Genomic DNA, 56055 nt, shown 5'->3' with positions numbered 1-56055 from the left:
CTGCCGGTCCTCGCCGCGATCGCCAGGCCGACCATCGACCATCGCGGGCCGGACTTCGCCCGGCTCGGCCGCACGGTGCTGGCGGAGATCCGGCCGGTCTTCGGCACGACCAACCCGGTGGTGATCTACCCGGCCTCCGGCACCGGCGCCTGGGAGGCGGCGCTCGCCAACACGCTGTCGCCCGGGGACCGGGTGCTGATGTTCGAGACCGGCTGGTTCGCGACCCTCTGGAGCCGCCTCGCCAAGCGCCTCGGGATCGAGGCGGAATTCCTGAAGGGGGATTGGCGCTCGGGCGTCGACGCGGCCGCCATCGAGGCGCGCCTCGCCGAGGATGCGGGCCACGCCATCAAGGCGGTCTGCATCGTCCACAACGAGACCTCGACGGGGGTGACCTCGAACGTGGCGGCGGTGCGCCGGGCGCTCGACCAGGCGCGCCACCCGGCCCTGCTCCTCGTCGACGCGATCTCGTCGCTCGGCTCGATCGATTACCGGCACGACGCGTGGGGCGTCGACGTCACCATCGCGGGCTCGCAGAAGGGGCTGATGCTGCCGCCCGGCCTGTCCTTCAACGCGGTCTCGGACAAGGCGCTGGCCGCGTCGCGGTCGGCGCGGCTGCCGAAGTCCTACTGGAACTGGGAGGAGATGCTGGCCGCGAACGCCACCGGCACCTTCCCCTACACGCCTTCCACGAACCTGCTGCAGGGGCTGGCGGTGGCCCTGGAGATGCTGCGGGCCGAGGGCCTGCCGGCGGTCTTCGCCCGCCACGACCGCGCCGCGGCGGCGACCCGGGCCTGCGTGGCCCATTGGGGCTTCGAGATCCAGTGCCGCAATCCGGAGGACTATTCCTCGGCGCTGACCGCGGTGCGCCTGCCCGAGGGCCACTCGGCGGATGCGCTGCGGGCCGAGATCCTGGAGCGCTGCAACATGTCGCTCGGCAACGGCCTCGGGCCGCTGGCCGACCGGGTCTTCCGCATCGGCCACCTGGGCGATTTCCACGACCTGATGGTCACCGGGACGCTGGCCGGCGTCGAACTGGGCCTGCGGATCCGCGGCATCCCGCACCGCCCGGGCGGCGTCGAGGCCGCCCTGCAGGTGCTCGCCGGCAACGCCGGCCCGGCGGCGCTCGCGGCGGAGTGAGGGGGGCGAGGGCTCAGCCCTCGCCGGGACCTCACCCGGCCGGCCGCCGGCGCGGCGCGGCCTCGCCCTCCCGCGCCGCGGCCTCGGCTTGGGCTGCGGCCTCGGCTTGGGCCTCCGCCCGGGCCGCGATCTGCGCCCGCGCCGCCGCCAGCACCGGGCCGGCCACCGCCAGCGGCGCGCAGGCCGCCTCGTAGGTCAGCGGCAGGAAGACCGGGTGCAGGCGCGTCACCCCGCCCGCCTCCTCGAAATCCGCCCGCTGCCCGGCATCGAGGTAGCTCTCGCAGGGCACGCCCTCGGCCAGGACCACGTCGTGCAGGTCGAGTTCCACGTGCAGGTACTCCACCTCGGCCACGGCCTCCACCGCCACGCCGCGCCCGTCGACCAGCAGGCCGGCCGGGATCAGGTGGCCGGCGAACAGCACCCCGTGGCCGGGCGAGAGCAGGAGGTCGCGCTCCGGCAGGCCCGGCGCCAGGGCCCCGGCCCGGATCCGCACCGGGCGGACGCGGTCGGGGCGGGGATGGGCGTCGGGGCGCAGGCGGCGGCGCCCGATCCAGACCACCGGCCGGGCCTCGCCGGCGGCGGTGAGGAGGCGGTCGCCGACCGCGAGATCCTCGACGCGGCGCGCGCCCGTGGGCGTGAGCAGGCGGGTGCCGCGGGTGAAGCATTCGGGGCCGGTGGCGCCGGTGGCCCCGGCCGGTCCGGTGGCCCCTGTGGCGCCGGCCGGTCCGGTGCTCCCGGTCGCGCCGGTGGCTCCGGCGGTGCCCGTCGCCCCGGCCGCCCCCGTCGCGCCGGTCGTGCCGCCGGCGCCCGTGGCCCCAGCGGGATCGGTCGCGCCCGCGGCGCCCGTGCTGCCGGTCGCCCCGGCAGCGCCGTCCCTGCCCGTGGCACCCCTCGCGCCGTCCGCGCCGGTGGCACCCGTCGCGCCCGCGGCGCCGGTGCTGCCGGCCGACCCCGTCGCACCGATTCCGGTCGCGCCGGTCGCACCCGCAGCCCCGGTGCTGCCGGTCGCCCCGGTGGCGCCGTCCCTGCCCGTGGCACCCCTCGCGCCGTCCGCGCCCGTGGCGCCGGTTGCGCCTGCGGCCCCCGTGCTGCCGGTCGCCCCGGCAGCGCCGTCCCTGCCCGTGGCGCCCCTCGCGCCATCTGCGCCCGCGGCGCCGGTGCTGCCAGCCGACCCCGTCGCGCCGATTCCGGTCGCGCCGGTCGCACCCGCAGCCCCCATGCTGCGGGTCGCCCCGGTGGCGCCGTCCCTGCCCGTGGCACCCCTCGCGCCGTCCGCGCCCGTGGCGCCGGTCGCACCCGCAGCCCCCGTGCCGCCGGTCGCCCCGGCAGCGCCGTCCCTGCCCGTGGCGCCCCTCGCGCCATCTGCGCCGGTGGCACCCGTTGCGCCCGCGGCGCCGGTGCTGCCGGCCGCTCCCATGCCGCCGGTTGCGCCTGCGGCCCCTGTGCCGCCGGTCGCCCCCGCGGCGCCGTCCCTGCCCGTGGCGCCCCTCGCGCCGTCCGCGCCGGTGGCACCCGTCGCGCCCGCGGCGCCGGTGCTGCCGGTCGCGCCCCCGGCGCCATCCGCGCCCGCGGCGCCGGTCGCGCCCGTGGTCCCCGCCGTGCCCGTCGCCCCCGTCGCACCGGCGGATCCCGTCGCACCGGTCGCGCCCGCGGCGCCCGTCGCGCCATCCGATCCCGTGGCGCCGGTCGCCCCCGCGCCCGTCGCGCCTGTGGCTCCGGTCGCCCCCGCGCCCGTGGGGCCCGTGTCTCCCGTCGCACCGGTCGCGCCTGTGGCGCCCGCTCCCGTGGCGCCCGTCGCACCGGCCGTGCCCGTCGCGCCGGTGGAGCCCGCGGCCCCGGTCGGCCCGGTCGCGCCCGTGCCCGTGGCGCCGGTGGCCCCTGTCGCGCCTGTGGCTCCGCTCCCCGTTGCGCCAGTGGCGCCCGTTGCGCCCGTTGCGCCGCTGGCACCTGTCGGCCCGGGTGCGCCCCCTCCGGCCGTGACGGTGACATTCGAGAAGACGAGCTTCGCGTAATTCACGTCATAGTTCGCTCCACCCAAACCGTTTGCCTTGTCGACGCCGCCAGCACTAAGTGTTGCGGACGCGCCGGTATCCTGGCCATTCGAATTGTAGACTGCTGAACTGGTGAGGCTCGTCGGTGCTGGTGAATTAAAGTAGGTTGGATTTTCGATGATGGCGGTGAAGCTGCGGCCGCTTCCGACGGTCGCCGTGGTTGTCAGCGAGAAATATGCGGAAGTTCCTGTGGTGATGCCTGAGGGTGTAAAGTAATATCCTGAAGATCCAATAAAATTAGATGCAGACAGGGTCGATGTGCCGGTCGTGTCATAAAGAAGTACGATGCCTGAATTCGAAACTGCATTTGTTAGGGGCTGTACGAAATTTGCCGTTACCGTGATCGTTCCGTAGGCCATCGAACCCGATCCCCAAATGTTCCGCCGCCGCTTGTGCGGCGTTGCCGACAGCAAAGGTGGCGAAGGGGACCGTCACGCGGAGGACGCGATTTCGCCAGCCGGCCCCGCCGAATGACCTTGATCTCTTCCGTTCGGAGAGATTGGTGGTCAAGTCCTGTGAGCGGGATGGGAGCGGATGTTCGCCAGATCAGTGAGACGTGTTGCCGAAAAGGCATAATTCCTTTAATACGAATACATAGTGTGAGTTTATACATATGCTGGTATATAGTAACTTTGGCTTCGTCGGCTACCATGATGGCGATTTCAGCGCGATCATGAGAGAGGTGACAGTTTTATAAACTGCATGTGGACTTGAATGATATAATCAGCTAGGAGGACGCGGTGCACAGGAGCGGTCCTGTTGCTGTGCATGGTGTCCCGTGGTTTCTCTTAATTTCCGTGTATCTTTAAAAGGAGGTGGGTATGACGGCGCCATATGTTGGTCAAATCACGCTGTTTGCCGGGAATTTTGCTCCCAGAAATTGGGCGTTCTGCAATGGCCAGATCATGCAGATTGCGCAGCACCCAGCGCTGTTCGCGATTCTCGGCAACACCTACGGCGGCGATGGAAAGACGACCTTCGCCTTGCCTGATCTGCGCGGTCGCGTGCCGCTGCATCCCGGCCAAGGGGCCGGCCTGTCGAGTTACGTGCTCGGCCAGCATGCGGGGACCGAGACTGTGACGCTCGGCGTCCAGCAGATCCCCGCGCATTCGCACAAGATCACTGGGGACGCGACCGACGGCAACGTCAGCTCGCCCGACAAGGCTCACCTGGCACAGGCGACGGTGACGATCGGAGGAAGGCCCACGCCGGTTCTCAATCACACCTCCGGCACGGCGGCGAAACCGGTGTCCCTGGCGGACGACACGGTCCAGAATGCCGGCGGCTCGCAGGCCCATCCCAACATTCAGCCCTACCTCGCGCTCAACTTCATCATCGCTGTCGAAGGCATCTACCCGGCCCGGAATTGACGGGGCCCGGCGGAGGGCCGTGGCCGCCGGGCCCGGGAAGCACGCGCCGTTCCCGCTGGGGTGGCGCGCCTTGGCGCGGCCCCGACCCCCGCGCCCGGCGGCTTTCGGCAGGACCGACGTCGGGTTCGAGGCGCGTCCGGTCGACGCGCCCGGCGCCGCGCAGGCGGCGGTCACGTGGCCGAGGGCGAACCCGACCGCGGAACGAGGCCCGCTGGCCGCAGCGGCGTGCAACCTGCAGCGACATGTCGCCGAGATCACAGATTCCCGCCGGCCCGACGACATCTCGTGAATATCTGAACATGCTCGGCAAGAGTATCTCGCGCGCCCGAGAATGGACGAGCCGCAATCGATTCTCGTGAGATTTTTTCACTGCGTCGCGCCCTCGCAAAATCCATGGACTCGTCTCCGGTGACCGGATACGAGCACGCGGTGCGCCGAAACCGATTCTGCTGCGGCGCACGATCTTCGGTCTCATCTCCGAATTCGCCGTCGATCTTCAGGAATTTTCAGTCATGACCGAGCCTTTCGTTGGTCAGATCATGCTCTTCGCAGGGAATTATGCGGCCCGGGGGTGGGCGTTCTGCCATGGTCAGCTCCTGCCGATCGCGCAATATCAGGCGCTGTTCGCGATTATCGGCACCACCTACGGCGGCGACGGCAGGGTGACCTTCGCGCTGCCCGATCTGCGCGGGCGCGTCCCGGTCAGCGCCGGCCAAGCGCCCGGCCTCTCGAATTACGTGCTCGGCGACAAACTCGGCGACGAGGCCGTGACCCTGACGCAGGCACAGATCCCGGCGCACAGCCACCTGGTGACCGTCAGCGACGCCCAGGGGACGCAGGTCGCCGCGGCCGGGGCCTTCCTGGCGAACACGAGCGATGCCAACAACAGGCCCCTGAAGACCCACAACCCGGCGCCGGCCCAGTCGGTGGTGCTGAACCCCGGGACGATCCAGAGCACCGGCGGCTCTCAGCCCCACGAGAACCGGCAGCCGACGCTGGTCCTGAACTATCTCATCGCCCTCCAGGGCCTCTTCCCGGCCCGGAACTGACGGCGTGGCGGCGGCGCACGAGGCGGGCCCGGCGGACGTCCCCGTCCGCCGTCCCGAGCGGCCCGAGGACGCGCCCTTCCTGCGGGCGCTGTTCGCGGCGGCGCAGGGCACGCCCCTGGAAGGGCTGCCCGCGCCCCTGCGCGCCCTGCTGCTCGACCAGGGCTTCGCCGGGCAGGCGGCGACCTACCGGGCGCTCTACCCGCAGGCGTGCCACGAGATCGTCGAGGCGGGCGGCGTCCCGGTCGGGCGGCTCGTCACCGCCCGCGGGGCGGCGCTGACCGTCGTGGACGTGGCGCTGCTGCCCCCCTGGCAGGGGCGCGGCCTCGGCACCCGCCTCCTCGGCGAGGTGATGGCCGAGGCGGCCCGGCTCGGCCTGCCGGTCCACCTCACGGTGGCGCAGGGCAATGCGGGCGCGCGCCGCCTCTACGCGCGCCTCGGCTTCCGGCCCGTCGCGCAGACCGACCTCACCCTCGACCTCGCCTGGAGCCCCGCCCCGTGACCCCCGTCCCCGACCGGCTGCGCCTGCCCCTGCGCTTCGACGCCGCCGCCATGGCGGCCGAGTGCGCGGCGCTCGGCGGCACGCCGTGGCTGCGCCACTTCATCACCCGCAACTACGCGGGCGAGTGGGACGTGATCCCGCTGCGCGCCCCGGCCGGCGCGACCCATCCGGTGATGATGATCGCGGCCGACCCGCCGGCGGGCGACTTCGCCGACGCGCCCGCCCTCGCCGCCTGCCCGGCGATCCGGGCGGCGCTGGCCGCCCTGCCCTGCCCGCTCGCCAGCGTCCGGCTGATGCGGCTCGGGCCCGGCTCGGTGATCCGCGAGCACCGCGACCGCGACCTCGCCTTCGAGGACGGGGCGGTGCGGCTGCACGTGCCCCTCGTCACCAATCCGGGCGTGGACTTTCGGCTCAACGGCGCGCGGGTGGTGATGGAGCCGGGCTCCTGCTGGTACCTGCGCCTGTCGGACCCGCACAGCGTGCGCAACGACGGCGCCGCGGCGCGGATCCACCTCGTCATCGACGCGCAGGTGGACGCGTGGGTCGCGGCGCTGTTCCGCGCCGCGCGGGAGGCGGGCGGATGAGCCGGGACGGATTCGCGGCCCTCGCGCGCCGCGTCGCCGCGGATGCGGCGCTGGCGGCCTCCCTGCGGCCGATCCTCGACCGCGACGCCTTCGTGGCGGCCGCCTGCGCGGCCGCGGCGCCGGCCGCCGAGGCGGTGACGCCCGCCGACGTGGAGGCGGCGATGCGGGCCAATCGCCACGGCTGGCTGATGCAATCGGCGCCCCTCGCCCTGCCGGGCGAGGTCGGGCCGATCGAGAACGACGACCCGGACGCCTTCGCGGGCTGGACGCCCTTCCGCACCGGCTGGGCGGACGGGACCCTGACCGTCGATTGGTGCCATCTCGGGGCGCGCCGCCCGACCGAGCCGTTCTTCTTCGAGACGATCTCGCGCGAGATCGGGGCGCCCTTCAACGCGGCCTTCCAGCAGCGCAGCCGCGCCGACGCCCTGGCGGCCCGCCCGCCCGGCCTGCCGCCCGCGGGCTTCATCTTCCACATGGCCCGCTGCGGCTCGACCCTGTGCGCCCAGGTGCTCGCGGCGGACCCGTCCACCCTGGTGCTGTCGGAGCCGGGGCCGCTGCGGGGCGTGCTGGAGGCCGGGCATGGCGGGGGCCTCGCCCCGGCCCGCGTCGATGCATGGCTCGGCGGCCTGGTCGGCGCCCTCGCGGCGCGGCGCTTCCCCGACGAGGCGCGGGCCGTGGTGAAGTTCATGGCCGCGGACGTGCTCGACCTGGCGCGGATCCAGCGCGTCTTCCCGGACGTGCCCTGGCTCTTCCTCTACCGCGAGCCGCTGGAGATCCTGGCCTCGCAGCGGCGGCAGGCCGGGGCCGACACGATGCCGGGCCGGATCCCGGCCTCCCTGCTGGGGCTCGCCGAGGCCGACCTGTTCGCGCTGGCGCCGGACCTCTACCAGCTGCGGGTGATGGCGGCGCTCGGGCGCGCGGCGCTCGACGGCCTCGCCCGGGCGCCCGGGCGCGGGCTGATCCTGCGCTACGACGACCTGCCGGAGGCGATCCTCGGCCGGGTCGCGCCGCATTTCGGGCTGTGGCCGGACGCCGCCGTCCTGGCGGCGATGCGGGCGGCGGCGGCGCGGGACGCGAAGGCGCCGGGCCGCGCCTTCCGGCCCGACGCCGAGGCCAAGCGGCGCGAGGCGGCGCCCTGGCGGGAGGCCGCGGCGGCGATCACCGGCGAGGTCGTCGCGGCGCTCGACGCGGCCCGCGGCGCCGGCCCGTGAGAGGGCCTCCGGCGATGGGAGAGTCTCCGGCGATCGGTTCGGCACGGCCGTCGGGCGCGGCCGCCGCGCGGGATCGGCGATCGAGAACCGGTATGACATGACCCGGCGGCAGGACCGGCCCGCGCAACGGCGGCCCGGTCCTGCGGCCCACTCCGAGGAGGCCATGACCGACACCGCCGCGATCGCCCGCGCCTTCGAGACCATCTACCGGGCCGACAGCTGGTCGCACGGCTCGGGGCCCGGGTCCCGTCCGGTCAACACGATCGCGTACCGCGCCTTCCTGGAGCGCTTCATCGCGGAGAACCGCGTCGCCACCGTGACCGAACTCGGCTGCGGGGACTGGCAGTTCTCCCGCCTGATCGACTGGAGCGGCGTCACCTACACGGGGTTCGACGTCGTCGAGAGCGTGATCACCCGGAACCTCGCCCGCTACTGGCGGGACACGGTCGATTTCCGGCTGCTGACGCGCATCGAGGACCTGCCGGGAGGCGACCTCCTCCTGGCCAAGGAGGTGCTCCAGCACCTGCCGCTCGGGGTGATCCGGGCGTACCTGCCCGTGATCCGGTCGCGCTATCGCTTCGCCCTCATCACCAACACCGACAAGCCCGAGGACGGCCTCAACGGCGAGATCGAGCCGGGCGGCTACCGGCCCCTGCGGCTCGACCGACCGCCCTTCGACCTGCCGGGCGCAGTCGTCCTCACCTATTGTCCGCAGACGGAGACCGGCATGTGGCGCAATTCCGTGTTCCTGACCTTCGGGACCGGAGGAGGGAACCCCGCATGACCGCCGACCGGGGCATCTGCCTCTGCATGATCGTGAAGGACGAGGCGCCCGTGATCCGGCGCTGCCTCGACTCCGTGCGGCCCCTGATCGACCACTGGGTGGTCGTCGATACGGGCTCGACCGACGGGACGCAGGAGATCGTGCGCGACGCCCTCGCCGGGCTGCCCGGCGCGCTGGTGGAGCGGCCCTGGCGCGACTTCGCCCACAACCGCAGCGAGGCGCTGGACCTCGCCCGGCCGCGCGGCGCCTATTCGCTGATCATCGACGCCGACGACACGCTGGAGATCCCGGACGGCTTCGTCCTGCCGCCCCTCGACGCGGATTCCTACACGCTCGACATCCGGTTCGGGGCGATCGCCTACCGGCGCCCGCAGCTCGTGCGCAACGCCCTCCCGTGGCGCTACCGGGGCGTGCTGCACGAGTTCCTGGCCTGCGAGGAGGCGCGCAGTTCCGGGCACCTGCCCCTGACGATCCGCGTGAGCGAGGACGGGCGGCGGCGGCGCGATCCGGCGACCTATCGGCGCGACGCGGCGGTGCTGGAGCAGGCGCTCGCCGCCGAGACCGACCCCTTCCTGGTCGCGCGCTACACCTTCTACCTCGCGCAGACCTACCGCGATTGCGGCGCCGTCCAGCAGGCGGTCGAGGCCTATCTCCGGCGGGCGACCCTGGGCTTCTGGGAGGAGGAGGTCTTCGTCAGCCTCTACCAGGCCGGCCGCCTGATGGAGGCCCTGCGGGCGGATCCGGACGAGATCCTGGCGGTCTACCGCCGGGCCGGCGAGGTCCGGCCGGGCCGCGTCGAGGCGGCCCACGCGGCGAGCCGCTTCTGCCGCGGCATCGGGCGCAACCGCCAGGGCCACGCCATCGCCAAGGAGGCCCTGGGCCGGCCCGCCCCGGCCGACGGGCTCTTCGTCGAGCGCTGGATCTACGCCTACGGCCTCGCCGACGAGTACGCGATCAACGCCTACTGGGCGGGCGCGATGCACGATTGCATCGACGGCTGCCTGCGCGCCCTGCACAGCGAGATGCTGCCCGCCGCCGACCGCGAGCGGATCCTGCGCAACCTGCGCTTCGCCGCCTCGGCCCTGGAGCAGGCCCCGCCGCGGCAGCCCTCCCCGCCCCTCGATCCGCCGGCGGCGCTGCGGCCGCTGCGAAGCCGCCTGCCCGAGCCGGCCCCGCGCGTGCTCCTCGCCGTCCTGGCCAAGCAGAAGGAGCCCGTGCTCGACCTCTACCTCGACTGCATCGAGGCTCTCGACTACCCGAAATCATCGATCGTCCTGTGCGTGCGCACCAACAACAACACGGACCGGACGGGCGGGATGCTGCGCGCCTGGCTCGACCGGGTCGGGGGGCTCTACGCCGGGATCGTCTTCGACGACGCGGACGTGCCCGAGCCGGTGCAGGACCTCGCGGTGCACGAGTGGACGCCCCAGCGCTTCGCGGTCTTGGGCGCGATCCGCCAGCGCAGCCTCGCCCTCACCCTGGCGCGGGACTGCGCCTTCTACTTCGTGGCGGATGCCGACAACTTCCTGATCCCGTCGACCCTGCGCGATCTCGTGAGCCTGAACCTGCCGATCGTGGCGCCGATGCTGCGGGAGGTGAAGCCCGGCTCGCGCTACGCGAATTTCCACGCGGCGGTGGATGCGCAGGGCTACTTCGCGGAATCGCGGGACTACGACGCGCTGCTCGAGCGGCGGATCCTCGGCGTGGTCGAGGTGCCGGTGGTCCACTGCACCTACCTCGTGCGGGCGGACGCGATCCCGCTCCTGCGCTACGAGGACGGCAGCGGGCGGCACGAATACGTGGTGTTCTCCGACCATGCGCGGCGCCGGGGCATCCCGCAATACCTGGACAATCGGCGCTGCTACGGCTGCCTGACCCTGGAGGACGACGACCCGGAGGCGCTCGCCGCGCGGCTCCCGGCGATCCTGGCCTTCCTGCGCGAGGTGCGGGCGGGTGATCGGCCGGAGCCCGCGCGGGCCTGAGCCGGCCCCGGCCGGGCCGCCGCGGGCGCCGCCCGCTCACCCGCCGTCCGGACGGGTCAGAAAGGCGGCGAGCGCCGCGTTCACCGCCTCCGGCTCCTCGTGCTGCAGCCAGTGGGTCGCCTCGGGGAACCACGCGACCTCGCCCTCGTCGCAGGCGGCGAGGCAGGTCTCGGCGAGGTCCGGGCTGAGGGCGATGTCCTTGCGGCCCCACAGGATCAGGGTCGGCACGCGGATCCGGCCCGGCGCGGGCGCGCGCTTGGGGAAGGCGCGGTACCAGTTCAGCATGCCGGTGAGCGCGCCCGGCTCGGCCCAGGCCGTCTCGTAGCGGGCGAGGTCCTCCGGCGTGAAGGCGCCCGGCCGGCTGGTGAGGCGCAGCGCCTCGCGCAGGGCCAGGAAGCGCCCGGCCCGCAGGGCCGCCTCCGGCAGCCGGGGCGGCTGGAACCCCGCGAAGTAGCCGAGCCGCAGGGCCTGCAGCGGGTGCCGGCGCAGGAAGGCGGTGAGCAGGTCGGGATGCGGCGCGTTGAGGACGGCGAGCCGGGCGATCCGCTCGGGCCTGCGCGCGGCGAGCCACCAGCCGAGGATGCCGCCCCAATCGTGGCCGACGAGGCGGATCCGCGCGGCGCCGTGGGCGTCCGCGACGGCCAGCACGTCCCCGGCGAGGCGCTCCAGCCGGTAGGCCGCCACCGCGGCGGGCTTGCTGGAGCGGCCGTAGCCGCGCTGGTCGAGGGCGACGACGCGCAGGCCCGCGGCCGCGAGCGGTCCGATCTGGTGGCGCCAGCCGTACCAGAATTCCGGGAACCCGTGCAGCAGGATGGTCAGGGGCCCGTCCGGCGGGCCGGCCGAGGCGAGACCGAGCGTCGCCTCGGGCAGGCGCAGGAGGGTGAGGTCGGGGTCGGACGGCGGCATGGCGGCTCCCGGGCGGGCCTCGCGGGCAACGCCGCCGCCCGATCCCGGATCCCGTCATACCCAATCCGCTTGATCCCTTCGGGATGGCGGATTGGGGCTTCGCTCAGGCGCCGCGCGGGCTGGTGATCCGCTTGATCCCTTCGGGATGGCGGATGTGGGCTTCGCTCAGGCGCCGCGCGGGCTCGCGATCCGGGATCCGCTTCGATCAAGCGGATCCCGGATCAGACGGCCGACGAGGCGGCGTAGAAGGGGCTTCGCGGCGTCTCCGGCAGGTAGCCGTCGTAGAAGGCCTTCACGTGCGGGAAGACCGCCCGGCCGAGGCGGCGGCGGGCCTCCTCCTCGGGCGTGCGCGGGCGGGCCAGGATCGCGGCGATCTCGGCCAGCACCGCGTCCCGGTCGATTCGCGTGAAGCGGCCCTCCGCGTAGACGAGGTCGCCGTCGATGTAGACCGCGTCCACGCTGTCGGTCTTGGCCCGCTGCACCAGCGCGTCGAGCATCGGGATGTCCGGGTCCTGGAACGGGTAGGTGGCCCGGCGCCAGTTGATCAGCGAGGCGTCGAAGAAGCGCCCCGGCTCCAGCCGCCCGATCGTGGCGCCGAAGGCCGTGGTCATCGCCCCCGATTCGGTCGCCATCCGGACGATCTGCGCGGGCGTCGGCACGTCGTCGTCCATGCCCGGCACCCGGTGGACCCGCAGCGCCAGGCGCAGCTCCTGGAGCATGTCGCGGTCGTCGTTGAGACCGGCCTCGTCGAGCCCCATCCCGACCGTGATGCCCTTGCGCTCCCAGGTGTTGAGCGGGGCGAGGCCCGAGCGCAGGCGGAAATTCGACGAGCAATTGTGGCAGAGGCAGGTGCCGGTCTGCGCGACGATGTCGATGTCCTCGGCGGTGAGCCAGACCCCGTGGCCGAGGGTCATGTGCGGCCCGAGCACGCCGAGATCGTGCAGGTGGCGCAGGGCCGTCTTGCCGGTGCGGCGGCGGGCATATTCCTTCTGGTAGGCGGTCTCCAGCAGGTGCATGTGCATCGGCGCGCCGGCGGCGCGGGCGCGCGCGTCCAGGGCCACCAGCCCCTCGTCGGTGCACCAGTGCAGGTTGGCCGGGGCGAGCTGGATGCGGGTGAGGCGCTGGCCCTCGTTCTCCTCCCGCAGCGCGTCGAACAGGCGCAGGAAGTCGTCGAAGGGCATCGCCTGCGCCCTCAGGTGGGCCGCCAGTTCGGCGCCGAGATCGGCGGGCAGCCGGGCGCAGAACGCCTCGTCCGCCTCGTAGACGAGGCGGTTCTGCTCGCGCACCGCGTAGCAGTAGGAGGCGCGCATGCCGAGGCTGCGGTAGCTGTTCAGCGTCTGCGTCGCGGCCGCGTGGATCGCCTCGTAGCCGCCGGCCATCCAGCCCTGGATGTGCTGCACCGTGGTGACGCCGGAGGCCACCATCTCGAAGGCCGAGTAGAGCGTGTCGAGGGTGAGGTCGATGCGCCGGGCGGGCAGCCGGCTCGCGAACCACAATTCCAGCGCGTAGTCGGGCGAGCCCAGCTGCAGCGGGGTGAGCCCGACATGGTGGTGGCTGTTGACGAAGCCCGGCAGCATGACGTGGCCGGGATAGCGGCGCAGCTCCGCCCGCGGCGCCTGCCGCTGCAGCGCCTCCGCGGGGCCGACCGCCGCGATGATCCCGTCGCGGGAGAGGACGGCGCCGTCCTCGACGATGATCGGGGTGTGGCGGTCCCGGATCCCGGTGACGACCCAGCCGGCCTGGACGATGAGTTCTGCCATTGGCGCGTTCCGTTACGCTGTGGGGAGGGAGGGCCGGAGCGGGGCCGGCGGGAGGGTGGCGAGGGCCGGCGCCGCCGCGCCCGGCGGGCTCGCCGCCAGCACGGTGCCGTCCGGGCCGAGGACGAGGCTCTCGCCGTCGTGCCGCACGGGACGGCCGAGCCCGTGCTCGACCCCGTACCGGGCGGCGGCCACGGCCGGGAGGCCGCAGCGCCGGACATGGCCGGCGAGTTCGCGGCGGAAGAAGCCCGGCGGATCCTGCGGCGCCGGGCCGGCGACCAGCACGGCGACGAGGTCGGCCGCCCCGGCGAGGCGGTCCCAGCTCTCGGCGAAGCGGCGGTCGTAGCAGACGAGGGCGGCGAGGCGCCGCCCCGCGACCGGGACGACGCGGGTCTCCGCCGGGCCGGGGCGGAAATGGTCCGCCTCCCCGACGCTGTCGCCCGGGCCGGGCGGCGGCAGGCGCCGCTTGGCCGCGAGCCGCACCACGCCGCCGTCCGGCGCGGCGAGCAGCGCGGCGTTGAGCGGCCGCTCCGCCCCGTCCTCGGCGAGCGCCATCCCGAAGACCAGGGCGAGGCTGTGGCGGCGGGCCAGCGCGCGCATCCGCGCGACCGTCGGACCCGCGGCCGGCTCGGCGAGGTGGCGCCAGCGCGCCGGGTCGTCCCCCGCCACGCAGGGCAGGACGGTGAGTTCCGGCAGGACCGCGAGGGCGGCGCCGGCCCGCGCGGCCGCCGCGGCGCCCGCCTCGACCTCCCGCCAGGGAGCGTCCGGGTCGGCCCCGGCCGGGCCGACCGGCAGGGCCGCGACGCGAAGCGCGGCGGTCATCGCGCCGCCAGCGCTTCCTGCTCGGCGAAGGCGCGGTCGACCTCGGCGCCGAGCAGGTCGGTGAACAGGTCGCGATAGGCGTGATAGCGCGCGTCCCGCGACGGCCGCGGGCGCGGCAGGTCGATCGGCACGATCGTCTTCACCCGGCCCGGCCGCGCCGTGAACACCACGACCCGGTCGGCGAGCGCGATCGCCTCGTCGATCGAGTGGGTGACGAGGATCACCGAGGCGCCGCTGTCGCGCCAGATCTGCAGCAGGAAGTCCTGCATGCGCGAGCGGGTCTGGACGTCGAGGGCCGCGAAGGGCTCGTCCATCATCAGCACCTTCGGGCGCATGGCGAGCGCCCGGGCGCAGGCGGCGCGCTGGCGCATGCCGCCGGAGAGCTCGTCCGGCTTCTTGTCGAGCATGTCGCCGAGCCCGACCCGGCGCAGCATCTCGGCCGCCCGCTCGCGGCGCTTGGCCGGCGGCACGTGCTGGATGGCCAAGCCGAAGGCGACGTTGTCCGCGAGGCTGAGCCAGGGGAAGAGGGACGCCTCCTGGAAGATCATGCCGCGCTCGGCCGAGGGACCGGTGACCGGCAGCCCGTCCGACAGGATCTCGCCGCCGGACACCTCCTCGAGCCCGGCGATCATGGAGAGGAGCGTGGACTTGCCGCAGCCCGAAGGGCCGAGGAGCACCACGAACTCGCCCGGCGCCACGTCGAGATCGAGCTCGGCCAGCGCCTGGACCGGGGCGCGGCCCTCCGGCATCCAGCGCTTCGAGACGCCGCGGATCGAGATGGCGGGCCGGGTCATCGCACGCCTCCCGGGCCGATCCACCACAGCATCCGGCGCTGCACCTGCCGCAGGCCGAGATCGGACAGGAAGCCGAGCAGCCCGATCACCGCCATGGTGAAGAAGACCAGCTTGGCGTTGAAGGTCGAGCGCGCCATCGCGGTGATCTGCCCGAGCCCGGTGCCGACCCCGACCGTCTCGGCGATCAGCACCACCATCCAGGCCCCGAACAGGTTGAGGCGCAGGGTCACGAACAGGCTCGGCAGGATCGCGGGCAGGATCACCCGCCAGAAGGTCTGCCGGTGCGTCGCCCCCATGATCCGCGCCACGTGGATGTAGGTCTTCGGCACGCTCTCGATCTGCGCCCCGGTCGAGAGCACGATGGCGAAGAACAGCGTGATGAAGACGAGGAAGATCGCCGGCTTGTCGCCGATGCCGAAGACGAAGATCGCGACCGGCAGCCAGGCTACCGGCGAGATCGGGGCGAGCATCAGCACGATCGGCATCAGCAGGTTGCGCAGGAGGCGGACGGAGTGGAGCAGCGCCCCGACGAGGACGCCGCCCACGAAGCCGAGCGCCAGCCCGACCAAGACCCGCATCGTGGTCCAGGCCATGGTGACGAGGAGCGCCGCGACGCCGCCCCCGCTCGCCACGCTGCCGACGCGGTTCGAGCGGTCGAAGTAGCGCAGCGTCCCGGGGATGTCCGCCAGGAACAGGTGCGGCGGCGGCAGGAGCAGCGGGTTGAGGAGGTCGAGCGCCCAGAGCGCTTCCCACAGGCCCGCGAACAGGCCGATGGAGAGGGCGGCCCAGCCGAGGCCCGCGAGGCGCCGCCGCTAGGCGGGGCCGAGGCGGGGCAGGCCGGCGCGCGCCGCCGGGGCCGCGAGCGGGCCGATCCGTGCGTGCGTGGTCACGAGATGATCCCTGTCGGAGCCGCTTTCGCCGAACGGGACGGCGGCTCGGCGGACGAGGCGGAAATCGGGACCCCGGCGGAACGGCCTCGCGCGCTTCTGCCGAGGAGGGGCGGCGCGATCAGGCCGATTTCAGCTTGAGCCCGTCGTACAGGGGCTTGTTCTCGGCGATCACCGCCTCCAGCAGGCTCCAGTCGAAGGCGCCCTCGTCCGGGGCCTTCCTGACGTAGCCGAGTTCCTGCATCGAGGTGCCGCGCGCCAGGATGAACCGGGTCTGGTTGCGCTGATCCACCACGATCGGCTGCTTGGAGGAGGCGTCGACCGCCGCCTCCATGCTGGTCTTGTAGTACTTGCCGACCGTGTCCTTGAGGGCGGCGCCCTTGTCCGCCTCGGCCTGGGCCTGGGCCACGAACAGGGCCTTGATGACGGCCTTCACGGCGGCGGGGTTGCTCTTGAGGAGCGGCGTGCGCACGGCGAGCACGCAGTCGGAATAGCCCTTGCCGTAGACGTCGGTCCCGTCCGAGAGCACGTGCGCGCCCTTGCGGCCGCGCACGCATTGCGAGGCGTAGGGCTCGATGTGGCAGATCGCATCGAGGGCGCCGGCCAGGAAGGCCTGGGCCAGTTCGGGCGAGGTGTCGAGGTACTTGATCTCGACGTCCCGGAAGCCGAGGCCCGCCTTCTTGAGGTAGTCGTAGGGCAGGACCTCGAGCGTGTCGGCCTGGAAGGTGCCGAAGGTCTTGCCCTTGAGGTCGGCCGCGGAGGCGATGCCGTCGCGCGCCACGATGATGCAGCCCTCGACGCCGCCGCCCGCGACGATCCTCACCGGCGCGCCCGCGTCGTAGAGGGTCATGAAATTCGAGTAGGGGATCATCGACATGTCGACGAGGCCCGCCCCGAACATCGTGGTGATCTCGGTGTTGGAGGGCGTCACCACGAAGTCGAGTTCGACGCCGTCCGCCTTGGTCACCTCGCGCTCCTTGGCGAGGAAGATGCCCATGTTGCAGAAGCCGGAGCCGTGGGTGGCCTTGATCACCGTCCCGGCGGCGGCGGGCGCGAGCAGGCCCGCCAGATGGGCCGGCAGGGCGAGCGCCGCCGCGGCGGCGCTTCGGGCGAGGAAGCCCCGCCGGGAGAAGTTTCGGTAGAACAGCCCGTCACGACCGCACATGCTCGAACCCCGTCTCGAAGGGCGTCGCGGTGGTCCGGTGAACGGGGCTTCGCCGCAAGCGGGCGGGGCCGCTCGGCCATGGGCGCAAGGCCGGGCGCAGGCTCAACGGATACCCGACGATGGGCACGCCAACCCGACAAGAGCCGACCCGGCTCTGCGCTGCGCCGGTTACCAAGCAAGCGGCGTGCCAAGTCTTGCGCCACATCCGCCGGCGGGGTCCGGGCGCGGCGGGCCGGACGCGCAAGCGAGAATCGGCTTCTCCCAGCGGTCGTGTGCCATGACCGCCGGGATCAGAGCATGGCGAGCGGGGTCTTGCGGCGGGGCGGCGGGAAGGCGGCGTCGAGGGCGGCGAGGTCCTCGGCGTCGAGGGCGAGGTCGGCCGCGCGGGCATTCTCCTGCACGTGGGCGAGGCGCCCTGCCTTCGGGATCGCCATCACGCCCGGGCGCCGCAGCGTGAAGGCGAGCGCCACCTGATAGGGCGTCGCCCCGTGCCGGGCCGCCACCGCGGCGAGGGCCCCGTCCCCGGGCAGCCGGCCCTGCTCGACCGGGCTGTAGGCCATCGCGGCGATGCCGCGCGCGTCCATGGCGGGCAGGAGGTCGAATTCCGGGCCGCGGCGGGTCACGTTGTAGAGGATCTGGTTGACCGCGCAGGCCGCGCCGCCGGCCTCGGCGAGGTCGTCGAGATCCTCCGTGTCGAAGTTGCTGACGCCCCAGGCGCGGATCTTGCCCGCGCGCACCAGGGCCTCCAGGGCCTCGACCGTCTCGCCGAGGGGCACGTCGCCGCGCCAGTGCAGGAGGTAGAGGTCGAGGTGATCGGTCCTGAGCCGGCGCAGGCTCGCCTCGCAGGCGCGCGGCAGGCGGGCGCGGCCGGCATTGTGCGGGTAGACCTTGCTGACGAGGAAGACCCGCCGGCGCAGCCCGGCCAGGGCCTCGCCCAGGAAGGTCTCGGTCTCGCCCTCGCCGTACATCTCGGCGGTGTCGATCAGCGTCATGCCGAGATCGATGCCGGCGCGGAGCGCCTCGGCCTCGGCGCGCCGCGCGGCCGGCGCCTCGCCCATCCGCCACGTGCCCTGGCCGAGGACGGGAATGAGGGTGCCGGTGCGGAGGGCGAGGGCGCGCATGGATCTGGCTCCGGAGCCGGCGCGGCGCCGGCCCTGCGGAGACTTGGCCGCGCCGGGCCGCGTTTCAACCGCCCCGTCGGGGGCGGGCGGCCCGCCTTCGGCGCCTCCGGCGCCGACCGCGCCCTCGCCCGTCGCGCCCGCCGCCAGCCCGGTGGCCGAGCCGGCCTCAGCTTCGGGCGGTTCTGACCCTGTCGAGCGCGGCGCGCAGGCCCCTGGCGAGGGTCCCGGCGTCGTCGTTGGCCCAGACATGCACGAAGAAGAGCCGCGGCGCGTCGTCGAGCATGGGGTTGTGCACGGCGGTCACCGCGATGCCGTGCCGGCGCAGTGCCGTGAGCAAAGGGTTCACCTCGTCGGCGGTGAGCACGAAGTCGCCCGCGATCGCCGCCCTGCCGCCGGTCGGCTGGAAGCTGATCGCGATCGCCGAGCCCATCGCCTCCGGCCCGCTCATGAGGTGATCCTTGGGAGTCTCGGCGCGCGGCACGCTGACCGCGTAGACGCCGCCGTTGACCCTGCCCTTGTGCCCGAGCGCCTCGTCGATGGCCGCGGTGTCGAGGTCCAGCGCCGGGTCCGGCGCGGCGGCGCGGGCGGGGACCGGGCCTTGGCCGTCCGATGCCGGACCGGACCCGCCGGCCGGCCGCCCATCGCCGTCTCGCCGCCGAACGGCGTCCGGCTGGCGCCCAGGGCGCCTTTCAGGACGGCCGACAGCGCCGCCGGGGCGCCGTGGCGCCGCCGAACGAGAGGGCGGCCACGCGCAGCCAGACCGGCAGGGCCTCGGCCAGGCTGACGGGCCGGGGCGGGCCGGCGGGGGCCGCCAGGTCCGGCACGGCCGCGCTCGGGGTGGCGCCGCGCATGGTCAGCCCCCCGGCCTTGGCCTGTTGGTCGGCCAGTTGTGGGTCTCGTCGGTGGCGTCCCGGCACCAGCGATAGAAGGCGTCGTAGAGGAGCATGCCGGCGTCGAGCTGGGCGAGGTCGTCGGCGTAGAGGCGTGACAGGCCCAGCGACGCGGCCAGCAGGCCCGACGCCTCGGGTGCGAGGTCGAGGCGCGCCGTGTCCGCGCCGCGGACGATGCTCGCCAGCCGGCGCAGGGGCGCGGTGCCGAGGGCGAGCTCGTCCAGCAGCACGTCGAAGGTGCAACTCTCGCCGCGGTGGCTCCAGAACACCCCCGGGCCGTCGATGTCGAAGGGCGCGCCGCCGAACTGCTCGGCCACGGCCTCGACCTCGGCCGGCGGCACGAACAGGAACTGGGCCGCCGGATCGGCGAAGCGGCGGATCAGCCACGGGCAGGCGATGCGGTCGATCTTGGGCCGCGTCCGGGTGACCCAGACGGTGCGGCCCTCGGCGTCGCGGGGGGGCAGCTTGGCCTGCGGCACCATCGGCAGGCCGGCGGCGCGCCACGCCTCGCTGCCGCCCTCGAGGCTCTCGGCCGGTACGCCCGCCTGACGCAGCCAGGCCGCCACCCCGTGGCTGAGCGTCCGGCCGCTGCGGCAGATCACGATGGCGGCTCGGCCCGCGAGCGCCCCGGCCCACGATGCCGGGTCGCGCCAGGGGCGGCGCCCCGCGCCCGGGATCAGGTGCGGGTCGGCGGCGAAGTCCTCGTCGGTGCGCACGTCGAGGAGCGGCGGGCAGCCGGGGGTGCCGACGAGGCGCGCGAGCTTGTCGACGGGAATGGAGGTGGGCGTAGCCATGGCGCGTCCCTGCGAGAGAGCAGACTGGACGCGATGCTTCGGCCGGAGCCTCGTGAGGGGATCGCCGCCCCCAGGCCCGAAACCCTCTGCCGCCGCGCGCAGGTGTCAAGCGCGGCGGCGCCGGGGCCGTCGCGGCGCCGCGGGATGCCCATCCCTGGACAAAAATAGGGTACCCCCCTATGTTAATTCCGGCGGGGGACGTCGTTCATGGCCCACACGATCCGGGACAAGACCAAGCTGCTGGCGCGGGTGCGCCGGATCCGGGGACAGGCGGAGGCCGTCGAGCGGGCCCTGGAGGCCGAACTGGGCTGCGGCGACGTGCTGATGCTGGTCGCCTCGATGCGCGGGGCCATCAACGGGCTGACCGCCGAACTGATCGAAGACCACATCCGCCACCACGTCGTGAACCCGGACGGCGAGCCGGACGCCGACCGCGCCAGGGGCGCGGCCGAGCTGATCGAGGTGGTGCGGACCTATCTCAAGTAGCGAAGGCCGCTCCCATGACCTCACTGCCCGACCTGCTGCAGCAGGGGACCGCGCATGCGTGGCTGTTCGTGCCGAGCGCGATCCTGCTCGGGGCCCTGCACGGGCTCGAACCCGGCCACTCCAAGACGATGATGGCCGCCTTCATCATCGCCGTGCGCGGGACGGTCGCGCAGGCGGTGCTGCTGGGGCTGGCGGCGACGCTCTCGCACACGGCGCTGGTGTGGGTGATCGCGCTGGCCGGGCAATCCTTCGGGCAGCAATGGGGGGAGACCTCCGAGCCCTACTTCCAGCTCGTCTCGGCGCTCCTGATCGTCGCCCTGGCCCTCTGGATGGCGTGGCGCACCTGGCGCGAGCAGCACCACGACCACCCTCACCACCACGGCGAGGCGCGGGCCGTCGCGACCCGCGACGGGCTCCTCGCGCTGGAGGTGTTCGAGGACGGCGTGCCGCCGCGCTGGCGCCTGCGCGCCGAGCGCGGCCCGCTGCCGGATCCCGGGCGGGTCCGCCTGGAGATCCTGCGCCCGGACGGCACCCGGCAGGCCTTCGCGTTCGTGCGCGCGGGCGCCGTCCTGGAGAGCCGGGAGGAGATCCCGGAGCCGCACGCCTTCACGGCGCGGCTGCACCTCGACGGCCCGGCCGGGGCGGAGACCCACGAGGCCGCCTTCGAGGAGCCCGCCCATCCCCACGCCCACATGAACCTCGGCGAGGAGGACGACGCCCATGCCCGCGCCCATGCGCAGGACATCCGGCGGCGCTTCGCGGGCCGCCGCGTCACCACGGGGCAGATCGTCCTGTTCGGCCTGACCGGCGGCCTGATCCCGTGTCCGGCCGCGATCACCGTGCTGCTGCTGTGCATCCAGCTCAAGCAGTTCAGCCTCGGCTTCGCGCTGGTCGTGTGCTTCAGCCTCGGGCTCGCTGCGACGATGGTGTCGGCGGGCGTGCTGGCCGCGCTGAGCGTCACGCACGTCGCCTCGCGCTGGTCCGGGTTCGGCCGCCTCGCCCGGCGGGCGCCCTACGCCTCGGCGGCGCTGATCGTGCTGGTCGGCCTCTATACCGGCTGGCTCGGCTGGCAGGGTATCCGGCACGGCCCGGCCGCGCACGCGGCCCAGGCGGTCGCCGCGCGGCGCGCGTGAGCCGCGGGGGCGGTCGCGGTCCGGACGCGTCCCGACGGGCTCGCCTCCCGGCATCTCCGCCCCGGGCCACGGTTCCGGCGCGGCGCCGGCGCCCGAGCCGCCGACGCGAGGGTCGGCACGCGATCGGCGCGGGCGTCCCGGGGGCCGCTTCCGGCCGGGGCCTGACCTCCAGATTGCGCTCGCCCGACCCGCGCCACTGATCCGGGATCCGCTTTGATCAAGCGGATCCCGGATACCAAGCCTGCGCGGCGCCTGAGCGAAGCCGACATCCGCATGGCCGAAATGGGAGATGGCGAAGCCATCTCCCGGATGTCGTATGATCCCTTCCGGACGTTCGCGGCGGGGCCGGGACTGCCCGGTCGCGATTGTCTTGCGGGACGTTCGATGTGGCGGCCCGGCGTCCCGGATACCGGCCGCCGCATCTCCGACCGGGTCCAGGCTCGGTGCGGCCGCTTCGCCCCTCAACGGGTGCGCACGCGCGGGCCGAATTGCGTTCCGATCAGGAAGCTGCCCCAGCCGAGCAGCAACCACGTCCTCGGATGATCGGAGATGCCCAAACGCAGGTCGCAGAGGATGACCGCGGCGCAGCCCGCGAAGAAGCCGCCCCAGATGATCGCCGCCAGGATGTTCCCGACGGGTGGCGCGAGCGACCCCGCAGCCACGCGCGACGGTCCCGACTCGAAAATCTCGGATGCTTGGTCCAACAGCATCTCTCCCGCGCGCCGCCGCATTGTCGAAACTCCAGCCGCGCAGCTTGTCGGTTCGACCATATAAAGATTGGTTTTGGGAGATGAATGATTTGAAATGAAAAACTACAATAAAATAGTTCAGGATTCAATCTTCGTGAGATAATCGACCAACATGTAACCACCACGAGGGAAATCCGGGCCGGGCGGCCTCGCGCCGAGCACCCCGCGCGTTCACGCTCCGCGGCGCGGGAGCCCGCGGAGGCTGTGGACCTCGTCCCGGAACCGGATCCCGGGTCGTGGCCGTCGTGCCGGCCGCACCCCGCCGCTCGGTCTCGATCGCGGGGGCATCGGCCCGGGATCACGGGCGCCGCGTCCCCCGGTCTCCGGCGCCGGCTCAGCGCCTGCGCGCCCGTGAACAACGAGGAGTTGATGCGTGCCCGCATCCCTCGGGCGGAACCGGCGCAGGCCCGCGAATTCCGGCGCGATTTGCACAGAGTCACCGAACCAAATCCGACCATGATGGGTTACTAATGCACCTGCTGGTTGCGATCGGAGGTGTGAGCAATGTTATGGAACAGGCGAGCCGTTCGAATTACGGTCGTTCTACTGCTGCTCGGCGCGGTATTGCTTGCCATTCTGCCAAATTTTACTGGATATACGAGCCTTGATGGAACGGTAAACGCTCGCTTCACGGTCGTTGCAGCCCCGATCGAAGGTGTTGTCACCGCAACACCGCCGAAGGTCGGGACCTCCGTGCCGAAGCACACGGAACTGTTTACGATCCGAAATTCCCGCATCGCGCGCACGGCGGAAGCACAGCTGGACGCTGACCTCGGCGCGGCGCGCGAAAGGCTGCGCGCACTGGAAGCTCAGATCGGAAATCTGACAGCGCTCAGGAACGACCTGAACGGTCGCCTGAAAGAGTATCAGCAGGCGAGCCTTGCCAACATCCAGCAGGAGATGGTGGTCCGCCAGCAGCGCATCGGCGCCGCCCAGGCCAACCAGGCCTCGGCAACGGCCGACCTCGTGCGCAAGACCACGCTCGGCGCGACCGGCGTGGTCGCGGGAAGCTCCGTCGAGGTGGCGCGCGCCGCGTCCATCACCGCCGCGAGCGAGCAGGCCATCGCCAAGGCCGAGCTGGAGCGCCTCAACCGGCAGCTCGACGCCGTCAAGCGCGGCACCTTCGTCGGTGAGGGCCGCAACGACGTGCCCTACTCGCAGCAGCGCGCGGACGAGGTCACGATCCAGCTCGCGACCGTCGAGACGCAGACCCGCTCCGAGCGCGCGCGCGTCCAGCTCCTCGTGCGCCAGCTGGAGATCGAGCGTCAGCGCAACGACACGCTCTCGCTCGCGGACGTGCGCGTGCCCTTCGAGGGCGTGATCTGGCGCAACAACGTCGTGGCGGGATCGAACGTCGTGGTCGGCAACGAGCTGATCCGCCTGCTCGACTGCCGCGACCTGTTCGTCGACATCCTCGTCGACGAGACCGATTACGACCAGATCAGGCCGGGCGACCAGGCGGAAGTGCGGCTCCTCGGCAGCACGGAGATCATCCGCGGCACGGTGGTGTCCGTGCGCGGGTCGAGTGCGGCCGTCGAGGAGGTGGTGCTCGCGGCAGTGCCTCCGGAGAGCCGCGGCAGGAACGCCCGCATCCGGGTCGCCCTCGAACCGAACGGGATGCAGACCGACTACGCAAATTTCTGCCAAGTCGGCCGCACCGTCCAGGTCCGCATTGCCCGCACGAACGCCACCCTTCCCATCGTGTCTTGGGTGAAGAATCTGTGGTTCAGCATCTCGTAGCACTGGCGCCGACCCTCCTCGTCGCGGCGTTCTTCCTGATTCTCACGCTCAATTGGCCTCGCGACGCGAATTGGTCGCGGGCGATCACCTGCGCCTTCGTGCTGCTCGTCGCCCTGCGCTACCTCGTCTGGCGCTTCGTGGCCACCGTGCTGCCCTCCCCCGCCAACGGGAGCTTCGGCTTCTACTGGACGTGGTTCGTCTTCTTCGTTGAACTCGGCGCCTTCGCGGACATCCTGCTCTTCCTCGTCGCGATGAGCCGCTCGGTGGACCGCCGCGCCGAGGCCGACCGCCTGGAGAAGGCGTTCTTCGCGCGGGAGCCGGCCGACCTCCCGACGGTCGACGTGTTCATCCCGACCTACAACGAGCCGCTGGACGTCCTGGAGCGCACCATCGTGGGAGCGCTCGCCCTCGACTACCCCCAGGACAAGCTCAAGATCTACGTCCTCGATGACAAGCGTCGCGACTGGCTGCGGGACTATTGCGATCGGAAGGGCGCGATCCACGTCACGCGGCCCGACAACACGCATGCCAAAGCCGGCAATTTGAACAACGGCCTCAAAGTCTCTTCGGGAGATTTCGTCGCAATATTTGACGCGGATTTCGTGCCGTACCGGCATTTTCTGCGGCGGACAGTTCCGTTCTTCGCCGACCCGACCATTGGTATCGTTCAGACCCCGCAGCACTTCTTCAACAAGGATCCGGTGCAGTCCAACCTCAGTCTGGAGAAGGTCTGGCCCGACGAGCAGCGCCTGTTCTTCGACGAGATGGCGACCTCGCGCGACGCCTGGGACGTGAGCTTCTGCTGCGGCTCCTGCTCGATCACGCGGCGAGCGGCCATCACCACGATCGGTGGCTTCCCGTACGAGTCGATCACCGAGGACCTGCTCACCACGCTCGCCCTCCTCAACAAGGGCTACAAGACGCGCTACCTCAACGAGCGGCTCTCGATGGGGCTCGCGGCGGAGAACCTGAAGGGGTACTTCGTTCAGCGGAGCCGGTGGTGCCGAGGCGGGATCCAGACGATCTACCTGCACAACGGGCCGCTGCGCGGCCCCGGCCTCACCCTGTTCCAGCGCTTCATGTTCCTGCCGCTGTCCTGGCTCGTCCAGTACACGGTGCGTTTCGTCATCCTGGTGGTGCCCGCAGTCTATCTCTGGACCGGGGCCGCGCCGCTCACCTTCACCAGCACGGTCGATATCGTGTGGTACCAGCTGCCGGTGCTCGCCGCCTACTTCCTGCTGATGGGCTGGCTCACTCCGACGCGCTACCTGCCGCTCGTCTCCTCGGCGGTCGGGGCGTTCGCCACCTTCCGCATGCTGCCGGTGGTGATCATGAGCCTCATCAAGCCCTTCGGGGTGCCGTTCCGGGTGACGCCGAAGGGCTCGGGCAACGTGGAATCGGAGTTCGACGCCTACACGTTCTTCTCGATCGCCTTCTGGATCGCCGTCACGGCTCTGGGCCTCGTCATCAACGTCGTTCCCGAGTGGTCCAGGATCGGACGCGGGGAATTCTCCGTGGTGTCGGCCTACTGGGCGGTCGTGAACATCCTGGTGCTGATGGTGGCGGCGCTGATCTGCTTCGAGAAGCCGAGGCCGCTGCTGGACAGCTTCGCGACGGACGAGGACGCGCGGGTCGAGTTCGAGACCGGCGCCATGCTGGGCAAGGTGACGAGCTTGTCGCTCGCAGGCGGGATCGCGGAATTCGACGCGGATCCGAACGTCAGGGTCGGGGACCGGCTCACCGTCGAGATGGACCGCTTTCCGCACCTGCGCTGCACGGTCGAGAAGGTCGGCCGCCGCTCCCGCCAGGGCAGGTCGGCCGTGAAGTTCTCCTACACGCTCGACGAGGCGTGCCGCGACCGCATGATCGTGAAGCTCTACACGGGCGGCTACTCGCAGGACATCCACGACCTCGACAAGTCGGCGGTCGTGGGTGGCATCTGGTCACGCATGTTCGGTCGCACTGCGAGAGTGTCGGCTTGACCCATGGGCGCGTGCACCCGGAGCAGCGCCCGATCGCGGCGCGATCGGACGCTGCTCCCGGTCCTCGATTGTGCGGCATCGTCCGCGACGAACCGGCATCCGCGTCGTCGGAAAATGCTCTGAGGCCCGCTCACCCGGGCAGCGTCACGACCAGGGCGCCGCGGCGCGTGGCCACGATCGTGTGTTCGTACTGCACGGTCGCTGCCTTGGGTTCGCTCACCAGGGTCCAGGCGTCGTCGCCCCGCTCGGCGAGCTTGGCACCCAGCGACAGGAAGGGCTCGACCGTGAAGACCAGCCCCTCGGTGATCGTCCGCCGCTCGGAGCGGTCGGGCCACGTGGCGATCTCCGTGGGCTCCTCATGAAGCGAGTGGCCCACGCCGTGGCTGGCGAGGTTCCGGACCAGGGTGTAGCGGTGGCGCCGCGCGAATTCCCCGATCGCCTGGCCGATTCCGGCGAGCGGCTTGTTGACGCCGACCTGCCGGATGCCGGTCCACATGGCTCTTCGCCCGTCCCGGCACAGCCGCTCGATGGAGGTCGAGACGGGGGGCACCGCGAAGGAGGCGCCCGTATCGGCGAAGATGCCGTTCTTCTCCGCCGAGACGTCGATGTTGACGAGGTCGCCCGGCGCGATCCGCCGCTCGCCCGGGATGCCGTGGGCGACCTCCTCGTTGACGCTGATGCAGGTCGCGCCGGGAAAGTCGTAGCAGAGCTCGGGTCCCGGCCGGGCGCCCGCGTCCTCCATGAGCCTCCGGCCTATCCTGTCGAGCTCGCCGGTCGTGATGCCCGGCTCGATCGCCGCGCCCATGGCCTTGAGCGTGTTGGCGACGATCCTGCCGATCGCTTCGAGCTGACGGAGCTCATCGTCGTTCGAGACGGTCATTCACGCTCCGGGGCCGTGCTATGCCGGGCGGGAGTTACACGCGGCGCCGCGCGCCCACAATGGCCCGGGCGGGCGCCGCTCACGCGATGGCGGCGCCCCCGTCGAGGCGGAGGGTCGAGCCCGTCGCGAAGGGCGTGGCGGCGAGGAACAGGACCGCGTTGGCGACGTCCTCGGGACGGCCGACGCGGCGCGCCGGCAGCCGCTCCGCCGCATTCGCGAACATGGCGGCGCGGTCCGCCTCCGCCATGCGCGACCAGAGCGGCGTCTCGATCAGGCCGGGCGACACCGTGTTGACCCGCACCGGGGCGAGTTCGAGGGCGAGGCCCCGTGCCAGCCCTTCGAGGGCGGCGTTGATCGCCCCCTGCAGGACCGCGGTGGCCAGGGGCCGCTCGCTCATGTAGCCCGACACGAAGGTCAGCGAGCCGCCCGGCCCGATCCGCGCGGCCCGGGCGACCTGGTAGGCGCCCCAGAACTTGCTCTCCATCGCGGCCCGGGCCGCGTCCAGCCCGAGGCCCCGGACGGGGCCCCGGGCCGTCTCGGCGGCGGAGATCGCGACGTGGTCCCAGGGACTCTCATCGGCGAAGAACCGCTCGACGGCGCCGTTGTCGGTCGTGTCGAGCACGACGGCGCGCGCCGTGCCGCCGATCGCCGCGAGGGCCGCATCGAGCTTGTGCCGGGAGCGCGAGGCCACCGTCACGGCCGCTCCCGCCCCGGCGGCGGCGCGCGCCGTGGCCAGCCCGATCCCGGAACTTCCGCCGAGAACGAGGAAGCGCTGGTCCTTCAACTGCTGCATGCTCCTGCTCCTGTCCCGATCCCGCCCCCTCCGGTGCGGCGAGCCGATGCACCGCGGGATCCGTGCCGATTCCCGCTCGCGCACGAGGCTCAGCCCGCGGGCGTGTAGGTCGCCTCGACCGTCCACGACCCCGCCGGCTGGGCGTGGAGCTGCCAGAACCGCTCGCCGACCGCCTTCGCATCCTCGGAGCCCGGGTTCACGAAGCCGGCGACCGTGACGGTCGCGACGTGGATCCCCTGCTCCCGGAAGCGCTCGAACAGGCCGTGCGCCAGGGCGCGGATTCCCGCCTTGCCGATGCTCAGGGACAGGTAGTCCGGGTGAGGCTGCAGGCCGAAGCCGCCGCCGGTGAGCAGGATCGTGCCGCCGCCCCGCGCGGCCATTCCCGGCGCGACCGCCTGGGCCGCCGCCATCGCGCCGCCGATATTCACCGCGAGGTCGCCGGTGAAGGTGTCGCGCGGCTGCTCCGCGAGCGCGGCCCGGCGCATGGACGCGGCGTTGTAGTGCAGCACGTCGATGCCGCCGAACTCCCGCTCGACGCTCTCGACCAGGGCGGCCACGCTGGCCGGGTCGCCCGCATCCGCGGCGCGCGCCTCGGCCGCGTAGCCCTTGGCCTCGAGCTGCGCGGCCAGGCCGCGCGTCCTGTCCGCGTTGCGGGCGCTCAGGATCACCCGGAAGCCCTCGCGGGCGAACCGCTCGGCCGTCTCCAGGCCCATCCCGGGGCCTGCACCGATGCTGAGAAACGTCCTCATGGCTGGTCTCCTCGACGGTGGAATGGCCGTGAGGTAAGCCATGCAGGGCGGGCGATTAATCCGGGAAGGCCGCATTTCACTCATGCAGGCGGTGCAGCAATTGCGGGAGCTGGGCGGCCTCGACGAACTGGCGGCCTTCGTGACCGTGGCCGAGGCGGGCAGCTTCGCGGCGGCGGCCAAGCTGCTCGGCCGGGACGCGTCCGTGCTCTCGCGGCGGGTGAGCCAGCTGGAGGAGCGCCTCGGCGTGCGGCTGCTCTCGCGCACCACGCGGCGCGTCGCGCTGACGGAGGTGGGCGCGGTCTATTGCCGTCGGGTGCAGGGGCTGCTGGAGGAGCTGGCGAGCGCCAGCCGCGAGGCCAGCGATTCCGCGGCCGCGCCCCAGGGCCTCCTGCGGGTGTCGCTCCCGGTCTCGTTCGGGCGGCAATGGGTGGCGCCGCTGCTGCCCGGGTTCCTCGCCCGGCACCCGCGCATCCGCATCGATCTCCGCCTGACCGACCGGTTCGTCGACGTGGTCGCCGAGGGGTTCGACGTGGCGATCCGGGTCGCGGCCGGGCCGCAGCGCGACAGCTCCCTCACCACCCGCAGGATCGCGTCCTATCGGAACCTGCTCGTGGCCGCGCCGGGCTACCTCGCCGCCCGCGGCGCGCCGCGGACCCCCGCGGACCTGCTGCGGCATGCCTGCCTGGGCTTCACCGGCTACGCCGCCTGGCCCGACTGGCCGCTGATCAAGGACGGCCGGCGCGAGACGGTCCGCCCGGCCTGCTCCCTGGTCGCGGACCATTCGGAGGCCCTGCTCGCCGCCGCGATCGGGGGCGCCGGGATCACCTTCACGTCCCACTGGCTGGCAGGGCCGGCGCTGCGGGCCGGGACGCTGGTCGAGGTGCTGCCGGGCTGGGAGGGGACGGAGCGCGGGGGCGTCTACGCGATCCTGCCGCCCGGCCGCTTGGTGCCGACCAAGTCCCGCCTGTTCGTGGACGAGGTGGCCGGAGCCATCAGGGCGGGATGGGCGCGCTGAGCCGGGCTTGGGCCGGGGGCTTGGGCCGGGGGCTTGGGCCGGGGGCTTGGGCCGGGCGGGATTGCGCCGGCAGAGGCCGGCGCGGTCCGGTTCAGCGCAGCGGCGGAGGGCTCGGCCCGCGATGCGGGCGCAGGGTCAGCCCCCACCGGATGGCGGCGCCCCGCAGCAGGAAACCCACGAGCGCGCCCGTCAGCGCGGGCCAGGGCGCGCTCAGGCCGGCCTCGTCGAGGACCACGAAGGTCGCGGCCGCCACCAGCGCCGCGGTGACGTAGAGCTCATGGCGGAGCAGGACGGACGGAACGCCCGCCGTGATGTCGCGGATGACGCCGCCCACGCAGGCCGTGATGATCCCGGCCGCGGCCGCCGAGATGGAGGAGACGCCGAACTGGAGAGCCTTGCCGGCGCCGTAGACCGCGTAGGCGGCGAGGCCGGCGGCGTCGAGCCAGTCGAGGGCCCGTTCCGGCCACCAGCGCAGCGGCATCGCCCAGGCCGCCACGGCGACGAGGACGCAGAGGATCACGGGAGCCGGATCCCGCATCCAGAAGACCGGCGCGCCGATCAGGAGGTCGCGCAAGGTCCCGCCGCCCGTCGCCGTGACGAGGGCGAAGAAGCAGGCCGCCACGATGTCGAGGCGCTTGCGCACGGCGGCGAGCGATCCCGAGGCGGCGAACACCGCCAAGCCGGCCAGGTCCAGCCAGGGGAGGAGGGGTTCGAGGGCGATCGGCGACGGCACGTCGGTCAGCTCTTTGCGGCGAGGAGGGCGGGTCCCTCCCGCCGCGGAGTGCCAGCCGCCGGGAGCGTTCGCAACCGTCCGCGGACGGGCCCTCCCGCCGCGCTTCGCGCGGTGCCGCGCCCCGCCCGGTGCCGCGCCCCGCCCGGTGCCGCGCTCCGCCCGGTGCCGCGCTCCGCCCAGTGCCGCGCCCCGCCCGGTGCCGCGCCCCGCGGTGCCGCTCCGCCCGGCCCGGTTCGGGCCTCGCATCCGCCGCGCCGCGGCGGCCGGACGTCGTCGCTCACGGTCGCGTCTCCCGCGGTCTAGGATGAGGCTCTCAGCGCCCCGTCGCCCGAAGGAGAGCCGCGATGGCTGCCCCGGATCCCGCTCCGGCCGACACCGCCCCGGTGGCCCGCGCCGCGCTCGAGGCCGACCCGCACGGCATGCTCGCGCGCCTGCGCGCCGCCGTTCCGTTCATCCGGACCGACGACGGGGTGGTGATGCTGCTGCGGGCCGCCGACATCCAGGCCCTCGTCACCGATCCGCGCACCCGGCAGGTCGAGACCGAATTCGCGATGCTGCGCGGCATCACCGAGGGCCCGCTCTACGAGTTCTTCCGCCTCACCGCCCTGTTGTCGAACGGCGAGGTGCATCGGCGGCGGCGCGCCCCGATGGCCCGCAGCTTCGCCTTCCAGGCCGTGGCGGCCCTGCGCCCGCGCGTGCGGGCCCTCGCCGAGGATCTCGTGGCCGCGCGGGCGGCGCGCGGGCGCATGAACCTCGTGGCCGATTACGCGTCCCCGCTCCCGGCCCGGGCGATCGCCGCGATCCTCGGCCTTCCGGAGCGCGACGTCCCGGATTTCACGCGCCTCGTCTACGCCATGGCCCGGACCCTGAGCTCGGCCTACCGGCCGGAGGACCGGCCCGAGGCCGAGGCGGCGGCCTGCCGGCTCACGGACTACGTCGACCGCCTCGTGGCGGAGCGCCGCCGCGCGCCGCGGGACGACCTGATCTCGGCCTTCGTGCCGCTCATCGACGCGGGCGACGCCGAGGCGGCGGCCGAGACGCGCATGCAGATCGTCTCCCTGATCCTGGCCGGCAGCGACACGACGCGGGCGGCGCTGGCGATCCAGATCGGCCTGCTGCTGTCCCATCCGGCGCAGTGGCAGGCGGTCTGCCGCGACGAGGCGCTGATCCCCGGGGCGGTGGCCGAGGCTCTGCGCTACGAGCCCGCGGTCGGCTCCTACCCCCGCTTCACCCTGGAGGCGATCCCGCTCGACGGGGGCGTGCTGCCCGCCGGCGCCCTCGTCTCCTTCTCGACGCTCTCGGCCCTGCGCGATCCGGCCCTCTGCGCGCGGCCGGAGGTCTTCGACATCCGCCGCAGCGACCATCCGCGCTGGCACCTCGTCTTCGGGGGCGGCGCGCATCGCTGCCTCGGCGAGGCGCTCGCCCGCATGGAGCTGGAGGAGGGAATGCGGGCGCTCACGACCCGCCTGCCCGGACTGCGCCTCGACGCGCCCCTGACCGTGCGCGGCTCGGCCGGGATCCGGCGGGTGGAGGAGGTCCCGGTCTCCTGGCCGGCCTGAGGCGGAAGGCCCACTTCCGCGGGCTTGCCGGCATCCCCACATGGTCGCCCGGCGGCCGCCGCGATGGGCGGACGGCCCCTTGGCAATGTCGAGTCACGCGTCATGACCTCGATCAAGGTCAGGCTGTGCGGGGACGGCACCTACACGGTCTTCTGCGACGGCGGCGTGGTCAGCACCGGGCTGACCCGCGCCCAGGCCGATCAACTCGCGGCGGTTCTCCGCTCGATCCAGGGAGGCGGGTGAGGGCCGGGACACCGGCCCCCGCGGGAGCCTGCCGGGTCATGCCGACGGCCCGGGATGCCGACGCATCGGGCCGGCGATCCTCGCGCATCGTCGATGCGAGCCGATGGCCCGACGAAGAGTGGCTTCACCACAAGTCGAGAACGGACCCGACGGTGCCGCCACGGCACCGTCGGGATCAGACGGCCGGGCGATGCTCCAGGGCGCGGCGCACGGTCGCCTCGACCTGCGCCCGGCGGGATCCCGCCAGCGGGAGGCGCGGCGCCCGCACGTGCTCCGTCGAGCCGAGCGCGATCGCCTCCGCGAGCTTGATGTTCTGGACCAGATAGGTCGAGACGTCGAGGTCGAGGAGCGGCCGGAACCAGCGGTAGAGCGCGAGCGCCTCGGCGAGGCGCCCCGCCCGCAGCAGCCGGTAGAGCGCCACCGTCTCGCGCGGGAAGGCGCAGACCAGGCCCGCCACCCAGCCGACCGCCCCGACCGTGAGCGCCTCCAGGGCGAGGTTGTCGACGCCGGTGAGGATCGCGTAGCGGTCGCCCAGATGGTTGATGATCTCGGTGGTGCGCCGGATGTCGTCGGAGGATTCCTTGATCGCCACGAAGCGCGGATCCGCGGCGAGTTCCGCCATGATCCGCGGCGTGACGTCGACCCGGTAGGCGACCCGGTTCGAGTAGATCAACACCGGCAGGTCGCCGGCCGCCGCCACCGCCCGCAGCGTCGCGACCGTCTCGGCCTCGTCGGTGTGGTAGATCGGGCTCGGCACCACCATCAGGCCGGAGGCGCCGGCCCGGGCGGCGCGCGACGCCAGCGCGCAGGCCTCGCGCGTGCCCGCCTCCGAGACGGTGAGGAGGACGGGCCGGCCGCCCGCCACGCCCTGGGCGGTCCTGAGCACCGCGAGCCGCTCGTCCTGCGACAGCATCGGGCCCTCGCCGAGGGAGCCGCAGACGATCAGCCCGTCGCAGCCCGCCTCCAGCTGGAGCGCGAAGCAGCGCTCCATCTCGGCGTGATCGAGGTCCCCGTCGGGCGTGAACTTGGTCGTGACCGCGGGGAGGACACCGGTCCACATCGTGAGCGTCTCCTGTGACAAGGGCGGGAGGGAGCGGCACCCCGGCGAGGGGGCGCCGCCTCAGGCGGCCTCGGCGGGCGAGGCCGCCTGCGCGGGGCGGGACCGGGCCTGCGCGCCCGGCCTTCGCCGCGGCGCGGCCCGGTGCAGCATCTCGCCGACGACGCCGCGCCGGAAGAACGAGACGCAGAGGATGAAGATCAGGCCGATCACCACCGTGACGAGGTCGCCCAGGGTCGCGAGGTAGTTCTGCAGGCCGACGACCAGCGCCGCCCCGACGAGCGGCCCGAACAGGGTGCCGACGCCGCCGAGCAGCGTCATCAGCACCACCTCGGTCGAGGTGTGGAGCGAGACGTCGTTGAGGGAGACGAGCTGGAACACCAGGGCCTTGAGGGCGCCCGCGGCGCCCGCCACGGCCGCCGAGAGCACGAAGGCGATGAGCTTGAAGCGGTCGGTCTCGTAGCCGAGGGAGGTCGCGCGCGCCTCGTTGTCCCGCACCGCCTGCAGGATCCGCCCGAAGGGCGAGTGGACGACCCGGTACACGAACAGGAAGCCCGCCGCGAACAGAGCCAGCGTCAGGTAGTACATCGCCGTGTCGGAGGAGAGCGCCACCAGCCCGAACAGGCTGCCGCGCGGGATGCCCTGCAGGCCGTCCTCGCCCCCGGTCCAGCGCAGCTGCACCGCCAGGAAGGACACGACCTGCGACAGGGCGAGGGTGATCATCGCGAAGGAGATGCCCCGCCGCCGGATCGCGAGGCCGCCGATCACCAGGCCGGCGAGGGCCGCGGCGAGCACCCCGGCGAGGAAGGCCGCCGGCATGCCGAGCGGATGGCTGCCGAGGCGGATCATCAGGGCCCCGGTGACGTAGCCGGCGGTGCCCAGGAAGGCGGCGTGCGCGAAGGAGACCAGCCCGGTGAAGCCGAGCAGCAGGTTGAAGGCGCAGGCGAACAGCCCGTAGCACATCACCTTCATGACGAAGACCGGGTAGATCAGGTGCGGCACGAACGGCACCGCGAGCGCCGCGGCGACGAGGGCGGCGAACAGGCGCAGGGTCGTCGGCATCGCGCGTCCCCCTCAGGCTTCGCGGCCGAACAGGCCGGCCGGGCGCAGCAGCAGCACCAGGGCCATGATCACGAAGATCACCACCGTGGAGGCCTCCGGGTAGACGACCTTGGTGACGCCCTCGACGAGGCCGAGCCCCAGGCCCGTGACCATCGCGCCCAGGATCGAGCCGAGGCCGCCGATCACCACGACCGCGAACACGATGTTGAGGATGCTGCCGCCCATCAGCGGCGTCACCTGCATGATCGGGGCGGCGAGCACGCCCGCGAGCCCCGCCAGGGCGACCCCGAAGCCGTAGGCCAGCGTGATCATCAGCGGCACGTTGATGCCGAAGGCCTGGAGCAGGCGCGGATTCTCGGTCCCGGCCCGCAGGTAGGCGCCGAGCCGCGTGCGCTCGAAGGCGTACCAGGTGGAGAGGCAGATCAGCAGCGAGGCGCCGACCACGAAGACCCGGTACTTCGGGAGCAGCATGAAGCCGATATCGACCGGCCCCTGGAGCGATTCGGGCGGCTCGTAGCCCTGGCCCGAGACCCCGTAGGCGTGGCGGAACAGCCCCTCGGTCACCAGGGCGACCCCGAAGGTCAGGAGCAGGCCGTAGAGGTGGTCGAGATGGGAGAGGCGCCGCAGCAGCAGGCGCTCGACCGCCATGCCGAGCGCCGCGACGCAGAGGGGCGCCACGAGGAGGGCCGGCCAGAAGCCGATCTGGAATTCGGGCATGCCCAGCCAGGGACCGACCTGCGTCAGGCCGATCCAGGCCAGGAAGGCCGCCATCATGAACTGCGCGCCGTGCGTGAAGTTGATGATGTTGAGCAGGCCGAAGATGATCGCGAGTCCCATGCTCAGCATCGCGTAGAAGCAGCCGGCGATGAGCCCGATCGTGACCTGAGCGAGGGCGCTCTGCAGCGTGATGTCCGGCATCGGGAGGCTCCGGCGTGGCGGGCGGGGTGCCGGCGCGGCGCGCCGGCGCGCGGGGTCAGCCCCGGGCGTTGAGGGGGCAGGCGTCGCTCGGCTTCGGATAGACGTCCTCGCCCTTGAGCACCGCCTTGACGGTGTAGAAATCCCAGTCGCGCTTCGACTCGGAGGGCTTCTTGACCTGGAGCAGCAGCAGATCGTGCACCAGGGCGCCGTCCGCGCGCAGGCGGCCGTTGCGGATCACCGCGTCGTCGATCGTCATGGTCCGCAGCTTCGCCATCACGGCGCCGGCCTCGTCGGTGCCGGCGGCCTCGATCGCCCGCAGGTAGCTCAGCACCGCCGAGTAGACCGCCGCCTGCGAGGCGCTCGGCATCCGCTTCGTGCGCGCGAAGTAGGTCTCCGCGAAGGCGCGCGAGCGCGCGTCGAAGTCCCAGTAGAAGGCCTCGGTGAGGTACATGCCCTCGGCCTTGGCGAGGCCGAGGCTCCTCACGTCCGTGATGTAGGTGAGGAGCGGCGCGATGACCTGCTTGTCGCCGCGGCCGATGCCGTACTCGGCGGCCTGCTTGATGGCGTTGATGGTGTCGGCCCCGGCATTGGCGAGGGCGATCACCTGGGCGCCGGTGGCCTGGGCCTTCAGCATGTAGGAGGGGAAATCGCCTCCCGGGAAGGGATGGCGCGAGGTGCCCAGCACCTTGCCGCCCCCGGCCTCCACCACCGCGGCGGCGTCGCGCTCCAGCGAGTGGCCGAACGTGTAGTCCGCTGTCACGAAGTACCAGGATGTGCGGCCGGCCCGGAGCAGCGCCTTGGCGGTGCCGGCGGCGAGCGCGGCGGTGTTGACCATCCACTGCGCGCTGAGCGGCGAGCACTTGTCGGTGATCGCCGCCATGGCGACGCCCGCCGAGAGCATCGTCACCCGGTTCTTCTGGCGGGCGATCTCCATCACGGCGAGCGCCGTGGAGGAGGTCGGGAAATCGGCGATCATGTCGACCTTGCCCTGGTCGAACCACTCGCGGGCGAGGTTCGCGGCGATGTCGGGCTTGTTCTGGTGGTCGGCCGCGACCAGTTCGACCGGGGCGCCGAGCACCTTGCCGCCGACCTCGTCGATGGCGATCTGGGCCGCCACCGCGGAGCCGCGGCCGGTGAAGTCCGCGTAGATCCCCGACATGTCGGTGAGGATGCCGACCTTCACGACGCCGTCGCTGACCGCCTCGGCGGCCCGCCCGCCCGCGGCCGCGAAGGCCGCGAGCGAGAGCCCCAGCGCGTATCCGATGAACCGCGACCGCATTCCCGCCTCCTGTGACCCCGGCCTGCCGCCGGTCCCGTCCCGATATCCCTCCGCGCCGGCCTCAGACGCCGAGGAGCTGCGCGACCTCCTCCTCCCGCGCGGCGACCGCCTCGGCCGGGATCTCCGCGGCGACGCGGCCGTGCTCCACCACGTAGTGGCGGTCGGCGAGGGAGCGGGCGAAGTGGAAGTTCTGCTCGACGAGCACGATGGTGAAGCCGCGGCTCTTGAGCAGCGCCACCGCCCGCCCCAGCGCCTCGACGATCACCGGCGCGAGACCCTCGGTGATCTCGTCGAGGAGCAGGATCCGGGCGCCGGTGACGAGGATGCGGCCGAGGGCCAGCATCTGCTGCTCGCCCCCCGAGAGCTGCCCGCCATAGCTGTCCTGCCGCTCGGCGAGGTTGGGAAAGAGGCCCAGCACCTCGGGCAGCGCGAGACCCCGCGTCCCGAGCCGGGGCAGGAGGGTGAGGTTCTCGCGGGTGGTCAGCGTCCGGTAGACGCCGCGCTCCTCCGGGCAGTAGCCGATCCCCAGGCGGGCGATGCGGTGGGGCGGACGGTGGATCACCTCCTCGCCCCGCACCCGCACCGAGCCGGCCCGCCGGTCGGTGAGGCCGAGGATCGCCCTCAGGGCGGTGGTGCGCCCCGCGCCGTTGCGGCCGATCAGCGTGACGCACTCGCCCTCGCGCACCGTGAGCGACATGCCGAACAGGGCTTGGCTCTCGCCGTACCAGGCTTCCAGGTCGCGGGCCTCCAGGACGACCGGGCGCTCAGCCATGCCCGCCTCCCAGGTAGGCGGCCCGCACCGCGCCGTCGCGCGAGACCTGCGCGTAGCTGCCCTCGGCCAGGATCTCCCCGCGCTGCAGCACCGTGATCGTGTCGCAGAGGTCGGCCACGACCGACATGTTGTGCTCGACCATCACGACCGTCCGGCCCTGCGCCGCCCCGCGGATCAGGTCCTTGACCCGGGCGACGTCCTCGACGGCCATGCCCTGGGTCGGCTCGTCGAGGAGCAGGACGGGCGGGTCGAGCGCGAGGGTGGTGGCGAGTTCCAGGGTGCGCTTGCGCCCGTAGGGCAGGTCGGCGGCGGGCATCTCGGCCGCGTCGGCGAGGCCGACCTCGCCGAGCAGGTCGAGCACCTTCCCGTCGAGCGCCGCCAGGGAGGCGCAGGAGCGCCAGAAGCAGTACTGCGTGCCGAGCCGCCGCTGCAGGGCCACCCGGACGTTCTCCCGCACGCTCAGGTGCGGGAAGGTGGCGGAGATCTGGAAGGAGCGCACGAGCCCCCGGCGCGCCGTGGCCGCCGGGCCTTCCCGTGTGATGTCCCGGCCCTTGTAGAGGATGCGCCCGCTCGTCGGCGCGACGAACTTGCTCAGGAGGTTGAACACCGTCGTCTTGCCGGCGCCGTTCGGGCCGATCAGGGCGTGGATGCTGCCGCGCCGCACCCGCAGGTCGAGGCCGCGCACGGCCGTGAACCCGCCGAAGGACTTCGTCAGACCCACTGTCTCCAGGGCGAGGACGACCACGGCCAGGCTCCTTGTCGAGGTCGATTCGTAGATTGTATAAAATCTGCACCGTGGTCAACAGCCGCGCCGCGGCGCAAGTCCCCAAGGCCGCGTCACCAAGGCCGCGTCACCAAGGCCGCGTCACCGAGGCCGCGCGCCGCGCCGGCCCTGGCGCGAGGCCGGCGAGATGTATAATTTATCCGCCATGGAGCGCGTCACGTGAGTTCGGGGACCACCCCGCCGCCCGCAGGCCCCCGGCCCCCGGCCAGGGGGGAGCAGCTGCGCCACCGCACGGTCTCGGCGGCCGTGGCCGACGCTCTGCGCCAGCGCATCCTCGGCGGCGCGTTGCGCCCCGGGACGCAGCTGCGCCAGGACGCGCTGGCGGAGGAGTTCGGCATCAGCCGCATCCCGGTCCGGGAGGCGCTGCTGCAGCTCGAAGCGAGCGGCCTCGTCAGGATCGTGCCGCACCGGGGAGCGGTCGTCTCGGGCCTCTCGGTCGAGGAGATCGAGGACGTGTTCCAGCTGCGCGCCCTGCTGGAGCCGCAGCTGCTGATCCTGTCGGCGCGCGGCCTGACGGCGGAGGATTACCGGGACTTGCGGGCCCTGCTCGGCGAGTACAAGGCGGCGCTCTGCGCCGAGCGGATCGACCTCTGGGGCGAGCTGAACCGGCGCTTCCACCTCGGCCTCTTGCGCCACGCGGGGCGGCCGCGCTCCCTCGGCATCGTCTCCGGCCTGCTTCAGGATTGCGACAGGCCGACCCGGCTGCAACTCTCCCTTACCGGCGACGTGGCGCGGGCGGACCGCGAGCACACGACCCTGCTCGACCTCTGCGAGGCAGGCGAGGTCGTGGCCGCCGCCGCCCTGCTGCGGTCCCACATCGAGCATGCGGGCCGGGCGCTGATCGGGCTCTACCGCAGCGTCGAGGCGGCGGGCGCCTGACCCGCCGCGCGCCGCGGCCGGAGGCCGCCGGCGGGTCGGCCGCCGCCTTCGCGGGCGCGCCGGTCGGCGCGCGGGAATCGGCCGCTCAGCCGAGCGCCTCGCCGAAGATGGAGGCGCCCGCATCCGCCGCGCCGACCGCCGCCCGGAAGGCCCCGAACAGCTCGCGGCCGACGCCGACATGGGAGGCGGCGAGGTCCGCGGTCGCGGGCGCGCGCGCCGCCCACTCGGCCGGCGGCACCAGCACCTCCAGCCGCCCGGCCGGGGCGTCGACGCGCACCACGTCCCCGTCGCGGATCCGGGCGATCGGCCCGCCCTCCGCCGCCTCGGGGGTGACGTGGATGGCCGAGGGCACCTTGCCGGAGGCGCCCGAGAGGCGGCCGTCCGTGACCAGCGCGACCCGGTGGCCGCGGTCCTGCAGCACGCCGAGCGGCGGCATCAGCTTGTGCAGTTCCGGCATGCCGTTCGCCTTCGGGCCCTGGAAGCGCACCACCGCCACCACGTCGCCCCGAAGCTCGCCCGCCCGGAAGGCCGCCTGCAGCGCCTCCTGCGAGTGGAACACCCGCGCGGGCGCCTCGATCACCTGCCGCTCGGGCGCCACCGCCGAGGTCTTGATCACCGCGCGGCCGAGATTGCCCGCCAGCACGGCGAGGCCGCCGGTCGGCTGGAACGGCGCCGCCGCGCCCCGCAGCACGCCGGTCTCGCCGCTCTCCGCCGGGCCCTCCCGCCAGGCGAGGCCGCCCGCCTCGGTCAGCACCGGCTCGCGCGTGTAGGCGTGCAGCCCCGCCCCGAGCACGGTCTGCGCGTCCGCGTGCAGCAGCCCTTCGCCGAGGAGTTCGCGGATCACGAAGGGCATGCCGCCCGCCGCGTGGAAGTGGTTCACGTCCGCCGTGCCGTTCGGGTAGACGCGGGCGAGGAGCGGCGTCACCTCGGCGAGGTCGGAGAGGTCCTCCCAGGTCAGGGTGATGCCGGCCGCCGCCGCCATCGGCAGCAGGTGGAGCGTGTGGTTGGTCGAGCCGCCGGTCGCGTGCAGCCCCACGATCCCGTTCGCGAAGGCCCGCTCGTCCAGGAGCTGCCCGACCGGCAGGTACTCGTTGCCGAGCGCCGTGATGGCGAGGGCGCGCTGCGCGGCGGCCCGGGTCAGCGCGTCGCGCAAGGGCGTGTCCGGCGTGACGAAGGAGGCCCCGGGCAGGTGCAGGCCCATCATCTCCATCAGCATCTGGTTGGTGTTGGCCGTCCCGTAGAAGGTGCAGGTGCCCGGCCCGTGATAGGAGTCGGATTCGGCGGCGAGCAGGGCGTCGCGCCCCACCTTCCCCTCGGCGTAGAGCTGGCGGATCTTCGCCTTCTCGGGGTTGGGCAGGCCGCTCGTCATCGGGCCGGAGGGGATGAACACCGCCGGCAGGTGCCCGAAGGCGAGGGCGCCGATGACGAGGCCCGGCACGATCTTGTCGCAGATGCCGAGGAACACGGCGGCGTCGAAGGTCTGGTGCGAGAGGGCGACGGCGGTCGAGAGGGCGATGACGTCGCGCGAGAACAGGGAGAGTTCCATGCCGGCCTCCCCCTGGGTGATGCCGTCGCACATGGCCGGCACGCCGCCCGCCACCAGGGCGACGCCGCCGGCCTCGCGGGCCGCCTCGCGCAGCAGGTCCGGGTAGCGCTCGTAGGGGCGGTGGGCCGAGAGCATGTCGTTGTAGGCGGTGACGATGCCGAGGCTGGCGCCCTGGCCGTCGCGCAGCATCGCCTTGTCGCCCGGGCCGCAGGCGGCGAAGCCGTGGGCCTGGTTGGCGCAGCCGAGGGCGCGGCGCCGGGGCGCGCGGGCCGCCTCCCCGGCGATGCGCTCCAGGTAGCGCGCGCGCCGGTCGCGGCTGCGCCGCGCGATCCGCTCCGTCACCTCGCCGAGGCGCGCGTGGAGGGGGGACGTTGGCTCAGATGTCGTCACGACACGATCCTCGCGTTGCGGCGGCAGGGCGGCCCCTCCCGCGCGTCGAGATGAGACGCGGCCCGTCGCGCCGCCGATGCCCCGGACGGCCGCAAGATTCGCACCGCGCACCCGATTTCCGTAACGTCATGGCGCGCGGGACGGAGTCAAGTCGATCGCCGCCATAGCACGGATCCGGGCGCGCGCCCCGCCGCGCCCCGTCGGCGTGCCGCGGGCCGGCGCTCAGGCCGGCGCGGCGCCCTCGGCGGCCTCCGGCCCGGCCGGCCGGCACGCCCTCGGCGCCGGGCGGGGCCGGGCGCGGCGGGCGGCGGGCTGCAGGCGCGCCTCCACCTCGGCCGCGCTCGGCAGGGCGGCGCCGTGCGGGGCGCAGGCCAGGGCCGAGGCGGCCCCCGCATAGGCCAGCAGGTCGCCGAGCGCCTCCGCGTCGAGTCCGGCGAGGCCCTCCCCCGTCATGCGCCCGGTCCGGAACAGCCGGGCCAGGAGGGCGGCCTGGAACATCTCGGCCGCCCCGGCCGCGGCGCTTGCCGGGGCCGGCAGGCTCACCGCGCAGCCGGGCGCGAAGGCGAGCGCGCCCCGCCCGGCCAGCGTCACCGTGACGAGCGAGGCGCCGCGTCCGAGGAGGAGCCAGGCGGCCTCGGCGGGCTCGAGACCGAGGGCGCGGCGCAGATCCTGGTCGCGGGCGGTCACGTGGTCGGCCGCCCGCAGGAGGCGCTCGGCCGGAGGAATGCCCGCCTCCGGCGCCCGCGCGACGGCGGGCAGGCCCAGGCTGACGCTGATGACCCGGCCGCCGGCCTCGCGCTCGGCCAGGGCCGCGTCCGCCCGCCCCGCCGGGCCCGCCGTCAGGGGCCCGACCCGGAACGCGATCGCCCGCACCTGCGCGGGCAGCGCCTCCTCCGAGCGCGGCAGCACCGGAAGATCGTCGGCTTCATTCTCCGCATCCTCCGCGCGCGGCGCGGCCGCCTCGCCGGCCCCCTCGCGCAGAATCGCGGCGGGCACGCCGAGCCTCAGCAGCCCCGCCGCCAGGAGAACCGGCGACCCGCCCGCGAACGCCCTGCCTGCCGGGCCCGCGTGCGCGGCCGCCTCCTCCGCGCGCTCCCGGCGGGATTCGCCGCAGACGAGAATCATGGCGTCGCCCTCCCAAGATGCGGCCCGTGCCCGCACAAGCTCGCGCCCATGTCTCGCCGCCTCGCCGTCGCGTGATGACCGTCCGCAAGCTGACCGAATTCAGCGCGAACGCAACCGCATCAATCTACTTAACTCTAGGGAATATGGCGTGTTCGGTCATGACCTGTTGCGTCAAGATCACGCGGCCAGGATCGCGCGCCGAGGGTCGCCCGCCCGATTCGGTGCGGACGCTTCGGGAGGCCCGAACCCGCGCCGCGGGCCCGCGATGCCGGCCCGCGCGGGGCGGGACGGCCCGCGCCCGGCGACGGGACGCGGAGATTGCGCCGCACGCGCTCTTGTGCTTTGGTCCAACCGTCCGAACAGGGCGATGCGGGAGAGCCCAGCCCGGCGCGATGCGCCGGGCATGGCGCCGACGGAGCAACCACCCCCGGAAACTCTCAGGCACAATCACCGCATCGTTGGACAATCTGGAGAGAGGCGCCGTCCGGCGTCCACCGAAGGAGAAACCTCGCACGCCCGTGCGGGGGAAGCTCTCAGGTACCCGCGACAGATGGGGGTGGCCGCGACGCGTCAGCGCCGTCGGTCCCGTATGTCGCGGAGGATCCTGAGATGTCAGCGCAGCCCGCCGAGTCGGTTGCCCTCGAAACCACGCCCCTGCACGACCTGCACCAGCGCCTCGGCGCGCGCATGGTCCCGTTCGCGGGCTATTCCATGCCGCTGCATTATCCGCCGGGCCAGCTCAAGGAGCACCTGCACACCCGCGCGGCCGCCGGCCTGTTCGACGTCTCCCACATGGGGCAGATCCTGCTGCGGGGCGAGGATCCGGCCGCGATCGCCCGCGCCCTCGAGGGCCTGATCCCGGCCGACCTCGTCGGGCTCAAGGTCGGGCGCCAGCGCTACGGGCTCCTCACCGACGCCGCGGGCGGCATCCTCGACGACCTCATGGTGGCGCGCTTCGAGGATCACGTCGTCGTCGTCGTCAACGCGGCGAACAAGAAGGCCGACGCCGCCCACCTGCGGGCGCATCTCCCGGCCGCGATCACCGTCGAGGAGCGGCCCGACGCGCTCCTCGCCCTGCAGGGGCCGGCCGCGGAGGCGGCCCTGGCGGCGCTCGCGCCCGAGGTCGCGGCGATGCGCTTCCTCGACGTTCGGGCGGTCACCCTGCTGGGCGCGCCCGGCTTCGTCGCCCGCTCCGGCTATACCGGCGAGGACGGGTTCGAGATCTCGGTGCCGGCCGCGGTCGCCGCGCCCCTGGCGGAGGCGCTTCTGGCGCAGCCCGGCGTGCAGCCGGTCGGGCTCGGCGCCCGCGACACCCTGCGGCTCGAGGCGGGCCTGTGCCTGCACGGGGCCGATATCGGCCCGGACACCAGCCCGGTCGAGGCGGGCCTGACCTTCGCGATCCCCAAGGTCCGCCGCCGCGGCGGCGCCCGGGAGGGCGGCTTTCCCGGCGCGGCGCGCATCCTGCACGAGTTCGAGGCCGGCCCGGCCCGGCGGCGCGTCGGGCTGCGGCCCGAGGGCCGCGCCCCGGTCCGCGCCGGCGCGCCCCTCCTGGCGGAGGCGGGCGGCGCGCCGCTCGGCCGCGTCACCTCGGGCAGTTTCGGCCCGAGCCTCGGCGGGCCGGTGGCCATGGGCTACGTCGCCGCCTCGCACGCGGCGGACGGCACCCGGATCGTGGCGGAGGTCCGCGGCCAGGCCCTGCCCCTCGCCGTGACCCCCCTTCCCTTCCTCGCCGCGACCTTCAAGCGGGACTGACCGGAGCGACACCGATGCTGCGTTTCACCGAAGACCACGAGTGGCTGAGGCTCGAAGGCGACGTCGCCACGGTCGGGATCACCCGGCACGCGGCCGAGCAGCTCGGCGACCTCGTCTTCGTCGACCTGCCGAAGGTCGGGACCACCCTGAGCAAGGGCGCGGCGGCGGCCGTGGTCGAGTCGGTCAAGGCCGCCTCCGACGTCTACGCGCCCCTCGACGGCGAGGTGACGGAGGCGAACGACGCGGTCGTCGCCGCCCCGGAGACCGTGAACCAGGATCCGGAGGGCGCGGGCTGGCTCTACCGGATGCGGCTCGCCGACCCGTCCAGCCTGGACGCCCTGATGGACGAGGCGGCCTACGCCGCGCTCCCGAAATAGGAATCGAGGAGCCGCGACCATGGCCGCCTACGACCCCTACGACTTCGCCAACCGCCGCCACATCGGCCCGACGCTCGGCGAGATGGCCGAGATGCTGGCCCGCGTCGGCGCGCCGAGCCTGGAGGCGCTGATCGACGAGACGCTGCCGGACGACATCCGCCAGAGCGAGCCGATCGAGTTCGGCCGGCCGCTCACCGAGCGCCGCGCCATGGAGCGGATGCGCGCGGTCGCCGACAAGAACCGGCTGCTCGTCTCGCTGATCGGCCAGGGCTACCACGGCACCACGATGCCGCCCGCGATCCAGCGCAACATCTTCGAGAACCCGGCCTGGTACACGGCCTACTCGCCCTACCAGCCGGAGATCAGCCAGGGCCGCCTGGAGGCGCTGCTGAACTTCCAGACCATGGTCTGCGACCTCACCGCCCTCGACATCGCCAACGCCTCGCTCCTCGACGAGGCGACCGCGGCCGCGGAGGCGATGGGCATGGCCCAGCGGGTCGCCACCGCCAAGGCCGACGCCTTCTTCGTCGACCGGGATTGCCTGCCCCAGACCATCGCGGTGCTGCGCACCCGGGCGGCGCCCCTCGGCTGGCGCATCGTCGTGGGCGACCCCTTCCGCGACCTCGATCCGCGCGCGGTGTTCGGCGCGCTGTTCCAGTATCCGGGCGTGAACGGCGCCGTCCACGACTTCGCCGGCCCGATCGCCGCCCTGCACGCGGCCGGGGCCATCGCGGTGGTGGCGGCCGACCCCCTGGCGCTGACGCTCCTGCGGGCGCCGGGCGAGATGGGCGCCGACATCGCCGTCGGCTCGATGCAGCGCTACGGCGTGCCGATGGGCTACGGGGGCCCGCACGCCGCCTACATGGCGACCCGCGACGCCTACAAGCGGGCGCTGCCGGGCCGCATCGTCGGCGTCTCGGTCGATGCGCGCGGGCGGCGCGCCTACCGCCTCGCCCTCCAGACCCGCGAGCAGCACATCCGCCGCGAGAAGGCGACCTCGAACATCTGCACCAGCCAGGTGCTGCTCGCCGTCGTCGCCTCGATGTACGCGGTCTATCACGGGCCCGAGGGGCTGAAGGCGATCGCCCAGCGCGTCCACCGCGACGCGGTGCGCCTCGCGGACGGGCTCGCGCGCCTCGGCTTCACGGTCGAGCCGGAGACGTTCTTCGACACCGTGACGGTGGCGGTCGGCCCCTTCCAGGGCATGATCCTGCGCAGCGCCGTCGAGAACGGGGTCAACCTGCGCCGGATCGGCGAGGACCGCATCGGCATCACGGTCGACGAGCGCACGCGTCCGGACATTATCCAGGCGGTGTGGCGCGCCTTCGGCGGCACGGACCTCGTCTACGACGAGGCCTGGCCCGCCCCGCGCCTGCCCGCCGGGCTCCTGCGGACCTCGCCCTACCTCACCCACCCGATCTTCCACATGAACCGGGCCGAGAGCGAGATGACGCGCTACATGCGCCGCCTCGCCGACCGCGATCTGGCGCTCGACCGCACCATGATCCCACTCGGCTCCTGCACGATGAAGCTCAACGCCACGGCCGAGATGCTGCCGATCTCCTGGCCGGAATTCGCCGAGATCCACCCCTTCGCGCCCGCCGACCAGGCCCGGGGCTATGCCGAGCTGATCGAGGATCTCTCGGCCAAGCTCTGCGCCGTCACCGGCTACGACGCGATCTCGATGCAGCCGAATTCGGGCGCGCAGGGCGAGTATGCGGGGCTCCTCGCCATCCGCGGCTACCACCTCGCCCGCGGCGAGGGCCACCGCACGGTCTGCCTGATCCCCTCCTCGGCCCACGGCACCAACCCGGCCTCGGCGCAGATGTGCGGGATGAGCGTGGTCGTGGTCGCGGCCGACCCGCAGGGCAACATCGACGTGGACGATTTCCGCCGCAAGGCGGCCGAGCATGCCGACCGGCTCGCCGCCTGCATGATCACCTATCCGTCGACCCACGGGGTGTTCGAGGCCCGGGTGCGGGAGATCTGCGACATCGTCCACGCCCATGGCGGCCAGGTCTACCTCGACGGCGCCAACCTCAACGCCCTGGTGGGGCTCGCCCGGCCGGGGGACATCGGGGCGGATGTGAGCCACCTCAACCTGCACAAGACGTTCTGCATCCCGCACGGCGGCGGCGGCCCCGGCATGGGCCCGATCGGCGTCAAGGCGCACCTGATCCCCTACCTCCCGTCCGATCCGCGCAGCGGCGAGGCGGGCGCGGTCTCGGCGGCGCCCTTCGGCTCGGCCTCGATCCTGCCGATCTCCTGGAGCTACTGCCTGATGATGGGCGGGCGCGGGCTCACCCAGGCGACGCGGGTGGCGATCCTCAACGCCAACTACATCGCCAAGCGGCTCGAAGGCGCCTACGCCATCGTGTACGCGGGCGCGAACGGCCGCGTGGCCCACGAGTGCATCGTGGACATCCGCCCCTTCCAGAAGAGCGCCGGGATCACCGTCGAGGACGTCGCCAAGCGCCTGATCGATTGCGGCTTCCACCCGCCGACGATGAGCTGGCCGGTGGCCGGCACGCTGATGATCGAGCCGACCGAATCCGAGACCAAGGCCGAGATCGACCGCTTCTGCGACGCGATGCTGTCGATCCGGGAGGAGATCCGGGCGATCGAGGAGGGCCGGGCCGACCGGGCGAACAACCCGCTGAAGCAGGCCCCCCACACCGTGCAGGACCTGATCGGCGCCTGGGAGCGGCCCTATTCCCGGGAGGCGGCCTGCTTCCCGGCCGGCTCCCTCGGCATGGACAAGTACTGGCCGCCGGTCAACCGCGTCGACAACGCCTACGGCGACCGCCACCTCGTGTGCAGCTGCCCGCCGGTGGAGTCCTACGCGGAGGCGGCCGAGTAGGCGCATCCGGGGGGCCCGCGGGGGCCCCCGGCCTCATGCGCCATCCGGTTGATTGCTTCGCAATGCGGATGTCGGCTTCGCTCAGGCGCCGCGCGGGCTTGTGATCCGGGACCCGCTTCGATCAAGCGGATCCCGTATCATCCGCCATCCGGTTGATGGCTTCGCCATCTCCCATTTCGGCCATGCGGATGTCGGCTTCGCTCAGGCGCCGCGCTCAGGCGCCGCGCAGGCTCGTGATCCGGGATCCGCTTCGATCAAGCGGATCCCGGATCAGATCCGCTTGATGTCGATGCCGTGCTTGCGCAGGGCGTAGCCGATCTGGCGGGGCGTGATCTTGAGGAGGCGGGCGGCCTTGGCCTGCACCCAGCCGGCGCGCTCCATCGCCTGCAGCAGCTGCTCCCGCTCGGTCGGGCGCGGCCGCACGACCGGGCAGGTCTCGGCGCCCGGGCAGGCGGCGGGCGGCTCGCCCTCGGCCGCCGGGGGCGACGCGTCCGGGCTCATCGGCACCGGGATCGCGGCCGCCGGAGCGGCGACCAGGGCCGCGCCCGCGGGCTTCTGCGTGCTGCCCTTCCAGAGCACCGCCGAGAGGCATTGCCCGCTCACGCAGGCGAAGTCCCGCGCGGTGATCACCTCGCCGGCCGCCAACGTGGCCGTGCGCCGGACGCAATTCTCAAGTTCGCGCACGTTGCCGGGAAAGTAGCACTTCTGCAGCACGTCGAGCGCGGTCTGCGCGAAGGCGAGCTTCGACTTGTTCTCGGCATTGTAGCGGGAGAGGAAGGCCCTCGCGAGGTCCGGGATGTCGCCCTGGCGCTCGCGCAGGGGCGGCAGCAGCAGCGACACCACGTTGATGCGGTAGTAGAGGTCGGCGCGGAAATCGCCCTTGGCGACCGCCTCCTCCAGGTTGCGGTTGGTCGCGAAGACCAGCCGCACGTCGACGCGCAGGGTGCGGTTGCCGCCCACGCGCTCGAACTCCCCCTCCTGCAGGACGCGCAGCAGCTTGGCCTGGAAGGTGGCGCTCACCTCGCCGATCTCGTCGAGGAAGAGCGTCCCGCCATGGGCGAGTTCGAACCGGCCCTGGCGCGTCCCGACCGCGCCCGTGAAGGCCCCCTTCTCGTGGCCGAACAGCTCGGATTCGAGCACGCTCTCGGCGAGCGCCGCGCAGTTCACCCGCACGAAGGGCTTGCCCTTGCGGGGCGAGAGGTCGTGGATGGCGCGCGCGAAGAGTTCCTTGCCGGTGCCGCTCTCGCCGCGCAGCAGGACCGTGGTGTTGGAGCGCGCCGCGACCTCCGTCATCGCGACGAGGCGCTTCACCTTCTGGCTCTCGCCGATGATGCCGACCGACGAGGAGGTCGCGCTCGATTCGGCGAGCGCCTTCTCCAGCCGGTGGGTCTTGGCGATGAGCTGGTCGCGGTCCTGCGCCACCGTGTTGTGCAGCCGGACCGCTTGGCCGACGAGGTTGGCCACCATGGTGAGGAAGCGCGTGTCCTCGTCGAAGCGGAAGCGCGCGCTGCCGTCCCAGATCCGGTCGATCGAGAGCGTGCCGAGGACGCGCGAATCCGCCTTGATCGGCACGCCGATGAACGAGACCGTGGCCTTGCCGGCATCCTCGAACAGGTCGAGATGGCCCGCGAAGAGCGGGTCGGCGGCGACGTCCTGCACCACCAGCGGGGTCGCGGTGGCGACGATCTGGTCGATCGCCTTCTGGGGCACCCGCGCCCGGATGTGGTGGGCGACCTGCGGCGTCCAGCCGGTGCTGGAGACGATGTCCGGCCCGCCCTCCCGGTCGAGGATGACGATCATGCCGTGATGCATGCTCAGCATCGAGGACAGGATGTTGACCACGTTGGCGAGGGTGACTTCGAGGCGCCGCGCCGCGGTCAGCACCTTGGAGATCTCGTAGATGCCGATCAGCGCCACCTCGGGCGAGGTGCCCCGCGCGGCCGGGCGGGGCGCCGGGGACGGGCTCGCGGCGGGGCTCGGCGCGGGGGATGGGGGCGGGCTCGGCGGGGCGGCCCGCGCTCTCGGCGCCTGCGGCGCGGGCCGCGGCGGTTGCGGCTGGCTTTGCGCGAGCCGCGCCGGGACGACGCGCTCCACCATCGCGTAGGCCGCGTCGATCCGGGTGGGGAGGAAATCCGAGTCGTACCGCTCCATCGTGGTGCGCTCCTGGGACAGACCCGCCCGCCGGCAGCGCCCCGCCGAGGCGGCGCCGGTGGTGGTCGGATTGTGGATTGATCCGCGGCCGTCCGGCCCGGCTTGGCGCGGGGGCGATGCCCCCGGCGAGGGCGGAGGGCTCGTCTCCCCTGACGCGAGCGGCTCCGGGCCGTGATGGGAGCATTGCGCCGGCGCCCCGTCCTTGATCTGGCGCAAACCGAGCGGAGCCGCCCGCGCCGCGCCGGCACGGCGCCGGCGGCCATGCCGGCGGCCATGTCGGCGGCCATGTCGGCGCACGCGGCTCAGGCGGCGGCGCGGACGCTCTCCAGGGCGACCGCCAGCGAGGCGACGACCGCGGCGACGCGCACGGCGGCCTGGATCGCCTCCTCGCCGACCCCCGCCTCGCGCAGCACCTGCTCGTGCGCGTCGATGCAGCGCCCGCAGCCGTTGATCGCCGAGACCGCCAGCGACCACAGCTCGAAATCCGCCCGCGCGACGCCCGGATTGCCGATGCTGCTCATGCGCAGCTTCGCCGGCCGCGTCGCGTAGGCCGGGTTCGAGGCGAGGTGGGTGAAGCGGTAGTAGACGTTGTTCATCGCCATCACGGTGGCGGCGGCCTTGGCGGCCGCGAGCGCCGCCGGGGAGAGGCGCGGCGCCGCCTCCGCCTCCAGGGCGCGGGCCAGGTCCGGGTTGCGGCTCGCGAGCCCGCAGGCGACGAGGAGCCCGTCGCGCTGCTGGGCCGTCAGCGTCTCCTCGCGGCCGAGGCTGGAGAAGTTGAGCCGCACGTCCTTGGCGTAGGGCGGGAGGCTCTGGAGCAGGGCGTCGAGGGTCATCGCCGCCTCCCTCAGGCGGCCTTGAGGACGCCGCCGCCGACCTCGCGGTTGCAGGGGCAGAGCTCGTCGGTCTGCAGCGCGTCGAGCACGCGCAACGTGTCCTTGGGCGCGCGCCCGACATTGAGGTTGGTCGCGTAGACGTGCTGGATCACGTTGGCGGGGTCGACCACGACGGTGACGCGATAGGCCACGCCCTCGGGCGAGCGCACGCCGAGCCCGTCGATCAGGCTGCCCTTCGGATCCGCGAAGGACCAAATCGGCAGCCGGTCGAGATCCTTGTGGTCGCGCCGCCAGGCCAGCTTGACGTGCTCGTTGTCGCTCGATCCGCCCAGCACCACCGCGTCGCGGTCCTCGAAGTCCGGCGCCAGCTTGGCGAATTCGGCGATCTCGGTCGGGCACACGAAGGTGAAATCCTTCGGGTAGAAGAAGATCACCTTCCACTTGCCCGGGCCACTTGCCCGGGAAGCTGTCCCGCGTGAGGGCCTCGAAGGCCGAGACCCCGTTCTCCTGGTGATGATTGAAGCCGGGCTTGACCCCGACGACCTCGAAGGCGGGAAGCGTGTCACCGATGCCGAGCATGTTCGCATCTCCGGGAGCGCTGTGAGGGGGAAACCGGTCCGGCCGGGGCCGAGGGCCTGCTTCAAGCCCCGTGCCAGGGGCGATCTCCTTGGAATTCAACGGATTCCATTCTGCGCCGGCCGTGTCGGATTCCGGACACGCGCGGGGCGCGGGGTCCGGTTCGTGTCGGATTCCCGACAGGGGCGCGCCGGGCGCCGGGGGCCCGAAATCCCCGCGCCCGCAGGGGGATTCGGGCCCGCGGCGGGTCCGGGCGGCGCTGGCACGGGCGTCGCAGTGGGGGCCGGGCGCCCGCGCGCGGCGCCGCCGCGAGCCCCGGAGGCCGGATGCAGACCGTGAACAGCTTCGCGCCGGCCGGCCGGGCGCCGGTGGCGATCGTGCTCGGCACGAACGACGTCGCCACCGCGGTGGCGCACGCGCTGCACGGCGCCGGCTACGGGGTCGTGCTCTCGCGCGACGCGGCCCACCCGGTGCTGCGCCGGCGCATGGCCTTCGACGAGGCGCTGGAGACCGGCCGGGTCGAGATCGAGGGCCTGGAGGCGGTGGCCGCCGACACGCTCGTGCAGATCATGATGGCCTTCCTCGACCGCCGCTTCGTCTGCGTCACCACCATGGAACTCGGCGACCTCGTCTGCCTCGGGCTGATCGACGTGCTGGTGGATGCGCGGATGCGCATGCGCCACCTCGCGGCCGATATCCGGCCCTACGCGCGGCTCACCATCGGGCTCGGCCCGGGCTTCACCAGCGGCCGCACGGTCGACGCGGCGATCGAGACGGCGCCGGAGGCGGTGGGAATCGTCCCGCCGGCCGGCTCGACCCTGGCGGCGCACGGGCGCTCGGCCCTGCTCGGCGGCGCCGGGCGGGAGCGCTTCGCCCGCGCGCCCCGGGACGGCCTCTGGCGGACGCGGGCCGAGATCGGCGACGCGGTGCGCGCCGGCGAGAGCCTCGGCACCTGCGCGGGGATCGCCGTCGCGGCTCCCCTCTCCGGCCGGCTCCGGGGCCTCGTGCGGGACGCGACCGATCTGCGCGCCGGGACCAAGGTCGCCGAGGTGGATCCGCGCCCGGACGGCGAGGCGTCCTGGCTCGGTATCGCCGACCGGCCCCGGCGCATCGCGGCCGCGACCCTCGACGCGATCCGCACCCTCGACGACCTCTGCGCGTCCGGACAGGATCGTGCGGGGGCCCGGGGCGGGCCGCGCATCTGGCACAGCTGACGAATCCGGAGAGAGGGCGATGAGCAGCCTGTGGTGGTCCGATGCCCTGATCGATCGCTGGCTCGCGGAGGACGTGCCCCACGGCGACCTGACCACGCGCGCCCTCGGCATCGGCGAGCGCCCGGCGCGGATGCGCTTCAGCCTGCGGGCGGCCGGGACGGTCTGCGGCACGGAGGCCGCCCTGGCGCTCGTGCGGCGGGCCGGCGGCGAGGGCGCGGTGCGGGCGGCCTCCGGCAGCCGCGTGCCGGCGGGCGGCGTCCTCCTCGACGCGACCGGCCCGGCGGGGGCGCTCCACGAGAGCTGGAAGGTGGCCCAGACCCTGATCGAGGCCCTGTCCGGGATCGCCACCGCCACGGCCGCGATCGTGGACGCGGCCCGGGCGGTGGCGCCCGCCATCGCCGTGGTGACGACGCGCAAGACCCTGCCGGGCGCCAAGGGGCCGATGATCGCGGCGATCCGGGCGGGCGGGGCCGAGCCGCACCGGCTCGGCCTGTCCGAGACCCTGCTGGTCTTCCCCGAGCACTGCGCCTTCCTGCCCGACCCGGTCGCCGCGCTGACGGCCCTTCGCCGCGCCGCGCCCGAGAAGGCGATCGTGGTCGAGGTCACCGGCCTGGAGGAGGCGCGCGCGCTCCTGGCCGCGGGGCCCGACATCCTGCAATGCGAGAAGCTGCCGCCCGAGACGGCCGCCGCCGTCAAGGCCCTCGCCCGGGCGGCGGGCGGCGTGACCCGGGTCGCGGCGGCGGGGGGCGTGACCGCCGCGAACGCCGCCGCCTACGCGGCAGCGGGCGCCGACATCCTGGTCACCTCCGCGCCCTACTGGGCGAAGCCGGCGGACGTGAAGGACGCGATCGAGGCGGCCTAGGGGGCTGCCGTCCGGTTCGGCGGGGACGCGATCCGCCACCCCGCGCGCCGACCCCGCCGGACCGGAGAACCGCCCGACGATCGCCTGCCTGATGATCCTGAACCGGTCTCGCAGGGGAAAGCGACGGGGCGGGCCGGACGCGGCACGCGCACCGCGCCTCCGAGGCCGACGATCGCTCGTCCGGCTCCGCCGTGATCCGATCTCCGGCAGATCATGGCGCGCTGCCTGCCGCAGCCCCATCCTTCCCCAGCGTGAGAAAAGGTCGGGAGGCCGTGATCCGGGATCCGCTTGATCGAAGCGGATCCCGGATCACGCGCCTGCGCGGCGCCTGAGCGCGGCGCCTGAGCGAAGCCGACATCCGCATTGCCGAAATCGGAGATGGCGAAGCAATCCGTCGGATGTCGTATGACATGACGGCCTCGTGAGCCGTTCCTCGATCTCGGTCCCGGCCGGGCAGGTCCGCGGCCCCGGACACATGCTTGAGGTCCGGCGGGGTGATGGTTCCGGACGGCGCGCGGTCTTCAGCCTCTCCGCACGAGGAACGCTGCGCGGCCGCAGCGCCCCCTCCCGGCCGCGCCCGCATCGCGCGCGCCGCCCTCTCCCGCCGCCGGGGCTGTCGGAGTTTGTCGGGTTCCCAACAGCCCGGTGGCGTCTGCGCCAATCCCCCTCTGCTGCCATAAGCTACTGAGATGATGGCAGAAACATCGTCCGAAAGCGCTGGCACATCGCTTGCGCAAACAGGGTGCGACGGCGGCGGAAGTCGCTGCCGGCCGTGACATCGGGTGCGATGTCGCCACCTACCAAGCGGGGTTCGACCATGGCTGGTCTGCGCCAAATCGCGTTCTACGGGAAAGGGGGGATCGGCAAGTCGACCACCTCCCAGAACACCCTCGCCGCCCTCGTCGAGATGGGTCAGAAGATCCTGATCGTCGGCTGCGATCCGAAAGCCGATTCCACGCGCCTCATCCTCAACGCGAAGGCGCAGGACACCGTTCTCAGCCTCGCGGCCGAGGCCGGGTCCGTCGAGGATCTCGAACTCGAGGACGTCCTCAAGATCGGCTACAGGGGCATCAAGTGCGTCGAGTCCGGCGGTCCCGAGCCGGGCGTCGGCTGCGCCGGCCGCGGCGTCATCACCTCGATCAACTTCCTGGAGGAGAACGGCGCCTACGAGGACGTCGACTACGTCTCCTACGACGTGCTCGGCGACGTGGTCTGCGGCGGCTTCGCCATGCCGATCCGCGAGAACAAGGCCCAGGAAATCTACATCGTCATGTCCGGCGAGATGATGGCGCTCTACGCGGCCAACAACATCGCCAAGGGCATCCTCAAATACGCCCATTCGGGCGGCGTGCGCCTGGGCGGGCTGATCTGCAACGAGCGCCAGACCGACCGCGAGCTCGACCTCGCCGAGGCCCTGGCCAAGCGCCTGAACTCGCAGCTGATCCACTTCGTGCCGCGCGACAACATCGTCCAGCACGCCGAGCTGCGCCGCCAGACGGTGATCGAGTACGCGCCGGCCTCCGCCCAGGCGGCCGAGTACCGCAAGCTCGCCCAGAAGGTCCACGAGAACGGCGGCAAGGGCACCATCCCGACCCCGATCACCATGGAAGAGCTGGAGCAGATGCTGCTCGACTTCGGGATCATGAAGACCGAGGAGCAGCAGCTCGCCGAGCTCGCCGCCAAGGAAGCCGCCAAGGAAGCCGCCAAGGCCGCGGCCGCCGTCCACTGATCCGACGCGCCACCGGGAGCGGCCGCGGCCGCTCCCCCGCGGCTGCTTCCCGCGGCCGCGGCCGCTCCCGCGCGGCTGCTCCCCCGCGGCCGCTCCCTCCCGGCGCGCGGCTCGACGGCCGCCCCGGCCCTGCCAGCACGGAAGGTCGACTGCCATGAGCCTCGATTACGAGAACGACGGCGCACTCCACGAGAAGATCATCGAGGACGTGCTGGCCGCCTACCCCGACAAGTTCGCCAAGCGCCGCCGCAAGCACCTCTCGGTCGCCACCCCGGCCGGCGCCGAGGAGACCGCGCCCGCGGAGGAGACGCTCCTCACCGAGTGCGACGTGAAGTCCAACATCAAGTCCATTCCGGGCGTCATGACCATCCGGGGCTGCGCCTATGCCGGCTCCAAGGGCGTGGTCTGGGGACCGGTCAAGGACATGGTCCACATCTCGCACGGGCCGGTCGGCTGCGGCCAGTATTCCTGGTCGCAGCGCCGCAACTACTACATCGGCACGACCGGGATCGACACCTTCGTGACGATGCAGTTCACCTCCGACTTCCAGGAGAAGGATATCGTCTTCGGCGGCGACAAGAAGCTCGACAAGGTCATCTCCGAGATCGAGAGCCTGTTCCCGCTCAATCACGGCGTCACGATCCAGTCGGAATGCCCGATCGGCCTGATCGGCGACGACATCGAGGCGGTGGCCAGGAAGAAGAAGAAGGAGATCGGCAAGACCGTGGTGCCGGTCCGCTGCGAGGGCTTCCGCGGCGTGTCGCAGTCCCTCGGCCACCACATCGCCAACGACGCGATCCGCGACTGGGTGTTCGAGAAGCAGGACGGCGAGATCGCCTTCGAGGGCACGCCCTACGACGTCAACGTGATCGGCGACTACAACATCGGCGGCGACGCCTGGGCCTCCCGCATCCTGCTGGAGGAGATGGGGCTGCGCATCGTCGGCAACTGGTCGGGCGACGCCACCCTGGCCGAGATCGAGCGGGCCCCGAAGGCCAAGCTCAACCTCATCCACTGCTACCGGTCGATGAACTACATCTGCCGCTACATGGAGGAGAAGTACGCGATCCCGTGGACGGAGTACAACTTCTTCGGCCCGTCCCAGATCGCGGCCTCGCTGCGCAAGATCGCCAAGCACTTCGGCCCCGAGATCGAGGAGAAGGCGGAGGCGGTGATCGCCAAGTACCAGCCGCTCGTCGATGCCGTGATCGCCAAGTACGGCCCGCGCCTGAAGGGCAAGAGCGTCATGCTCTACGTCGGCGGCCTGCGCCCGCGCCACGTGATCACCGCCTACGAGGATCTCGGCATGGAGATCGCGGGCACCGGCTACGAGTTCGCCCACAACGACGACTACCAGCGCACCGGCCACTACGTGAAGAACGGCACGCTGATCTACGACGACGTCACCGGCTACGAGCTGGAGAAGTTTATCGAGAAGATCCGGCCCGACCTCGTCGGCTCCGGCATCAAGGAGAAGTACCCGGTCCAGAAGATGGGCATCCCGTTCCGGCAGATGCACTCGTGGGACTATTCGGGCCCGTACCACGGCTACGACGGGTTCGCGATCTTCGCCCGCGACATGGACCTGGCGATCAACAACCCGGTCTGGGGCCTGTTCGACGCGCCCTGGAAGGCGAAGCCGGCCCCGGCGTTCCTGGACGCCGCCGAGTAGCACCGCGCCTCGCGGCGCCCCCGCCGCGGGCTCCCCTCCCGTGTGTTCCGACCGATGCGCGCCGCCGTATGGCGCGGCCGCGAGCCAAGGAGCCGTTCCGATGCCCCAATCCGCCGACCGGGTGCTCGATCACGCACCCCTGTTCCGTCAGCCCGAATACCAGGAGATGTTCGCCCGCAAGCGCGAGCAGTTCGAGTGCCCGGCCTCCGGCGAGGCGGTCGAGGCGCAGCGCGACTACGCCAGGACCTGGGAGTACCGCGAGAAGAACCTCGCCCGCGAGGCCCTGGTGGTGAACCCGGCCAAGGCCTGCCAGCCGCTCGGCGCGGTCTTCGCGGCGGCCGGCTTCGAGCGC

At 72.9% G+C, this 56055-nt stretch carries 50 protein-coding genes, 1 pseudogene and 1 riboswitch (2 of these 52 cut by a window edge); of the genes and pseudogenes, 24 read left to right on the top strand and 27 right to left on the bottom strand.

The features are described from left to right. A protein-coding gene (locus MET2598_RS0106165; protein WP_018260236.1) for a pyridoxal-phosphate-dependent aminotransferase family protein crosses the window boundary here: on the top strand, positions 1-1137 show its 3' portion. The gene continues 57 nt to the left of window position 1, outside the view; 1137 of the gene's 1194 nt are visible here — the last part of the coding sequence; its start codon lies off the left edge, out of view; its stop codon occupies positions 1135-1137. 31 nt (positions 1138-1168) lie between these two features. Here the strand turns inward: MET2598_RS0106165 and MET2598_RS42620 are convergent, their stop codons facing one another. Continuing rightward, on the bottom strand, positions 1169-2356 hold the full coding sequence (locus MET2598_RS42620; protein WP_018260235.1) for a Hint domain-containing protein: 1188 nt from the start codon (positions 2354-2356) through the stop codon (positions 1169-1171). A 1653-nt stretch (positions 2357-4009) separates the two neighbouring features. On the opposite strand from MET2598_RS42620, the gene MET2598_RS0106155 reads away from it, so the two are divergent. From MET2598_RS0106155 to MET2598_RS0106125, 7 genes are all read left to right on the top strand, one after another. Further along, positions 4010-4558, top strand: a complete 549-nt coding sequence (locus MET2598_RS0106155) for a phage tail protein (protein WP_026190547.1) — start codon at positions 4010-4012, stop codon at positions 4556-4558. A gap of 512 nt (positions 4559-5070) precedes the next feature. Next, a complete protein-coding gene (locus MET2598_RS0106150) occupies positions 5071-5607 on the top strand; it encodes a phage tail protein (protein WP_018260233.1) in 537 nt (178 codons plus the stop codon). 4 nt (positions 5608-5611) lie between these two features. Further along, positions 5612-6106, top strand: coding sequence for a GNAT family N-acetyltransferase (locus MET2598_RS0106145; RefSeq protein ID WP_018260232.1), 495 nt, complete (start codon positions 5612-5614; stop codon positions 6104-6106). Continuing rightward, the gene (locus MET2598_RS0106140; RefSeq protein ID WP_012333276.1) at positions 6103-6690 is read left to right on the top strand and encodes an aspartyl/asparaginyl beta-hydroxylase domain-containing protein; all 588 of its coding nucleotides are present in this window, start codon (positions 6103-6105) and stop codon (positions 6688-6690) included. Before MET2598_RS0106145 ends, MET2598_RS0106140 begins: the two co-directional genes overlap by 4 nt. Next, positions 6687-7901 carry a sulfotransferase family protein gene (locus MET2598_RS0106135; protein ID WP_012333277.1) on the top strand — a complete coding sequence of 405 codons (1215 nt, stop codon included), beginning with the start codon at positions 6687-6689 and terminating at the stop codon, positions 7899-7901. The genes MET2598_RS0106140 and MET2598_RS0106135 overlap by 4 nt, the downstream gene beginning before the upstream one ends. A 163-nt stretch (positions 7902-8064) precedes the next feature. Next, positions 8065-8685, top strand: a complete 621-nt coding sequence (locus MET2598_RS0106130) for a class I SAM-dependent methyltransferase (RefSeq protein ID WP_012333278.1) — start codon at positions 8065-8067, stop codon at positions 8683-8685. Then, positions 8682-10667 (top strand): glycosyltransferase, encoded by a 1986-nt coding sequence (locus MET2598_RS0106125; protein WP_018260231.1) that lies wholly within the window; start codon positions 8682-8684, stop codon positions 10665-10667. Before MET2598_RS0106130 ends, MET2598_RS0106125 begins: the two co-directional genes overlap by 4 nt. Before the next feature lie 36 nt (positions 10668-10703). On the opposite strand, the gene MET2598_RS0106120 is transcribed toward MET2598_RS0106125, so the two are convergent. The 10 genes from MET2598_RS0106120 to MET2598_RS0106075 all read right to left on the bottom strand — a co-directional run bounded on the left by MET2598_RS0106120 (position 10704) and on the right by MET2598_RS0106075 (position 19803). Next, positions 10704-11573 (bottom strand): alpha/beta fold hydrolase, encoded by an 870-nt coding sequence (locus MET2598_RS0106120; protein ID WP_012333280.1) that lies wholly within the window; start codon positions 11571-11573, stop codon positions 10704-10706. 221 nt (positions 11574-11794) lie between these two features. Then, positions 11795-13333, bottom strand: a complete 1539-nt coding sequence (locus MET2598_RS0106115) for an amidohydrolase family protein (RefSeq protein ID WP_018260230.1) — start codon at positions 13331-13333, stop codon at positions 11795-11797. Between the two features lie 12 nt (positions 13334-13345). After that, complete coding sequence (locus MET2598_RS0106110) at positions 13346-14152, bottom strand: carbon-nitrogen hydrolase family protein (RefSeq protein WP_018260229.1); 807 nt, start codon at positions 14150-14152, stop codon at positions 13346-13348. Next, positions 14149-14946: an ABC transporter ATP-binding protein gene (locus tag MET2598_RS0106105; protein ID WP_018260228.1), complete on the bottom strand. Its 798-nt coding sequence runs from the start codon at positions 14944-14946 to the stop codon at positions 14149-14151. The genes MET2598_RS0106110 and MET2598_RS0106105 overlap by 4 nt, the downstream gene beginning before the upstream one ends. Next, entirely contained in the window at positions 14943-15578 is a 636-nt protein-coding gene (locus MET2598_RS36025; RefSeq protein WP_018260227.1) for an ABC transporter permease, read from the bottom strand. The genes MET2598_RS0106105 and MET2598_RS36025 overlap by 4 nt, the downstream gene beginning before the upstream one ends. A gap of 376 nt (positions 15579-15954) precedes the next feature. Further along, the gene (locus MET2598_RS0106095) at positions 15955-16998 is read right to left on the bottom strand and encodes an ABC transporter substrate-binding protein (protein ID WP_018260226.1); all 1044 of its coding nucleotides are present in this window, start codon (positions 16996-16998) and stop codon (positions 15955-15957) included. Positions 16999-17288: 290 nt separating this feature from the next. Further along, the gene (locus tag MET2598_RS0106090) at positions 17289-18119 is read right to left on the bottom strand and encodes an aldo/keto reductase (RefSeq protein WP_018260225.1); all 831 of its coding nucleotides are present in this window, start codon (positions 18117-18119) and stop codon (positions 17289-17291) included. A 166-nt stretch (positions 18120-18285) separates the two neighbouring features. Continuing rightward, positions 18286-18600, bottom strand: a complete 315-nt coding sequence (locus tag MET2598_RS36020) for a DUF1259 domain-containing protein (RefSeq protein ID WP_236728669.1) — start codon at positions 18598-18600, stop codon at positions 18286-18288. 208 nt (positions 18601-18808) lie between these two features. After that, entirely contained in the window at positions 18809-18970 is a 162-nt protein-coding gene (locus MET2598_RS40765) for a hypothetical protein (RefSeq protein WP_018260223.1), read from the bottom strand. A 2-nt stretch (positions 18971-18972) separates the two neighbouring features. Next, positions 18973-19803: a chromate resistance protein ChrB domain-containing protein gene (locus MET2598_RS0106075; protein ID WP_018260222.1), complete on the bottom strand. Its 831-nt coding sequence runs from the start codon at positions 19801-19803 to the stop codon at positions 18973-18975. 207 nt (positions 19804-20010) lie between these two features. Between MET2598_RS0106075 and MET2598_RS0106070 the strand changes: the two genes are divergently transcribed. Continuing rightward, on the top strand, positions 20011-20289 hold the full coding sequence (locus MET2598_RS0106070; RefSeq protein WP_012333287.1) for a metal/formaldehyde-sensitive transcriptional repressor: 279 nt from the start codon (positions 20011-20013) through the stop codon (positions 20287-20289). A gap of 14 nt (positions 20290-20303) precedes the next feature. Next, positions 20304-21422, top strand: a complete 1119-nt coding sequence (locus tag MET2598_RS0106065) for a nickel/cobalt efflux transporter (RefSeq protein ID WP_012333288.1) — start codon at positions 20304-20306, stop codon at positions 21420-21422. A gap of 461 nt (positions 21423-21883) precedes the next feature. On the opposite strand, the gene MET2598_RS0106060 is transcribed toward MET2598_RS0106065, so the two are convergent. Next, complete coding sequence (locus MET2598_RS0106060) at positions 21884-22132, bottom strand: hypothetical protein (protein ID WP_018260221.1); 249 nt, start codon at positions 22130-22132, stop codon at positions 21884-21886. A gap of 543 nt (positions 22133-22675) precedes the next feature. Between MET2598_RS0106060 and MET2598_RS0106055 the strand changes: the two genes are divergently transcribed. Then, on the top strand, positions 22676-23911 hold the full coding sequence (locus MET2598_RS0106055) for an HlyD family secretion protein (protein ID WP_026190546.1): 1236 nt from the start codon (positions 22676-22678) through the stop codon (positions 23909-23911). After that, entirely contained in the window at positions 23893-25893 is a 2001-nt protein-coding gene (locus MET2598_RS0106050) for a glycosyltransferase family 2 protein (protein WP_012333291.1), read from the top strand. Before MET2598_RS0106055 ends, MET2598_RS0106050 begins: the two co-directional genes overlap by 19 nt. 130 nt (positions 25894-26023) lie before the next feature. Here the strand turns inward: MET2598_RS0106050 and map are convergent, their stop codons facing one another. The 3 genes from map to MET2598_RS0106035 all read right to left on the bottom strand — a co-directional run bounded on the left by map (position 26024) and on the right by MET2598_RS0106035 (position 28315). Beyond that, a complete protein-coding gene (map, locus tag MET2598_RS0106045; RefSeq protein ID WP_018260219.1) occupies positions 26024-26773 on the bottom strand; it encodes a type I methionyl aminopeptidase in 750 nt (249 codons plus the stop codon). A 79-nt stretch (positions 26774-26852) separates the two neighbouring features. Beyond that, entirely contained in the window at positions 26853-27566 is a 714-nt protein-coding gene (locus MET2598_RS0106040) for an SDR family oxidoreductase (protein WP_018260218.1), read from the bottom strand. 89 nt (positions 27567-27655) lie between these two features. Next, the gene (locus tag MET2598_RS0106035) at positions 27656-28315 is read right to left on the bottom strand and encodes an SDR family NAD(P)-dependent oxidoreductase (protein ID WP_026190545.1); all 660 of its coding nucleotides are present in this window, start codon (positions 28313-28315) and stop codon (positions 27656-27658) included. An 82-nt stretch (positions 28316-28397) separates the two neighbouring features. Between MET2598_RS0106035 and MET2598_RS0106030 the strand changes: the two genes are divergently transcribed. Beyond that, complete coding sequence (locus MET2598_RS0106030) at positions 28398-29330, top strand: LysR family transcriptional regulator (RefSeq protein ID WP_018260216.1); 933 nt, start codon at positions 28398-28400, stop codon at positions 29328-29330. Between the two features lie 91 nt (positions 29331-29421). Here the strand turns inward: MET2598_RS0106030 and MET2598_RS0106025 are convergent, their stop codons facing one another. Beyond that, on the bottom strand, positions 29422-30063 hold the full coding sequence (locus MET2598_RS0106025; RefSeq protein ID WP_012333296.1) for a trimeric intracellular cation channel family protein: 642 nt from the start codon (positions 30061-30063) through the stop codon (positions 29422-29424). A gap of 344 nt (positions 30064-30407) precedes the next feature. Between MET2598_RS0106025 and MET2598_RS0106020 the strand changes: the two genes are divergently transcribed. Then, complete coding sequence (locus MET2598_RS0106020; RefSeq protein ID WP_018260215.1) at positions 30408-31622, top strand: cytochrome P450; 1215 nt, start codon at positions 30408-30410, stop codon at positions 31620-31622. 102 nt (positions 31623-31724) lie between these two features. After that, positions 31725-31865 (top strand): hypothetical protein, encoded by a 141-nt coding sequence (locus MET2598_RS42030; RefSeq protein ID WP_018260214.1) that lies wholly within the window; start codon positions 31725-31727, stop codon positions 31863-31865. A gap of 175 nt (positions 31866-32040) precedes the next feature. Here the strand turns inward: MET2598_RS42030 and MET2598_RS0106010 are convergent, their stop codons facing one another. From MET2598_RS0106010 to MET2598_RS0105985, 6 genes are all read right to left on the bottom strand, one after another. After that, the gene (locus MET2598_RS0106010) at positions 32041-32925 is read right to left on the bottom strand and encodes a dihydrodipicolinate synthase family protein (protein ID WP_018260213.1); all 885 of its coding nucleotides are present in this window, start codon (positions 32923-32925) and stop codon (positions 32041-32043) included. A gap of 60 nt (positions 32926-32985) precedes the next feature. Next, positions 32986-33984: a branched-chain amino acid ABC transporter permease gene (locus MET2598_RS0106005; RefSeq protein ID WP_018260212.1), complete on the bottom strand. Its 999-nt coding sequence runs from the start codon at positions 33982-33984 to the stop codon at positions 32986-32988. A gap of 12 nt (positions 33985-33996) precedes the next feature. Beyond that, positions 33997-34902, bottom strand: coding sequence for a branched-chain amino acid ABC transporter permease (locus tag MET2598_RS0106000; RefSeq protein ID WP_018260211.1), 906 nt, complete (start codon positions 34900-34902; stop codon positions 33997-33999). 55 nt (positions 34903-34957) lie between these two features. After that, positions 34958-36181, bottom strand: a complete 1224-nt coding sequence (locus MET2598_RS0105995; protein WP_018260210.1) for an ABC transporter substrate-binding protein — start codon at positions 36179-36181, stop codon at positions 34958-34960. A gap of 61 nt (positions 36182-36242) precedes the next feature. After that, on the bottom strand, positions 36243-36953 hold the full coding sequence (locus MET2598_RS0105990) for an ABC transporter ATP-binding protein (protein ID WP_018260209.1): 711 nt from the start codon (positions 36951-36953) through the stop codon (positions 36243-36245). Beyond that, entirely contained in the window at positions 36946-37698 is a 753-nt protein-coding gene (locus MET2598_RS0105985; protein ID WP_018260208.1) for an ABC transporter ATP-binding protein, read from the bottom strand. The genes MET2598_RS0105990 and MET2598_RS0105985 overlap by 8 nt, the downstream gene beginning before the upstream one ends. Before the next feature lie 198 nt (positions 37699-37896). Here MET2598_RS0105985 and MET2598_RS0105980 point away from each other — a divergent pair, with 198 nt between their 5' ends. Next, positions 37897-38616: a GntR family transcriptional regulator gene (locus MET2598_RS0105980; RefSeq protein ID WP_026190544.1), complete on the top strand. Its 720-nt coding sequence runs from the start codon at positions 37897-37899 to the stop codon at positions 38614-38616. Positions 38617-38701: 85 nt separating this feature from the next. Here MET2598_RS0105980 and edd read toward each other — a convergent pair whose 3' ends face one another. Together edd and MET2598_RS0105970 are read right to left on the bottom strand one after the other, a co-directional pair. Beyond that, positions 38702-40552 carry a phosphogluconate dehydratase gene (gene edd, locus MET2598_RS0105975; RefSeq protein ID WP_026190543.1) on the bottom strand — a complete coding sequence of 617 codons (1851 nt, stop codon included), beginning with the start codon at positions 40550-40552 and terminating at the stop codon, positions 38702-38704. 222 nt (positions 40553-40774) lie between these two features. Next, positions 40775-41677, bottom strand: coding sequence for a hypothetical protein (locus MET2598_RS0105970; protein ID WP_018260205.1), 903 nt, complete (start codon positions 41675-41677; stop codon positions 40775-40777). A gap of 457 nt (positions 41678-42134) precedes the next feature. Then, a riboswitch (glycine riboswitch) is annotated at positions 42135-42237 on the top strand. Between the two features lie 49 nt (positions 42238-42286). Here MET2598_RS0105970 and gcvT point away from each other — a divergent pair. Genes gcvT through gcvP form a run of 3 tightly spaced genes read left to right on the top strand, consistent with a single transcriptional unit; the run spans position 42287 to position 46666 of the window. Continuing rightward, on the top strand, positions 42287-43429 hold the full coding sequence (gene gcvT, locus MET2598_RS0105965; RefSeq protein WP_012333308.1) for a glycine cleavage system aminomethyltransferase GcvT: 1143 nt from the start codon (positions 42287-42289) through the stop codon (positions 43427-43429). A gap of 14 nt (positions 43430-43443) precedes the next feature. Then, the gene (gene gcvH / locus MET2598_RS0105960) at positions 43444-43806 is read left to right on the top strand and encodes a glycine cleavage system protein GcvH (RefSeq protein WP_012333309.1); all 363 of its coding nucleotides are present in this window, start codon (positions 43444-43446) and stop codon (positions 43804-43806) included. Between the two features lie 19 nt (positions 43807-43825). Further along, positions 43826-46666, top strand: coding sequence for an aminomethyl-transferring glycine dehydrogenase (gene gcvP, locus MET2598_RS0105955; RefSeq protein ID WP_018260204.1), 2841 nt, complete (start codon positions 43826-43828; stop codon positions 46664-46666). 270 nt (positions 46667-46936) lie between these two features. Here gcvP and nifA read toward each other — a convergent pair whose 3' ends face one another. From nifA to MET2598_RS36015, 3 genes and pseudogenes are all read right to left on the bottom strand, one after another. Then, positions 46937-48817, bottom strand: a complete 1881-nt coding sequence (gene nifA, locus MET2598_RS0105950) for a nif-specific transcriptional activator NifA (protein WP_018260203.1) — start codon at positions 48815-48817, stop codon at positions 46937-46939. A 302-nt stretch (positions 48818-49119) separates the two neighbouring features. Continuing rightward, positions 49120-49650 (bottom strand): carboxymuconolactone decarboxylase family protein, encoded by a 531-nt coding sequence (locus MET2598_RS0105945; RefSeq protein WP_012333312.1) that lies wholly within the window; start codon positions 49648-49650, stop codon positions 49120-49122. 11 nt (positions 49651-49661) lie between these two features. Next, positions 49662-50229 (bottom strand): annotated as a pseudogene (locus tag MET2598_RS36015) (peroxiredoxin). Positions 50230-50552: 323 nt separating this feature from the next. On the opposite strand from MET2598_RS36015, the gene MET2598_RS0105935 reads away from it, so the two are divergent. The 5 genes from MET2598_RS0105935 to nifK all read left to right on the top strand — a co-directional run. Continuing rightward, positions 50553-51440, top strand: a complete 888-nt coding sequence (locus tag MET2598_RS0105935; protein ID WP_018260201.1) for a hypothetical protein — start codon at positions 50553-50555, stop codon at positions 51438-51440. 19 nt (positions 51441-51459) lie between these two features. After that, on the top strand, positions 51460-52302 hold the full coding sequence (modD, locus tag MET2598_RS0105930; RefSeq protein WP_018260200.1) for a ModD protein: 843 nt from the start codon (positions 51460-51462) through the stop codon (positions 52300-52302). A gap of 817 nt (positions 52303-53119) precedes the next feature. Next, positions 53120-54031 carry a nitrogenase iron protein gene (nifH, locus tag MET2598_RS0105925; protein ID WP_018260199.1) on the top strand — a complete coding sequence of 304 codons (912 nt, stop codon included), beginning with the start codon at positions 53120-53122 and terminating at the stop codon, positions 54029-54031. A 154-nt stretch (positions 54032-54185) separates the two neighbouring features. Then, entirely contained in the window at positions 54186-55703 is a 1518-nt protein-coding gene (gene nifD, locus MET2598_RS0105920; protein WP_018260198.1) for a nitrogenase molybdenum-iron protein alpha chain, read from the top strand. A gap of 100 nt (positions 55704-55803) precedes the next feature. Beyond that, positions 55804-56055 carry the beginning of a nitrogenase molybdenum-iron protein subunit beta gene (nifK, locus tag MET2598_RS0105915; protein WP_018260197.1) on the top strand. 1287 nt of this gene lie beyond the right edge of the window, so only the first 252 of its 1539 coding nucleotides appear in the window; its start codon is at positions 55804-55806; its stop codon lies off the right edge, out of view.

The sequence above is a fragment of the Methylobacterium sp. WSM2598 genome (assembly GCF_000379105.1).
GTDB lineage: Bacteria > Pseudomonadota > Alphaproteobacteria > Rhizobiales > Beijerinckiaceae > Methylobacterium.
The sequence above is the reverse complement of the archived record's forward strand: the minus strand, read 5'-3'. Positions and strand labels throughout refer to the sequence as shown.

What these genes read in the sequence shown, in the direction of transcription:
- MET2598_RS42620 (WP_018260235.1), bottom strand. Translation starts at nt 2,356, where the DNA reads ATGGGGGCTGCGGGTGCGACCGGCGCGACCGGAATCGGCGCGACGGGG.
- MET2598_RS0106155 (WP_026190547.1), top strand. Translation starts at nt 4,010, where the DNA reads ATGACGGCGCCATATGTTGGTCAAATCACGCTGTTTGCCGGGAATTTT.
- MET2598_RS0106150 (WP_018260233.1), top strand. Translation starts at nt 5,071, where the DNA reads ATGACCGAGCCTTTCGTTGGTCAGATCATGCTCTTCGCAGGGAATTAT.
- MET2598_RS0106135 (WP_012333277.1), top strand. Translation starts at nt 6,687, where the DNA reads ATGAGCCGGGACGGATTCGCGGCCCTCGCGCGCCGCGTCGCCGCGGAT.
- MET2598_RS0106130 (WP_012333278.1), top strand. Translation starts at nt 8,065, where the DNA reads ATGACCGACACCGCCGCGATCGCCCGCGCCTTCGAGACCATCTACCGG.
- MET2598_RS0106125 (WP_018260231.1), top strand. Translation starts at nt 8,682, where the DNA reads ATGACCGCCGACCGGGGCATCTGCCTCTGCATGATCGTGAAGGACGAG.
- MET2598_RS0106120 (WP_012333280.1), bottom strand. Translation starts at nt 11,573, where the DNA reads ATGCCGCCGTCCGACCCCGACCTCACCCTCCTGCGCCTGCCCGAGGCG.
- MET2598_RS0106115 (WP_018260230.1), bottom strand. Translation starts at nt 13,333, where the DNA reads ATGGCAGAACTCATCGTCCAGGCCGGCTGGGTCGTCACCGGGATCCGG.
- MET2598_RS0106110 (WP_018260229.1), bottom strand. Translation starts at nt 14,152, where the DNA reads ATGACCGCCGCGCTTCGCGTCGCGGCCCTGCCGGTCGGCCCGGCCGGG.
- MET2598_RS0106105 (WP_018260228.1), bottom strand. Translation starts at nt 14,946, where the DNA reads ATGACCCGGCCCGCCATCTCGATCCGCGGCGTCTCGAAGCGCTGGATG.
- MET2598_RS0106095 (WP_018260226.1), bottom strand. Translation starts at nt 16,998, where the DNA reads ATGTGCGGTCGTGACGGGCTGTTCTACCGAAACTTCTCCCGGCGGGGC.
- MET2598_RS0106090 (WP_018260225.1), bottom strand. Translation starts at nt 18,119, where the DNA reads ATGCGCGCCCTCGCCCTCCGCACCGGCACCCTCATTCCCGTCCTCGGC.
- MET2598_RS40765 (WP_018260223.1), bottom strand. Translation starts at nt 18,970, where the DNA reads ATGCGCGGCGCCACCCCGAGCGCGGCCGTGCCGGACCTGGCGGCCCCC.
- MET2598_RS0106075 (WP_018260222.1), bottom strand. Translation starts at nt 19,803, where the DNA reads ATGGCTACGCCCACCTCCATTCCCGTCGACAAGCTCGCGCGCCTCGTC.
- MET2598_RS0106070 (WP_012333287.1), top strand. Translation starts at nt 20,011, where the DNA reads ATGGCCCACACGATCCGGGACAAGACCAAGCTGCTGGCGCGGGTGCGC.
- MET2598_RS0106065 (WP_012333288.1), top strand. Translation starts at nt 20,304, where the DNA reads ATGACCTCACTGCCCGACCTGCTGCAGCAGGGGACCGCGCATGCGTGG.
- MET2598_RS0106060 (WP_018260221.1), bottom strand. Translation starts at nt 22,132, where the DNA reads ATGCTGTTGGACCAAGCATCCGAGATTTTCGAGTCGGGACCGTCGCGC.
- MET2598_RS0106055 (WP_026190546.1), top strand. Translation starts at nt 22,676, where the DNA reads ATGTTATGGAACAGGCGAGCCGTTCGAATTACGGTCGTTCTACTGCTG.
- map (WP_018260219.1), bottom strand. Translation starts at nt 26,773, where the DNA reads ATGACCGTCTCGAACGACGATGAGCTCCGTCAGCTCGAAGCGATCGGC.
- MET2598_RS0106040 (WP_018260218.1), bottom strand. Translation starts at nt 27,566, where the DNA reads ATGCAGCAGTTGAAGGACCAGCGCTTCCTCGTTCTCGGCGGAAGTTCC.
- MET2598_RS0106035 (WP_026190545.1), bottom strand. Translation starts at nt 28,315, where the DNA reads ATGAGGACGTTTCTCAGCATCGGTGCAGGCCCCGGGATGGGCCTGGAG.
- MET2598_RS0106030 (WP_018260216.1), top strand. Translation starts at nt 28,398, where the DNA reads ATGCAGGCGGTGCAGCAATTGCGGGAGCTGGGCGGCCTCGACGAACTG.
- MET2598_RS0106020 (WP_018260215.1), top strand. Translation starts at nt 30,408, where the DNA reads ATGGCTGCCCCGGATCCCGCTCCGGCCGACACCGCCCCGGTGGCCCGC.
- MET2598_RS42030 (WP_018260214.1), top strand. Translation starts at nt 31,725, where the DNA reads ATGACCTCGATCAAGGTCAGGCTGTGCGGGGACGGCACCTACACGGTC.
- MET2598_RS0106010 (WP_018260213.1), bottom strand. Translation starts at nt 32,925, where the DNA reads ATGTGGACCGGTGTCCTCCCCGCGGTCACGACCAAGTTCACGCCCGAC.
- MET2598_RS0106005 (WP_018260212.1), bottom strand. Translation starts at nt 33,984, where the DNA reads ATGCCGACGACCCTGCGCCTGTTCGCCGCCCTCGTCGCCGCGGCGCTC.
- MET2598_RS0106000 (WP_018260211.1), bottom strand. Translation starts at nt 34,902, where the DNA reads ATGCCGGACATCACGCTGCAGAGCGCCCTCGCTCAGGTCACGATCGGG.
- MET2598_RS0105995 (WP_018260210.1), bottom strand. Translation starts at nt 36,181, where the DNA reads ATGCGGTCGCGGTTCATCGGATACGCGCTGGGGCTCTCGCTCGCGGCC.
- MET2598_RS0105990 (WP_018260209.1), bottom strand. Translation starts at nt 36,953, where the DNA reads ATGGCTGAGCGCCCGGTCGTCCTGGAGGCCCGCGACCTGGAAGCCTGG.
- MET2598_RS0105970 (WP_018260205.1), bottom strand. Translation starts at nt 41,677, where the DNA reads ATGATTCTCGTCTGCGGCGAATCCCGCCGGGAGCGCGCGGAGGAGGCG.
- gcvT (WP_012333308.1), top strand. Translation starts at nt 42,287, where the DNA reads ATGTCAGCGCAGCCCGCCGAGTCGGTTGCCCTCGAAACCACGCCCCTG.
- gcvH (WP_012333309.1), top strand. Translation starts at nt 43,444, where the DNA reads ATGCTGCGTTTCACCGAAGACCACGAGTGGCTGAGGCTCGAAGGCGAC.
- gcvP (WP_018260204.1), top strand. Translation starts at nt 43,826, where the DNA reads ATGGCCGCCTACGACCCCTACGACTTCGCCAACCGCCGCCACATCGGC.
- nifA (WP_018260203.1), bottom strand. Translation starts at nt 48,817, where the DNA reads ATGGAGCGGTACGACTCGGATTTCCTCCCCACCCGGATCGACGCGGCC.
- MET2598_RS0105945 (WP_012333312.1), bottom strand. Translation starts at nt 49,650, where the DNA reads ATGACCCTCGACGCCCTGCTCCAGAGCCTCCCGCCCTACGCCAAGGAC.
- MET2598_RS0105935 (WP_018260201.1), top strand. Translation starts at nt 50,553, where the DNA reads ATGCAGACCGTGAACAGCTTCGCGCCGGCCGGCCGGGCGCCGGTGGCG.
- modD (WP_018260200.1), top strand. Translation starts at nt 51,460, where the DNA reads ATGAGCAGCCTGTGGTGGTCCGATGCCCTGATCGATCGCTGGCTCGCG.
- nifH (WP_018260199.1), top strand. Translation starts at nt 53,120, where the DNA reads ATGGCTGGTCTGCGCCAAATCGCGTTCTACGGGAAAGGGGGGATCGGC.
- nifD (WP_018260198.1), top strand. Translation starts at nt 54,186, where the DNA reads ATGAGCCTCGATTACGAGAACGACGGCGCACTCCACGAGAAGATCATC.